We start from the raw sequence: 55,866 nt of genomic DNA, 5'->3' as shown, positions 1-55,866 counted from the left end.
CGGCAGGTGCCCTATGCGCGGCGTTGGGCGCCGCCGCGGGCCGCGGCGACGTCCCGAGCGTGAGACGGAGATTTCCATGTCCCGACCTTTGACGGCGGCCATCCTGGTGACCGGGGCGCTCGGCCTCGGGCTCGCCGGCGCGGCGGTCGCGCGCGATCACGGACCCGAGGGCTTCCGCGGGCACGGCCGCTGGAGCGCGCTGACCCCCGAGGACCGCGCGGCCTTCACGGATGCCCGCATCGCCGCCCTGCATGCCGGCCTGAAGCTCAACGCCGACCAGGAGAAGCTGTGGCCGCCGGTGGAGACGGCGATCCGCGACATGGCCAAGCTGCGCCAGCAGCGCCGCGAGGCGATGCGCGACCGGCCGACGTTCAGCGACGACGCCCCGGCGGCGCTGCGGGCGATGGCGGACGCGGCGAGCGCGCGGGGCGATGCCCTGCGCAAGCTCGCCGACGCGTCCCAGCCGCTCTACGCCAGCCTCGACCAGGACCAGAAGCGGCGCGCCATGATCCTCGCCCGGCCGATGGGCCCGATGGGCGGCCACGGCATGCGGGGCGGCTGGCACCGGGACCGCGGTGACGATCGCGGCGACGATCACGGGCCGCGCGGCGACGGCCGCTGAGCAAAAGCCTTGATCCGCGGCGGCGGCGGCGGCAAACCGCAGCCGCCGCGCATCCTGCCCCGGGGCGGCACTGATCCGACCCGGTAGGTCTCATGGCGCGCCTTCCCGGCGACACGGCTCCCCTCCTCGCCCGGCTCTGGCGCACGTGGCTGTACCCGCACCGGGCCACCTTGGCGGTGGTGCTGGTGCTGATCGCCCTGGTCGGCGCCTCGACCGGGCTCTACCCGGCGCTGATCAAGGCCGCCTTCGACGCCTTCGACCGCAAGGACGCTGCCGCCATCGCGTACGGACCGCTGGTGGTGATCGTCGTCACGGCCACGCGCGGCTTCGCCCTCTACGGCCAGACGGTCCTGACCAACCGGGTGGTGACCCGGGTCGAGGCCGACATGCAGGCGGCGCTCTACGGGCATCTCATCGATTCGGATCTCGCCCAGCTCGGCCGCGAGAGCCCGGCGGCGCTCACCCAGCGCTTCACCACCGACTTCGCCTTCATCAAGGAGGCGCTGACCCGCATCTCGACGGTCCTGCTCCGCGATATCGCGATGCTGATCGGGCTCGTGGCGGCGCTGATCTGGATGGATCCGGTGCTGACCCTCGTGGCCGGCGTCACGGTCCCGTTCGTGGCGGGACCGATCGGGCGGATCGGCCGGAAGCTCCGGCGGGTCTCGACCTCGACCCAGGAGCAGATGGGCGCCACCGCCAGCCTGATCTCCGAGAGCCTGCAGGGGGCCCGGGTCGCCAAGGCCTACGCGATGGAGGCCTACCTCAAGGGCCGCGCCGCGGAGGCCCTCGACGAGGTGCGGCGCCTCAAGATGAAGGCCGCCAATGCCCGCGGCCGCCTCGACCCGCTGCTGGAGATCGGCGGCGGCATCGCGGTGGCGGGCGTCCTGGTGCTGGTCGGCCAGCGGGTCCTGGCCGGCGAGAAGACGGTCGGCGACTTCACCGGCTACGTGGCGGCCCTGCTCCTCGCCGCTCAGCCGGCCCGGGCGCTGGGCAACCTCAACGCCATCCTGCAGGAGGCGGCGGCCGCGCTGCGGCGCTACTTCGACGTCATGGACGAGAGTGCCACGATCCGCGAGGCGCCGGAGGCCCGACCGCTGGCGGTGACCGGCGGCGCGATCCGCTTCGCCGACGTCCGGTTCCGCTACCGGCCGGACGCGCCGGCGCTGGAGGGCATCGACCTCGCGGCCCCGGCCGGATCGGTGACGGCGCTTGTCGGGCGCTCGGGCTCGGGCAAGTCGTCGCTGCTCAACCTCGTTCCGCGCCTCTACGACGTCACCGGCGGCGCCGTGACCATCGACGACCAGGATGTCCGGGACGTGACGCTGGCTTCCCTGCGCGCCGCGGTGGCGGTCGTTTCGCAGGAGGTCGTGCTGTTCGACGACACGATCGCCGCCAATATCGGCTTCGGCCGACCTGGGGCGACGCCCGCGGAGATCGAGGCGGCGGCCGAGGCCGCCGCGGCCCACACCTTCGTCTCGGCCCTCCCGGAAGGCTACGGGTTCCGGGTCGGCCCGGGCGGCGGCCGGCTCTCGGGCGGCGAGCGGCAGCGGGTGGCGCTGGCCCGCGCCTTCCTCAAGGACGCGCCGATCCTGCTCCTCGACGAGGCGACCTCGGCCCTCGATTCCGAATCGGAGCGGCTCGTCCAGGAGGCGCTGACCCGGCTGATGCGCGGCCGCACCACCCTGGTGATCGCCCACCGGCTCTCGACCGTGCGCGACGCCGATCAGATCGCCGTGATGGAGGCGGGCCGGGTGATCGAGACCGGGCGCCACGACGACCTGCTCGCCGCCGGCGGCGCCTACGCGCGCCTGCACCGTCTGCAGCTGTCGGAGCCCGCGACCGCCGAGTGAGGCGCAGAGTGACGCGCCGAGCGACTCGCATGTGCGGCGACGCCGTCATGCGCCGGCTCCGTAGATTCGTGCGCCGGAGCGCGCCATAAGGGCCTCAGTCGATGAGGACCACACCGTGAGCGACCTGACGTTCGAGTTCCAAAGTCATCCGGCCCCGCGGACCGCCGAGGAGCGGGCCGCGCTGATGGCGAATCCTGGCTTCGGCAAGGTGTTCACAGACCACATGGTGGTGGCGCGCTACACGGCCGGCCGCGGCTGGCACGACGCGCGGATCCAGGCGCGCGAGGCCATCCCGCTCGATCCCGCCGCCGCGGTGCTGCACTACGCGCAGGAGATCTTCGAGGGCCTGAAGGCCTACCGCACCGCGGACGGCGGCGCGGCCCTGTTCCGGCCGGAGGCCAACGCCCTGCGCTTCCGCCGCTCCGCCGAGCGGATGGCGATGGCGCCCTTCCCGGAGGACGCCTTCGTCGAGGCGATGCGCAGGCTCGTCGAGATAGACCGCGCCTGGATCCCCGACACGCCGGACGGCAGCCTCTACCTGCGCCCGTTCATGATCGCCAGCGAGGCCTTCCTCGGGGTCAAGCCGGCCTCGGAATACCTGTTCGTGACGATCGCCTCGGCCGTCGGCTCCTACTTCAAGGATCCGACCGGCACCGTGACGGTGTGGGTCTCGGAGCACTTCACCCGCGCGGCCCCGGGCGGCACGGGCGCGGCCAAGTGCGGCGGCAACTACGCGGCGAGCCTCGCGGCGCAGTCGGAGGCGGCGTCCCAGGGCTGCGAGCAGGTGGTGTTCCTCGACGCGGCCGAGCGCCGCTACGTCGAGGAGCTCGGCGGCATGAACGTGTTCTTCGTCTTCGAGGACGGCACGCTGGTGACGCCGCCGCTCTCGGACAGCATCCTGCCCGGCATCACCCGCGACTCGGTGATCACGCTGGCGCGGGAGGCGGGCCTGATCGTGAAGGAGGAGCCCTACACGATCGACGCGTGGCGCGCCGACGTGCGGGAGGGCCGCCTGACCGAGGCCTTCGCCTGCGGTACCGCCGCGGTGATCACGCCGATCGGCACCGTGAAGGGCCGGGAGGAGAGCTTCACCATCGGGAACGGCAAGGCCGGCCCCGTGGCCCAGCGGCTGCGGAGCCTGCTGGTGGACATCCAGCGGGGCAATTCCAATGACGCCCACGGCTGGTTCCAGAAGATCTTCTGAGAGCCGGCGTCCGCCCGCGGCCGTGTGGTCGGGGTCGGGACTGCCGGGTTCGCCGCGAGGACCGGGCAGGCGTCTGCCCGGTCCTCGCCCTCGTCCCGAGGTCGCGGCGCGCGTTGCGGACTTCTCGGGCGGTCTTCGGCGGAGCGCGCGGTGACGGATACGGCTGCCGCGCGCGTGACGGACGCGTCGGTCCACTCTCCCGAGCCGCCCATCGGCCCCTGGAACCCGGGCGTCCGGTCCGATCTGCCGTCCGCCTTCCTGCCCCTCGTGACCGTCTACCGGCCGGAGCACGTCGAGACGCCGCTCCGCGACGCCCTGGACCTGAGCGATCTCTGCGGGCTGCCCGCCCGCCAGCTCACCCGGTTCCGGGCCGGGCGCCTCGTCGTCCACGAGGTCCTGATCCGGGTGATGTCGGATCTCTCCGTGCCGGTGGGCGAAGTCTACGCCGATCTCGGCGTGAATTTCCGCGCCATCGTCGCGACCATCCTGCGCGAGGGCATCGAGCCCCGCCTCGCCGAGGTCGAGTCCGCCCTCGACCGGATCCGCGCCGAGGCCGACGCGGTGCTCGCCCGCGAGATCGCCGCCATCCTGGAGGAGAGACCTTCCCCGCCGCCGCCCGAGCCGCGCTGGCTCGACCGCCTGCTCGGGCGCCGCCCGCCGACGGTCCAGGCGCCGCGCGAGGATCTCGCGACCCGGGCCCTGCGCCATCTCGAGAGCTGGCAGCGACGCGCCGCCGAAGCTGGCGACGCCCTGGAGACGGCCGCCTGCGAGGCCCTGCGCGCCGTGGTGTCGGGCCTCATCGCGCGGCAGAATGCGGTCATCCGCGACGCCGCGCTGCTGCGGACCATCGCGGGGACGCTGGTCTCGAATGGCTACGGCAGCCGGCGCGTCGGCGAGCAGATCGAGCCCTGGATCGACGCCGTCGTCGAGGCGCAGCGCTACCGGCGGCTGGCGCCGCAGGATCATCCGGTGGTGATGAACGTGAAGGGCGCCTCGGCGTCCGGAAAGAGCACGATCCGCCCCTACCAGCTCGGCCTCGCCAGGCGGCTGGGCATGGCGTGGTCGGACTTCGCGGTGATCACCCCCGACGTCTGGCGCAAGTACCTCCTCGACTACGACAGCCTTGGCGAAGCTTCGCGGTACGCCGGGACGCTGACCGGCTACGAGGTCGAGATCATCGACATGAAGCTCGACCGCTACGTCACCCGCAAGGCGGCGGAGCGGCGGATCTCGAACCTGCTGATCGACCGGTTCCGGTTCGACAGCTTCCAGGCCGACGCGGGCTCGGACGGCGGCGGCCAGTTGCTCACCCGGTTCGGCGACCGCGTCTACATGCAGTTCATGGTCACGCCTCCGGCCGACACCGTGGAGCGCGCCTGGAAGCGCGGCGAGCTGTTCGGCCGCTACAAGGCCGTCGAGGACCTGCTGGCCCACAACGTCGAGGCCTATACCGGCATGCCGCGCCTGTTCTTCAACTGGGCGCTCGCCCGGGACAAGCAGGTGGTCTGCGAGTTCCTCGACAACAGCGTGCCGTTGGGCGAGCGCCCGCGCACCATCGCGTTCTGGGCGGACGGAACTCTGAACATCCTCGACGTGAAGGGGCTGATCGACATCGACCGCTTCCGCAAGGTCGACATCTTCGCCCACGGGCCCGACGCGGTGTTCGACGGCGCTGACCTCTCGGCCTCCGCCAACACCAGCTTCCTGCGCGAATGCCTGCGCCGGATGGCGGTCGTCCGCTTCGTTCAGGCCGAGACCGGCCGGGCCTTCATGCGTCTCGACCGCGGTCGGATCACGGCGCTGGATCCGGGAACCTTGGCGGCGGTGAAGTCGGGGCCCGATTGGGAGGCCGCCTGCGCCCTCATCGGCTTCCCGGCCGACCCGGCCTCGATCCCCGCCCTCGACGAGATTCTGAGCCCCGCGGAGGCACCGACGCTCGGTGCCTGGGGACCGATTCCTCCTGCCGGGCAAACGGAATAATATCGCCGTCCTGACACTTCACCCGGTCCGTCTCACCCTGGTATATTGCATACCTAGAACGGATGTGCATGATCGTCGGGGCACGAGAGACGCCGCCAGAGCAAGGCCGCGCCGCCCAAGAGAGAGGCTCAGGGATGGAACGCCAGGATTCGCCTTCGGCGAAATGGTGGCAGCTCGCCTTCGGCGTGATCTGCATGGCCATGATCGCCAACCTTCAATACGGTTGGACCCTGTTCGTGGACCCGATCGACCAGCGCTACCATTGGGGTCGCGCCGCGATCCAGCTCGCGTTCACACTGTTCGTCGCCACGGAGACCTGGCTGGTGCCGGTCGAGGCGTGGTTCGTCGACCGCTACGGTCCGAAGATCGTCGTCGCCTTCGGCGGCGTGATGATTGCCCTCGCCTGGACCATCAACGCCTACGCCGACAGCCTGGCGATGCTCTATCTCGGCGCCGTGGTCGCCGGCATCGGTGCGGGCTCGGTCTACGGCACCTGCGTGGGCAACGCGCTCAAGTGGTTCCCGGATCGCCGTGGCCTGGCCGCCGGCGCCACCGCGGCCGGCTTCGGCGCGGGTGCCGCCATCACGGTGGTGCCGATCGCCCGCATGATCGCGTCGAGCGGCTACCAGGACGCGTTCCTGTACTTCGGCATCGGCCAGGGCGCCGTGGTGCTGGCCCTCGCCTTCCTGCTGCGCAAGCCGTCGACCAACACGCCGGTCCAGCGCAAGAAGACCCGCCTGCCGCAGACCAAGGTCGACCGCAGCCCCCGCGAGGCGGTGCGCACCCCGGTCTTCTGGGTGATGTACGTGATGTTCGTGATGGTCGCTTCCGGCGGCCTCATGGCGGCGGCGCAGATCGCCCCGATCGCCCACGACTTCCAGGTGGCCGGCGTGCCGGTGAGCCTGTTCGGCCTGCAGATGGCGGCGCTGACGCTGGCGATCTCGCTCGACCGGGTCTTCGACGGGTTCGGCCGGCCGTTCTTCGGCTACGTCTCCGACAACATCGGCCGCGAGAACACGATGTTCATCGCCTTCTCGACGGCGGCGCTGGCGGTGATCGTGCTGCTGACCTACGGTCACGTCCCGATGGTCTTCGTCCTGGCCACCGCGGTGTATTTCGGGGTCTTCGGCGAGATCTACTCGCTGTTCCCGGCGACCTGCGGCGACACGTTCGGCTCCAAGTACGCCGCCAGCAACGCCGGTCTGCTCTACACCGCCAAGGGCACCGCGGCCTTCCTCGTCCCCTTCGCCAGCATCCTGTCGGCGGCCTACGGCTGGTCGGCGGTGTTCACGCTGATCATCGTCCTCAACGTGACGGCGGCGGCGCTGGCGATGTTCGTCCTGCGCCCGATGCGGGCCCGCTACCTCGCCTCGGAGGACCAGCCCGCGGCGCTCAGCGCCCAGCCGATCCGGGCGGCCTGATAGGCCTCCGCCCCACGACGTCGCGCAAGCGACGCCCGACCTTCGCGGATCTCCCGCCCTCCCCCTCCTCGGGAGTGTGGGGGATCCTCCAGCCAGCCGGCACCGAGAGCCGCCCGTACAAACCGATCCTCCGGGAGATACCGTGATGACCGCAGTCGCCAAGATCGTCCACACCACCCCCGAGGTCGAGGCAGAGCCCGAGCTGACCGACGGCTTCCACCTCGTCATCGACGCGCTCAAGCTCAACGGCATCGACACCATCTACGGTGTCCCGGGCATCCCGATCACCGATCTCGGGCGCATGGCCCAGGCCGAGGGGATGCGGGTCATCTCGTTCCGCCACGAGCAGCACGCCGGCAACGCCGCGGCGATCGCGGGCTTCCTCACCCAGAAGCCGGGCATCTGCCTCACCGTCTCGGCGCCAGGCTTCCTCAACGGCCTGACCGCCCTCGCCAACGCCACCACCAACTGCTTCCCGATGATCCTGATCTCGGGCTCCTCCGAGCGCGAGATCGTCGACCTGCAGCAGGGCGACTACGAGGAGATGGACCAGCTCGCCATCGCCAAGCCCCTGTGCAAGGCGGCCTTCCGGGTGCTGCACGCCGCCGATATCGGCATCGGCGTCGCCCGCGCCATCCGCGCGGCCTGCTCGGGCCGGCCGGGCGGCGTCTACCTCGACCTGCCCGCCAAGCTCTTCTCCCAGGTGATGGACGCTGAGGCCGGCCAGAAGTCTCTGGTCAAGGTGATCGATCCGGCGCCTGCCCAGCACCCCGCCCCCGAGGCGATCGCCCGGGCGCTCGAGGTCCTGAAATCCGCCAAGCGGCCGCTGATCGTGCTCGGCAAGGGCGCCGCCTACGCCCAGGCCGATGACGCCATCCGCGCCCTCGTGGAGACCAGCGGCATCCCCTACGTGCCGATGAGCATGGCCAAGGGCCTCCTGCCCGACACCCACCCACTCTCGGCCGGCGCGGCGCGCTCGACGGCGCTGAAGGACTCGGACGTGGTGCTGCTGGTCGGCGCCCGGCTGAACTGGCTGCTGTCGCACGGCAAGGGCAAGAGCTGGGGCGAGCCGGGCTCGACCAAGTTCATCCAGATCGACATCGAGCCCCGCGAGATGGACTCGAACGTCGAGATCGTGGCGCCCGTCGTCGGCGACATCGCCTCCTGCGTGCAGGCGCTGCTCGACGGCATGGGCCAGGGCTGGCAGCAGCCCCCGTCCGACTGGATCGAGACGCTCAAGTCGAAGCGCGAGGCGAACGTCGCCAAGATGGCGCCGAAGCTCATGAGCAACGCCTCGCCCATGAACTTCCACGCCGCGCTCGGCGCGCTGCGCACCATCGTCAAGGAGCGGCCGGACGCGATCCTCGTCAACGAGGGCGCCAACACCCTCGATCTCGCCCGCGGCATCATCGACATGTACCAGCCGCGCAAGCGCCTGGACGTCGGCACCTGGGGCATCATGGGCATCGGCATGGGCTTCGCCGTCGCGGCCGCGGTCGAGACCGGCAAGCCGGTGCTCTGCGTCGAGGGTGACAGCGCCTTCGGCTTCTCCGGGATGGAGGTCGAGACGATCTGCCGGTACGGCCTGCCGGTCTGCATCGTGGTGTTCAACAACAACGGCATCTACCGCGGTACCGACACCGATCCGACCGGCCGCGACCCGGCCACCACGGTGTTCGTGCCGGATTCCCGCTACGACAAGATGATGGAGGCCTTCGGCGGCGTCGGCTACCACGTCACCACGCCGGACGAGCTGACCCGCGCGGTCAACGAGGCGATGAACTCGGGCCGCCCGGCCCTCGTCAACGCCGTCATCGACCCGGCGGCCGGCAGCGAGAGCGGCAACATCGGCAGCCTCAACCCGCAGAGCGGGATCAAGAAGAAGAAGTGAGGGCGAGGCCCTCGCGAGATCTCTGATCCCACACCATCGAAGCCGGGCTCGCGTGTCGAGCCCGGCTCTTTGCCTTGACGAGAACGGCGTCGCGGATCCGCGCGGGACGGTGTTCCGCTGAAGCTCCCGCCCCCCGGGAGACCTTCCCCGCACCGTCATCGCGAGCGAAGCGAAGCGGCCCGGGGCGGCGCGGTCCAGTTCCGCGCGGAGCGCGGGGATGGCTTCGCCGCGCCCGCAGTGACGGCGCCGGATCCGTCATCCGTTCGGTGACGGTGCATCCATGATCGACCCCGACCTCGCCGGCCGCCTGCACTTCCGCCACCGGCTCCCCACCGAGGAGCCCCTCCCCCCGGGCCGGCACGACCTCGGCCTCTTCGCCGAGCGCGACGCGGTGCTGGTGGTCCCCGAGGGCCTCGATCCGCGCCGGCCCTGCCCGCTCGTGGTGCTGTTCCACGGCGGTGGCGGCAGCGCCGAGCGCATCCTGCCGATGCTGGAGGCGCACGCCCGGACCGAGCGCTTCCTGCTCCTCGCGCCGCAATCCCTGTTCCCGACCTGGGATGTCGTCATCGCCGGCCACGGGCCCGACCGGGAGCGCGTCGCGGCGGCGCTGGGTCACGTCGCCGACCGGTTCCTGCTCGATCCGCATCGGCTCTGCTTCGCCGGCCATTCCGACGGCGGCAGCTACACGCTCTCGTCGGGGCTCGCGAACGGCGACGTGGCGAGCCACCTGATCGTCTCGTCGGCGGGGTTCCTGTCGGTGCACCTGCAGGTCGGCGCGCCGCGCATCTTCCTGTCGCACGGCACACAGGACGAGCAGATCCCGATCGACCGGAGCGCCCGGGTCCACGTGCCGGCCCTGCGCGAGGCCGGCTATCCCGTGACCTACGTCGAGTATGACGGACCGCACGCCCACCAGCCGGCCGTGGTGGCGCAGGCGGTCAGGTTCTTCCTGGCGGATCCGCCCGCCGGGCGCTGAGGGTCAGGCCAGGGCGGCCCGGGCCGGCGCGCGGGCGCGGATCGGCGCCTCGGGCGCGTCGGCCTCGGACAGGAGCGCCGGGATCAGGTCGGTCTGCGAGACGATCCCGACCAGGCGGCCGTCGTCGTCGACCACCGGCAGGTGGTGAAGCCCCGCCTCCGACATCCGCGGCACAAGGGCGGCCACGGGCGTGTCGGGACCGACCGGCTCGACCGCGCTCATGATGTCGGCCGCGCAGCCGTGGGGGGCGCGGCCGCGCTCGGCGGTGAGGCGCAGGCGGCGGCCGAGACCGAGGCGCGGCCCGTTCCGGTCCCAGGCGGCCTTGTCGAGCAGGTCGGTCTGCGTGACGATGCCGAGGACGCGCGCGCCCTCGTCGGTGACCGGAAGCGCCTTGATGCGGTGACGGCGCAGCAGCCGCATGGCCTCGGAGAGCGGCGCGTCCGGCGCCACCGCGATCACGTCGCGCGACATGATCGCCGCGCAGGTGATCGGGCCCGAGCGGCGGCCGTAGACCCGCATCTGCACGCGCCGCAGGATCTGCTCCAGGTCGCCCCGATCGACGTCCAGGAGCTGGTCGAAATCCTCCAGCGCGGCGTCGAGGTCCGAGGCCCGGAAGCCGACGCGGGCGTCCGAGGGCGGATCGGCGGTCCGGGGCCCGGCCGGGCGCAGGTGCGGGTAGGCGCGCCCGGTGAGGTTGTTGAACAGCAGGGCGGTGGTCAGCAGCAGCAGCGAGTTGACCGCCACCGGCCACAGCACGAACCCGTAGCCCAGCTCCCGGATCGCCGGGCCGCCGAGCACCGCCGTCAGCGCCACGGCCCCGCTCGGCGGGTGCAGGCAGCGCAGGGCCATCATCAGCGCGATCGCCACCCCGATGGCGCAGGACGCCGCCACGAACGGGTCGCCGATCCAGGCCGCCGCAGTGACGCCGACGAGCGCCGCCACGATGTTGCCGCCGAGGATCGACCAGGGCTGCGCCAGAGGGCTCGCCGGCACCGCGAAGAGCAGCACCGCCGAGGCGCCCATCGGGGCGATCAGCACCGGCAGGGCCTCGGCCGGGACGGAGACCCGGCAGACGAAGCCGGTCGCCAGGATGCCCACGAGGGCACCGGCCGCCGAGCGCAGGCGCTCGCGCTTGCTGACCGGGGTCAGCTCCGGCAGGAAACGGCTGAGGAATGCGCGCATCGGATCCGGGGCTCGCACGTGAAAAGGACGGCGCCCCGGGGAGCGCCGTCCTGTCTCAGGGTCGCTGAAGTCGGGCGGTCCTTATCAGACCGCGCGGGCCTCGTGCATCGCCCGGATCTGCTCCTGGGTGTAACCCAGGTCTGCGAGCACCTCATCGGTGTGCTCGCCGAGCAGCGGCGACGCCTTCACCTCGACCTGCATGTCGGAGAACTTGATCGGGCTTCCGACGGTCAGGTACTTGCCGAGCTTCGGGTGCGCCACCTCGACGACGGTGCCGCTCTCGCGCAGGGACTTGTCCTCGGCGATCTCCTTCATCGACAGCACCGGCGCGCAGGGGATGTCGTAGGTGCGCAGGATGTCGACCGCCTCGAACTTGGTCTTGTCGGCGAGCCACTCCTCGATCGTCTTGAAGATGTCGAAGATCTTGTCCTGGCGGGCCCGCGGCGTGTCGTAGCCCGGGTCGGTGATCCACTCCTCCTTGCCGAGCGCCTTGCAGATCGGCGCCCAGGCGTGGCCCTGGATCGTGAAGTAGATGTAGGCGTTCGGGTCGGTCTCCCAGCCCTTGCACTTCAGCACCCAGCCCGGCTGGCCGCCGCCGCCCGCGTTGCCGCCGCGCGGCACCACGTCGGAGAACTCGCCGTGGGGGTACTGCGGGTACTCCTCGAGGTAGCCGAGCGCGTCGAGGCGCTGCTGGTCGCGCAGCTTCACGCGGCAGAGGTTGATCACCGAGTCCTGCATCGACACGGCGACCTTCTGGCCCTTGCCGGTCTTGTTCTTCTGGTGGAGCGCCGTGAGGATGCCGATGGCGAGGTGCATGCCGGTGTTGGAGTCACCGAGCGCGGCGGCGCTGACGGTGGGCGGCCCGTCCCAGAAGCCCGTGGTCGAGGCGGCACCGCCCGCGCACTGGGCGACGTTCTCGTAGACCTTCAGGTCCTCGTAGTGGTGGCCGTCCGAGAAGCCCTTCACCGAGGCGAGGATCATGCCCGGGTTCAGCTCCTGGATGCGGGCCCAGGAGAAGCCCATCCGGTCGAGGGCGCCGGGACCGAAATTCTCGACCATGACGTCGGAGTCCTGGATGAGCTTCTCGAGGACTTCCTTGCCGGCCTGGGTCTTGGTGTCGAGGGTGAGCGAGCGCTTGTTGGAGTTCAGCATCGTGAAGTAGAGCGCGTCCGCGTCCTCGACGTGGCGCAGCTGCGTGCGGGTCACGTCGCCGGCGCCGGGGCGCTCGACCTTGATCACGTCGGCGCCGAACCAGGCGAGGAGCTGCGTGCAGGCCGGGCCGGCCTGGACGTGGGTGAAGTCGATGATCTTGATGCCTTCCAGCGGCTTGCTCATTGGGCGTTCTCCCTGTGCGGTTCGGTGATCGGGTCCTTCGGATCGTCCGGCGGGCTCAAGGCGCCCGACGGGCCGGATCCGAGGAAGCTTCGAGTTCGGCGACGCGCTGGCGCAGGCGCTTCTCCTCGGCCCAGCGCTCGGTCTCGTCGCGGATCACGGCGACGATCCCGGTCACCCGGTCGGAGGCGTCCCGCACCATCCCCACCGTGAAGGCGATGGAGAGCTGGCGGCCGTCCTTGTGGAGCGCCGGCACCCTCAGGGTCTCTGCCCCGTAGCGGGTGACGCCGGTGCGCATGGTCTTGGCGTAGCCGTCCCAGTGGCGGCGTCGGTGCCGCTCGGGTGTGATCAGATCGAGGGTCTGGCCCAGAGCCTCGGCGGCGGTGAAGCCGAAGATGCGCTCCGCGGCTGGGTTCCAGACCGTGATGGCGCCGTCCGGATCGGACACCACCACCGCGTCGCCGATCGCCTCGGCCAGACCGTGGATTTCGAGGGAACCGGGCGCGGCCAGGGTCGGCCCGGTCGCCGTCATGGGCGCCACCCGGTCGGCGGCGCGGATGAGAGGTGGATCGCGGCAGTCCGGCGCCTTGTCATGGGGCGGCCCTTCCTGAACGTCACGCGCGGAAACGGCGGTAAAATTCCGGTCCCGCATCCTTGAAGGGCTGTCACCCGCCCTCTTCGGTTGGTATTTGGTATGCCAAATGGAGAATGGCGTCAACCGACGGGGTGACAGGTGGCACTTTTCTTCAAGCGACCGGTGGAGCTTTCCGGGCGAAGCCGTCTGCCGACGCGCGCCGTTCGACCGCCGCCGCGCGACGCGGCAAGGCGCTCATGTCCTTCTCAGATTTGCCGCTTTCAGCGAGCAGGACTCCGCCCGTCAGGCAGCTCGGACCGGCGGTTCGGCACACCGCCCGGGAGACCATTTCGGTGATCCGTTTCGAGAAAGTCAGCAAGGTCTACCGGACGGAAGGCCACCGGCGGACCATCCTGGAACAGGTGTCGTTCACCCTGAAGCCGGGCGTGTCCTACGGCATCCTCGGCATCAACGGCGCCGGAAAATCCACCACGATGCGGCTGATCGCCGGCACCGAGGACGCGACGCGCGGCCGGATCCACCGCGGCCTCAGGGTCTCGTGGCCCCTCGGCTTCGCCGGCGGCTTCCATCCCAAGATGACCGGGCGCGACAACGTCACCTTCGTGGCGCGCATCTACGGCGAGGACCCGCGCAAGGTGCTCGATTTCGTCGAGGACTTCTCGGAACTCGGAAGCTACCTCGACGTGCCGATCTACACGTACTCGTCGGGCATGGGCGCGCGGCTCGCCTTCGGCATGAGCATGGCGATCCCGTTCGACTGCTACCTGATCGACGAGATCACCTCGGTCGGCGACGCGCGGTTCTCGAAGCGCTGCGACGAGGTCTTCTCGCAGCGCCGGAAGAACGCCGACATCATCATGGTCTCGCACTCCATGGAGACCATCCGGCAGTGGTGCACGCAGGGATTGGTCCTGCTGAACGGTCGCGCGATCATCTACGAGGACGTGAACGACGCCATCGAGGTGTACCGGCGCCTCAACGCCTGACCGCGCCGGCGGCGGCCGGACCGTGACGACATGCTTTTGCCGCCTCGCCGTGCGAGAGACGGTCGCGGCGCCGGGTGCGGCGCGCGCGGGATCCCGGTAACGGGTCGACCTTCGAGGCCGGGGAGGCCGGGAATCAGGCCATGAACATGGAGATCCGGAAGGCCGAGGGGCAGCCGGTCACGCCCGCGGACCGCCAGCAGGCGGTGAGCGAGTCGCTGCGGCAGATCGCGCGCATGTCGCGCTTCGCCGACCGCAAGAAGGGCATCCGGTCCTTTCAGGCCGACGCCAAGAACGATCCCTGGATCCCGATCCTGTTCGTCGTCTGCTTCCTGCTGCCGACGCTCGCCGGGGCGGCCTATTACGGCCTGATCGCCTCGGACCGCTACGTCAGCGAGGCGCGATTCGCGATCCGGCCGGCCATCGGCTCCGCCGAGAAGACGTCCTCGGAGACCGGCGGGACGAATTCCGGCATGGCGAACCAGATGGTGGCGCAGGACACGCTGATCACGCGCGAGTTCATCCTCAGCCGTCCGATGCTGGAGCTCCTCGAGGCGCAGCTTCCGCTTCGCCAGTGGTTCAGCAACGAGTCCATCGACTACTTCTCGCGGTTCGATCCGGAGAAGCCGATCGAGAAGTTCGTCCGCTACTGGAAGCGGCGCGTCGGCGTCGAGGTCGAGGCCGGATCCGGCATCCTGTCGGTGGAGGTCGAGGCCTTCGATCCCCAAGAATCCCTCGCCATCGCCAAGGCCATCATGAAGGAGGCCGAGCGCAAGGTGAACGACCTCAGCGTCAAGTCGCGCGAGGATGCCGTCGCCGAGAGCACGCGGGAGCTGCGGCTCGCCGAGGAGCGCATGACCAAGATCCGCCTCGCGACGCGCGACCTGCGCAACCGCGAGGGCGTGCTCGACGCGCAGAAGACGAACGACATCAACGTCAAGATGATCGCCGAGATGCGGGCCTCGCGGATCAACCTCGCGCTCCAGCTCGCGATCGGGCAGCGGGACCTCGGTCCCGACGCCCGCCGGATCATCGACATCAAGCAGCAGATGAAGGACCTCGACGACAACATCGCGCGGATCGAGCGGCAATCCGCCAGCCAGGATCCGGAGCAGAAGCGCCTGCTCTCCGACGCGCTGACCAAGTTCGAGGTCCTTGAGAACGACCGCAAGAACGCCGAGAAATACTATCAGCAGGTGCTGACCGCCCACGAGCGCGCGCGCATCATCGCGGCCCGGCAGATCGAGTTCTTCAGCCCGATCGTCGAGCCGGTGAAGGCCGAATCCTCCACCGAACCGCGGCGGCTCTTGATGATCGCGTTGATCACCGCGGGCGCCGGCGTCCTGTTCGGCGCCGCGATGTTCGCCCGGAAGATGATGACCTGACGCGCGTCCCGCCGGGTTCGCCCGGGACGGTCCGGTATCTTCAGCGGCCGGCCCCGGTGCCCCGGTCGTCCGCCGCCGGGCCGATGGTGCCGCCGGTCCAGCCCTGGGCGCGCCAGCCCTCGGCGCGCTGGTCGAGATCGATCGACCCCGCCTGGTCGAGAATGGACAGGACGCGCTCGGCCCGGGACTCGTCGGCGCGCACCGTCACCAGGGTACCGCCGCGACGCACGCCCTCGGCGTAGGTCTCGGCCTCGTCGGCGCTGAGGCCCGCCGCGGTCAGACCGCCGATCAGGCCGCCGGCCGCGGCGCCCACGCCGGCGCCCGTCACGGTGGCGACGAGCCAGCCCGCCGCCGCCACCGGCCCGAGCCCCGGGATCGCCAGGAGGCCCAGCCCAGCGAGCAGGCCGGCGCCGCCGCCCAGGACCGTGCCGACCGTGGCTCCGGTGCCGGCGGAATCCGCCGCGTCGACCGGTCGGGGAACGGCGGTCCCGGGCGCCCGCGGCGGGACCGCGGGCTCGTTGCGATTCGCGATGATGCTGATGTCCGCGTGGGGGATGCCGGCGGCCTCCAGCCGGTCCACCGCCCCCGCGGCGGCGTCGTAATCGTCGAACAGGGCGGTCAGGGCGCGCAGGGCCATCGAGCTCTCCCGGTATGTCCGAGCCGGGGCCCGGAGACGTGGCGGCGGCGCGGGCGGCCCGGACGCGGGCGCGGTCGGATGCCGGATCGACGCTCTCGCCGACCGATCAAGCGATCGCGGCGGCCCGGGTTCCCGCGAGCGCCGGCCCCATCTTAACGCCGCGCTAACCATCCGCTCGGCAGATCTTGCCGGGTACGTCCCGGGCCTGTCCCGGGCGAACGGCAGCGGATGGCAGCGATGGCAGAGACGGCGAGCGCGCCGGCACAGAAAGGAGCGGCGGCCGTCCTCGGCCAGCTCGCGCTGCCGACGCGCGGCGATCTCCAGGCGCTGTCGAAGCGGTCGGACCTGCTGTTCGCGACCGGCGTCCTGGCGATCCTGGCGGTCCTCATCTTCCCGTTGCCGGCGATCCTGCTCGACCTGCTGCTGGCCGTGTCGATCATCCTGTCGGTCCTGATCATGATGACCGGCCTGTCGATCGACAACCCGCTGGAATTCACAGTCTTCCCGACGCTGCTGCTCATCGCCACGATGTTGCGGCTCGCCCTCAACCTCGCCTCGACGCGCCTGATCCTCGGGCACGGGCACGAGGGCACGGCGGCGGCCGGGCACGTCATCGAGGCCTTCGGCCACTTCGTGATGGGCGGCAACTTCGTCATCGGGATCATCGTGTTCGCGATCCTGATCATCGTGAACTTCGTGGTGATCACGAAGGGCTCGGGCCGCATCGCCGAGGTCGCGGCCCGCTTCACCCTCGACGCGATGCCCGGCAAGCAGATGGCCATCGACGCCGACCTGTCGGCCGGCCTGATCGACGAGAAGACCGCGAAGGCGCGGCGCGCGGCGCTCGAGGAAGAATCCTCCTTCTTCGGCGCCATGGACGGTGCCTCGAAGTTCGTGCGCGGCGACGCGGTGGCGGCCCTGCTGATCACCTTCATCAACGTGGTCGGCGGCATCATCATCGGGGTGGCGCAGCAGGGCTTGAGCTTCGGCGAGGCCGCCAAGAGCTACACCCTGCTGACGATCGGCGACGGCCTCGCGAGCCAGGTCCCGGCGCTGATCGTGTCGACGGCGGCGGGCCTGCTGGTCTCGAAGGCCGGCGTGCGCGGCGCCGCCGACAAGGCGCTCGGCAAGCAGCTCGCGCACTATCCCAAGGCGCTGGGCATGTCGGCCGCGGTGATGCTGCTGATCGCCCTCCTGCCCGGCATGCCGATGCTGCCCTTCGTCCTGCTGGGCGGCGGGGCCGGCTACGCGGCGTGGCGCATCAACAAGACCGCCAAGCTCGCGCCGCCGCTCGACGCCCTGGGCGCCCCGATGGATGCGGCCGCGGTCGCCGCGGCGAGCGCCGCCAAGGAGGAGACGGTCACCGACCTGCTGAAGCTCGACGACCTCAAGCTCGAGATGGGCTACGCGCTCCTCGCCCTGGTCAACGGCGAGGGCCAGGACCGGCTCACCGACCAGATCAAGGCCCTGCGCCGCCAGCTCGCCGCGGAACTCGGCTTCGTGATGCCGTCGGTGCGCATCCTCGACAACGTCCAGCTCGACGCCAACGCCTACGTGGTGCGGGTCAAGGAGATCGAGGCGGGCACCGGCCGGATCTTCCCGGGCCAGTTCATGGCGATGGATCCGATGGGCGGTCAGGTCCAGCTACCCGGACAGCACATGCTGGAGCCGACCTTCGGCCTGCCGGCAACCTGGATCGACGCGGCCCTGCGCGACCAAGCGCAGCTCAAGGGCTACACGGTGGTCGATGCCGCCACCGTCGTGTCGACGCACCTGACCGAGATCATCAAGGCCCACGTCTCCGAACTCCTCAACCACGTCGAGGTGTCGAAGCTGCTCCGCGAGCTGCCCAAGGAGCACGCCGAACTGCTCAAGGAGATCGTGCCGTCGCAGATCTCCACCACCGGCATCCAGCGCGTGCTGCAGTTCCTGCTCGCCGAGCGGGTCTCGATCCGCGATCTCGGGGCGATCGTGGAGGCGATCGCCGAGGTGGCGGGCGCGGTGAAGAACCCCCGCGACGTGGTCGAGCACGTCCGGGCGCGCCTCGGCCGGCAGATCTGCGCGCAGTACCAGGACCCGAACGGCATGCTGCCGATCATCACCCTGTCGCCGGCCTGGGAGCAGGCGTTCATGGAGTCGATCGTCGGCGAGCGCGAGGAGCGCTACCTCGCGATGCAGCCCTCGAAGCTCAGCGAGTTCGTCAACACCGTGCGCGACCGCTTCGAGACGGCGGCGCGCCAGGGCGAGATGCCGGTGCTCGTCACCTCCGCCCAGACGCGGCCCTTCGTGCGCTCGATCATCGAGCGCTTCCGCCGCGAGACGCCGGTGATGAGCCAGGCGGAGATCCACCCGCGGGCGCGACTGCGGACGGTGAACTCGATCTGAGGACCCAGGGGCCGCGACACCGGCGTGGGCAGACTCGTGCCGGCGCACGGGCCGAGGGAGCAATCACGGGATCGGCGCGCGCCGCGCGCAGACGAAGCGCGCGGCGAAGCGATCCCGGGTTTCGCGGTGTGGCGCGCGGGGGCCGAGGCGGCGGCGTCACCCCCGCGTCGAGACGGCGGTCAGGCCCTCAGATCGCATTCTGCTTGAGCTCCCGCTCCAACTCGTGCGCGTCGAGACCGGGAACGACGACGGGCGGCTCCGGCACGGCGGCCGCCTTGGGCCCGTGCGCGGCCGAGCCGATCGCCGCGGCCAGCCGCGAGCGCTCGAAGGCGATCACCACGATCACCGAGACCAGGGCCGGGAGCCAGAAGTAGAAGATCCGGAAGATGATCACCGCCGCGATGATCGCGTCCTTCTGCGCCTCGTCGGTGATGTGCATCGCGGTGATGAACACGATCTCGAACACGCCGAGGCCGCCCGGCGCGTGCGAGGCCAGCGCCACCGAGAAGGAGGCCAGGAAGATCGCCAGGACCGGGATGAAGCCCGGGTTCATCGCCTCCGGCAGGGCGAAGTAGATGATGCCCGCCGCGCCCAGGAGCTCCAGCGGCGCCGCGAGCAGCTGGCGCCCCATGATGCCGGGCCGGGGATACTCGAGCTTGAACGACCGGATGTGCAGCGGCCGCAGGTGCAGGATCGAGCCGATCACGTACAGGCCGACGAAGCCCAGCATGCCGATGCCGACGATCAGCGCGGTCTTGGAATCGGTGAGGAAGCCCGGGAGCTTGCCCTCGAGGCGCGTCAGCAGGTTCGGATCGACCACCAGCGTGAAGCCGCCGAGGAGGACGGTCCCGAGGAAGAACGTGAACGAGCAGAGCGCCACCAGCACGGCGACCTGCGCCGCCGTCAGGCCCTTGGCCGTGTAGGCCCGGTAGCGGACCAGGGCGCCCGAGAAGACCGAGGCGCCGATATTGTGCGAGAGCGCGTAGGTCGTGAACGAGCAGAGCGAGACGAAGAGCCACGAAATGTGGCGCACGCCCAGATGCAGCAGGGCGATCCGGTCGTACCAGGCCAGCGCCGCGTAGGCGACCAGGGTCGACAGGGCCGCCAGCAGGATCCGGTGGGGCGGGATCGCGAGGATCGCGGCCCAGATCGCCGCGAGCGAGGTCGTCTTCAATTCCTGGTAGAGGAAATAGCCCGATATCACGACGGCCGCGAGGCCGATCAAGGGCCAGATGAACTCGCTGATCTTCTTCATGAACACCGACGCCCTGGGGAGAGCCCCTGATGCGCCGGCACGCGACGCGCTGCAAGCGGCATGGCGCCGCCGCGATCCCCCTTGTCAGGTGATCGTGACGGTTTCGTGCCGCGGAAGCCGGCCGAGCGGTCGGACGGGCCGCGTCAGCCCCGGGCGCGGTTGAGGCCGATCCCGTCCATGGCGGCCTGATCGCGGGCCGATTCGGCAGCGCGCTCGGCGGTCCGCTCGCGGTCGTTCAGGATCTCGACCTTCTTGAGCTCCTCGAACGCCTCGCCCAGCTCGGCCTTCGCCTCGGCGAGCTGACCCTCGAGCGCCTGGGCGGACTGGATCATGTTGTCCCGGCGCGTCGCCGCGGCCCGGGCGTAGGTCGGGTAGGCGAAGTGACCGACGTCAGTGATTCCGGCCCGGGCCTCCTCGACGGCGACCTCGCGATCGAGCTCCACCGCCATGCGCTGGAAGTCGGCCATCATCATCTCGATCTGGGTCACGCGCCGGCGCTTCTCGTCGACCTGGAAGCGGCGCAGGCGGATCAGCGTGTCACGCGATTTCATCAGGACGCTCACTCCACGCAACGCTTGAGGCCGCGCCCGGGATCGTGCCCGGACCGAGCCTGTGTGCGAGCCTGCCCACGGCAAACCCGCCCGGATCCCCCACGTGCACCATGATCGCGCCGAAGCGTTAACGCCCCGGCCCATGGTGCCTAGGCCCTGCCGACGATCTCGGTGAGCCGTGCGTAACCATCGCCGATGGACGTTGCTTCTTCCTTACCCTGCCCCAGAAAAGCCTCAAGATCGGGCATGAGCGCGACCGCCTCGTCGACCTCCTGGGAGGAGCCCGCCCGGTAGGCGCCGAGCCGGATCAGTTCCTCCATGTCGGCGTAGGTCGACAGCAGCCGCCGCGCCCGCCGCACGACCGGGAGGTAGGCCGGGTCGCAGGAGCGCGGCATGGTGCGTGAGACCGAGCGCAGCACGTTGATCGCCGGGTAGCGCCCGCGCTCCGCGATGGCGCGCTCCATGACGATGTGGCCGTCGAGGATGCCCCGCACCGCGTCGGCCACGGGCTCGTTGTGGTCGTCGCCCTCGACCAGGACGGTGAACAGGGCCGAGATCGTGCCCTGCCCCACCCCTGGACCGGCGCGCTCGAGCAGGCGCGGCAGCTCCGAGAAGACGGTCGGCGTGTAGCCCTTGGCGGTGGGCGGCTCGCCGGCGGCGAGGCCGATATCGCGCTGGGCCATGGCGAAGCGCGTGATCGAGTCGATCATGCACAGGACCTTGGCGCCCTGATCGCGGAAGTGCTCGGCGACCGACAGGGTCACGTAGGCCGCGTTCCGGCGCATCAGGGCCGGCTCGTCGGAGGTCGCCACCACGACCACCGAGCGCGCGAGTCCCGCGGCGCCCAGATCGTCCTGGAGGAATTCCTGCACCTCGCGGCCGCGCTCGCCCACGAGGCCGATCACCGCCACGTCGGCGGCCGTGTAGCGGGCCAGCATCGACAGCAGCACGGACTTGCCGACGCCGGACCCGGCGAAGATGCCCATCCGCTGGCCCGCGCACATGGTCAGGAAGGTGTTGATGCACCGGACGCCCAGATCGAGCGGTCCGCCGACGCGTGTGCGGGCGTGGGCGGGGGGAGGGTCCGCGCGCAGGGGGTAGACGTCTGGCCCCTGCACCAGGGGCCCCAGCCCGTCGACCGGCCGCCCGAGGGCGTCGATCACCCGGCCGAGCCAAGCGCCGGAGGGCCGGATCGCGCCGGCCGATTCGTCGCGGACATAGGCGGGGCAGCCGCGCCGCACGCCCTCGAGCGAGCCGAACGGCATCGCGAGCGCCCGATCGCCCTGGAAGCCGATGACCTCGCAGGGCACCAGCCCGTGGCCGTTGGCACCCTCGACGTCGACCCGGCCGCCGAGTCGCATCGCGGCCACAGGTCCGGCGACCTCCACCAGCAGGCCGCGGATCGCCACGACCCGCCCGAACGTCTCCAGCACCTCGATCCGCTCGAGGGCGGCCTGCGCCGACGCGAGCGAAGCAACGGATCTTGCCGGATCCTGTGTCATCGGCCTGGCTCTCAACGCTTCGTTTACCGGCCTCCTTAACACTGCGGGTCACGGGCTCGTAGCGGCTCGATCCGGGTCGCGACCACAATCGCGCCCGACGAAGTCGTACCGGTGTGTCCGACGGACAACACCGGGGATCGAATCGTTGCGCAGGAAGTACTTACGCCGAAGGGGGCGAGCGGCCTGGACGAGGGCGGATCGGAATCGGGGCCGAGGGCGAGGCCGGAGGAACGGTGTTTCTCCTGTCAAGCTCGCGGAACTTCGAACGAGACGCTTGCGGGCAGGAATCAGGTTTTGTTAACGATTAATCCATAGCGTTCCACGTCAAGAGCGACGGAGCGCCCGTCCACAGGCCGGTGGCGGGCGAAGGCTGGGACGTGTCTGCGCGCTGATGCGGCCGGCGGGGCTGGGGACCGACGATGCGGGTACTTTTGATCGAGGACGACAGCGCGACCGCGCAGAGCATCGAGCTGATGCTCAAGTCCGAGAACTTCAACACCTACACCACCGACCTCGGGGAAGAGGGTGTCGATCTCGGTAAGCTGTACGATTACGACATCATCCTCCTCGATCTGAACCTGCCCGACATGTCGGGCTACGAGGTGCTCCGCTCGCTGCGCGTGGCGAAGGTGAAGACCCCGATCCTGATCCTCTCCGGCATGGCCGGCATCGAGGACAAGGTGAAGGGCCTCGGCTTCGGCGCCGACGACTACCTCACCAAGCCGTTCCACAAGGACGAGCTGGTGGCGCGCATCCACGCCATCGTGCGCCGCTCGAAGGGCCACGCCCAGTCGGTCATCACCACCGGCGACCTGATCGTGAACCTCGATCAGAAGACCGTCGAGGTCGGCGGCGCCCGGGTGCACCTCACCGGCAAGGAGTACCAGATGCTGGAACTCCTCTCGCTCCGGAAGGGCACGACGCTCACCAAGGAGATGTTCCTGAACCATCTCTACGGCGGCATGGACGAGCCGGAGCTGAAGATCATCGACGTGTTCATCTGCAAGCTGCGCAAGAAGCTCGCCAACGCCAGCCAGGGCAAGAACTACATCGAGACCGTCTGGGGCCGCGGCTACGTGCTGCGCGAGCCGATGGACGGCGAGGAGCGCATGGCGGTCTGATCCGCCACGCGCACCGTCTCCTGAAAAAACCCCGCGCGGTCCGGCCGCGCGGGGTTTTCGCGTTCCGGCGGTATCCGCAGACCTCACCGCGTCCCGGTGGCCGAGAAGACCTGCGCGGCGGGCGCGATCACCACGTAGCCGCCGCAGGGCGCGGCCCGGCTGATCACCGCGCTGGCCACGCCCCAGATGTACGTGCCGCGGCGATCCTGCGCGACGACCGGGCCGCCGGAATCGCCGAAGCAGACCCGGGCACCGTTGGCCCGCGCGATGGTCAGCCCGGTGCTGCTCGCCGCCACCGGCGTCAGCGTGGCGGTGCGCAGGCGCCCGACGGTCCGACCGGAGAGGCCTGCGCCGGCGATGCGCAGGCTCTTGGGGACCCGGCCGGGATCCGCCGCCAGCGGCACCGGCCGCCGGTCGCGCACCGGCTCGGTCAGGCGCAGAACCGCGAGGTCGAGGGAGAGGTCGGAGAGGCTGACGCCCGACGCCTCGTTCGGCAGCATCTCCCCCGGATCGGGACTGTAGCGGGCGGCGACACGCGCCCCGTAGACCGGCCGCGCCGGCTCGCTGCCCCGGAAAAACACGACCAGCGCGCCGAGCGGATCGCCGTTCACGCAATGGGCCGCGGTGAGCACGAGATCCGGCGCGATGAGCACGCCGGTGCAGCGGGTCAGCTTCAGCGCCTCCTCGGGCTGGGTGATCGTGCCGATCGCCACGGTGGCCTGCGCCAGGGCATCCCGGCGGGCGGCCGAGCCGCCGTCGATCGCGGCGGCCGGGTCCGACAGGCCCAGACCGAGGGTGAGCGCCGACGCGGCGGCGGCGCGCCGCACCCCGCCGGTCGCGAAGGTCGTCCCGAAGCTGGTCCCGAAGCTGATCACGTGCTGCTCATCTCCGCCGCGAGCCCCCGGACCACAGATGCCGCCGGCGACGCGCCGCGCAAGCGGGCGCGAGGACGCGGCGGCCGTCACGTCCGTGCATCGGCGGCCGGCTCAGCAATCAGCGCGCCACCGTCCAGGTCGTGGTGCCGTCCTTGTTGTCCTTCACGGCGACGCCCATCGCCGCGAGGGCGTCGCGCGCCCGGTCCGAGGCGGCCCAGTCCTTGGCGGCCCGCGCCGCGCGGCGCTCGGCGATCAGCGCCTCGACCGCCGCGACGTCGACCCCGGACGCCGCGACCTGATCCTGCTCGCGGTCGCTGCGGGTGCGCGCGAGGAAGCCCAGCAGGTTCGCGCCGGCGCGCAGAGCCCCGGGCTGCGCCTCCGCACCGCTCCCGAGCCGGTGCAGCTCGTTGATCGCGGCCGGCGTGTTGAGGTCGTCGCAGAGCGCCTCGACGACCCCGGCGGGGATGTCGGGCGCGGCGGGCGCGTCCCCGGCGGCGTTGTACCAGCGGTCGAGCACGCGGGCCGATTCCTCGAGGCCGCGCAGGGTCCAGTCGATCGGCTGCCGGTACTGGGTCTTGAGCATGGTGAGGCGCACGACCTCGCCGGGCCAATCCTTCAGCACGTCGCGGATGGTGATGAAGTTGCCGAGCGACTTCGACATCTTCTCCCCCTCCACCTGGAGGAAGCCGTTGTGCAGCCAGACGTTGGCCATCACCGGCGTGCCGAAGCAGCAGCGGGACTGCGCCACCTCGTTCTCGTGATGCGGGAAGATCAGGTCGATGCCGCCCGCGTGGATGTCGAAGGTCCGGCCGAGATGCTTGGCCGACATGGCCGAGCACTCGATGTGCCAGCCCGGGCGGCCGGCGGCGGCGATGCCGGCCGGCGACGGCCAGGACGGCTCGCCGGGCTTGGCGGGCTTCCACAGGACGAAGTCGAGGGGCGAGCGCTTGTAGGGAGCGACCTCAACCCGGGCCCCCGCCTCCATCTCGTCGAGGGGCCGCTTCGACAGGCCGCCGTAATCCGGCATCGAGGGCACGTCGAACAGCACGTGGTCCTCCGCCACGTACGCGTGGCCGGCCCGGACCAGGGCCTCGATCATTGTCACCATCTCGGCGATGTGATCGGTGGCGCGGGGCTCGACGAAGCGGGCTCGCGCGCCCGGCACGTTCACGTCCTCCGGCATGAGCACGCCGAGGTCACGCACGTCGCGGTGGAACTGCGCCAGCGTCCCGTCGGTGAGTTCGCGGATGGTGATGCCGCGCTCTGCCGCCCGGGCGTTGATCTTGTCGTCCACGTCCGTGACGTTGCGCGCGTAGGTGACGTGCTCCGGCCCGTAGAGGTGGCGCAGCAGGCGGAACAGCAGGTCGAAGACGATGATCGGCCGAGCGTTGCCGATATGGGCGGCGTCGTAGACCGTCGGGCCGCAGGCGTAGACGCGGACATGCTGCGGGTCGATCGGCGCGAACGCCTCCTTGGCGCCGGTGAGCGTGTTGTAGAGCCGCAACATCGGCGCCATGAAACCCATCCCTTCTCCGGCGCCGGGGATGACGTCCGGCCCGGTGCCGTGGCCGGAAATCCGGCCCTGCCTTCAACGACCTGAGGGCCCCGCGCGGCGAAGAGCGGCCGAAACGTGGCGGATCGGCCAGCCCCGGCACGGCACCCTGTTGCATCGCGGCGACGGCGCGGCCCGCGCGATGGGGCTAACCCAAAAGCGTGAGGAATTCGAGATGGCTTGCGCGCCATGCGGGTAAGGCTTCCTTAACCGCGCCGTCGGACCGTCCGGGCCACGATCCTCACGCCACAGATCCTGTGCCCAAGGACAATCCATGCGACGCTCGGCCGTTGGTTCCCTCGCTCTCGCCACCGTTCTCGCCTGCGCGGGCCTGACCCACGCCGCGCTGGCCGGCACCGACGGCGAGACGCCCGCGAAGGCACCGGCCCGTGTCGAGAAGACCTTCCTGATCCCGTCGAGCGACGGCTACGGCGTCGGCGAGTGCCTGACGACGCCGGGGAGCGCCTGCGGCCAGGTGGTCGCCAACGCGTGGTGCGAGGCCCAGGGCTACGCCGCGGCGAACTCCTACGGCGTCGCCGCCGCCGACGATTATACCGGCGCGATCAGCCAGCCGGTCCCGGCGCCGTCCGAGCGCCCGATCCGGATCACCTGCCAGGACTGAGCCGACCGCGGACGGCCCGTCGCCGGGCCGCCGCGCGGAAAGCTCGCGTCACCGGATGCCGCTCACTTCATGAAGTCGGCGCATTTCTGCGCCGGTTCGGTGCCCCAGGGCGCCAGCGGCACCGCCGAGGTCGAGTTCTTCGGCGAGCCCTGAATGACCTTGTCCGAGTAGACCATGTAGATCAGCGTGTTGCGCTTCGCGTCGCAGCCGCGGACGATCTGCATCGACTTGAAGATCAGCGACCGGCGCTCGCTGAACACCACCTCGCCCTGGCTGAGCTTGCCCTTGAAGGCGATCGGCCCGGTCTGCCGGCAGGCCAGCGAGATGTCCGAGACATCCTCGGCCAGCCCCAGCGTGCCCTTGATCCCGCCCTTCTCGGGTTGGGTGTACCAGCACGACACGCCCGAGACCGCCGGATCGTCGACGCCGTAGACCACGAGCTTGTCGTTGGGCGTCAGCGGGCGCCAGACCGTCGACTTGTCGAAGATCCGGTCCGGCTCCTGCGCCGCGGCCGGACCGGCCGCTGCCAGGCCCAGTGCGAGAAGCCCAACATAGGTGAGACTCCGAAACAACATCGCCGGTCAATTCCCCCTCACGCTTGCGGGCCGGATGTAGGAGGGGTGTCGCGGTCTTGCGAGGGGGCGTAGAATGGCTCCGCTTCCGTCCCGAAGCGCGGATGCGCGCGGGCTCCGGATACTCCGGATCGCCGCGCACCCGATCAACGCGATGCAGCCTATGCCTCACCGCCCGATCGTCCGTACGCTCGGCCGCCTCATCCTGAGCGCGGCCATAGCCCTCGGACTGTCCTCTCCGCTCGCGACCTCCGCCAGCGCGCAGGAGGCCGCGCCCGCCCCGGCGCCCGCCGAGGCGCGGCCGGCGCCGCAGCTGCCGTCGCCGCAGTGCCGGCGCTACCGGGCTGAGCTGGCCTCGCTCCAGAGCGGCGCCAGCACGACGCGCGCGCTCAACGACGAGATCGGTCGGCTCGAAGCCTATTTCCGCGGCCTGAACTGCGAGGGTGGCAAGTTCCTGTTCTTCGACACCCGGCCGCCCCAGTGCGGCGCGGTGGAGCAGCGCATCCGCGCGCTCAAGGCCACCTACGGCGGCGCCGTGATCGACGACAGCGGCGCCCGGAAGCGCGAGCTTCAGGGGCTGGTCGCCTCCACCTGCCCGCCGCGCGAGGCCTATGCCGGCTCCGGTGAGGCCTACGGCCGGGGCGGCCCGCAGATGGTCTGCGTGCGGACCTGCGACGGCGGCTACTTCCCGATGAAGAACCTGCCAGAGGGCCGCGGCGGCGCCGACGAGATGTGTCAGGCGCTCTGCCCGGGGACCGAGGCGCAGGCCTATTCCATGCCGTACGGCGACGACGCCCTGAAGCACGCCGCCACGGTGAAGGGCAGCCGCGCCTACACGAACCTCGCCAACGCCTTCAAATTCCGCAAGGAATTCGTGCCGAACTGCTCCTGCAAGCCGGAGGGCAAGTCCTGGGCGCAGTCTCTGGTGAAGGCCGAGAGCATGCTGGTCCGGCACAAGGGCGACATCTTCGTCACGCCGATGCAGGCCGAGGCCCTGTCCCGGCCGAAGGTGCGCCTGACCCTCGTCGGCCGGGCCGACCGGACCGCGGCGGAGCTCGCCGCCGACGCCGCCGGCCGCGCGGGCGTCGACACGAAGGGCGGCGCGGGACCCGGCCGCGACGATGCGGCGAAGGTCCAGCCTGCCGCGGCCGACGGCACGAAGGCCGCGGAGGCCGCGGAGGCTAAGCCGGATCACGTTGCCGTGCGCATCATCGCGCCCGACGTCATCGCGGTGCCCCAGCGCCTCACCCCCTGAGACCGGTTTCGCGCCGACGGGCGCGGAACCATACGCGACGTCCGGTGTTCGGCTCGGCCTGAACCGACACGAGACCGCGATGCGCCTGCTCCGCCTGATCCTCCTCACCGGCACGGTGCTGCCGGGCCTGACGCTCGTGCAGCTCGCAGACGCCGCGCCGGGCCGGATCCAGGTGGCGCAGGGCGGACCGGAGGAGCGCGGCCCCCGCGGCGGCGAGCCCCCGCACGGTGGCCCGCGCCCCGAGCGGCCGCCGCAGGAGCGTCCCAGCCCGCCGCCGGGCCCACCGGCCGCGCGCGAGCGGCCCGAACCCCGGCCGGAGCGGGCGCCGCCGCCCCCGCGCGAGCGGCCCGAACCGCCCGCCCAGCGCCAGCCGCAGGCCGAACCGCCTCCGCGGGAGCGCGCGCCCGAGCGCCGGCCGGAGCCGCCGGCGGCCCGTCCCCCGGCGCCGGACCGGCAGGACCGCCAACCGGAGCGGCAGCAGGACCGGCAGCAAGACCGGCGGGATCAGCAGCCGGACCGTCCGGACCGCGGGTCGCAGGATCGGCCCGGCCCGGGGCGGTCCGAGCGTCAGCAGGCGCCGGATCGCGATCAGGCTCCGCCGCCCCAGGGGCGGCCCGCGCCGGAGCGTCCGCCGGCCCCTCCGCAGCAGCGCCAGGCGCCCGACCGGGATCGCCCCGGTCCCGACGACCAGCCGAACCGTCCCGCGCAGCGCGACGCGGCCCCCGACCGGTCCGCGCCGGATCGCGGACCGCCGGGTCAGCGTCCGGGCGGTCCGGGTGCGCCCGGCGACCGGTCTCAGCCGCCGAACGCGCCCCCCGGCGCACCCGGTCGGCCGGCCCAGCGCCCAGACGCGCAGCCCGACAACCGCCAGCCCGAGAACCGCGCCCAGCCGAATGGCGGTCCCGGCGCCGAGCCCGGCCGGCCGCAGGCGCCCAACGCCGCTCCGGGCGTTCCGGGACGGCCGTTCCAGCCGCAGGGAGCCCAGCCCGAGGGACGGGCGCCGGCCCAGCCCAACGGTGCTCCCGGCGCCGAGCCCGGACGCCCGGTGCCGCCCAACATGGCCCCCGGGATTCCGGGACGGCCGTTCGTGCCGCCGGGCCAGGCTCCCGCCCCCGGACAGGCCCCGCCGCCCGGCGGCCCGCAGCCCGGGACGGCGCCGGCACAGCCGGGACAGCCGCCCGCGGGCGGCCCGGGCCGTCCGGCCGACCCGAACGCCTTCAACCGGCCGGGACAACCCGGCTACGTCCCCGGCGGTTTCCGCCAGAACGACGGCGTGCGCGACTTCGATCAGGTCCGCACAGACCGGCGCGAGTTCCGGGAGGATGGCCGGACCTATTACCGGGAGCCGGGCCGCATCATCGTGCAGGACCGCGACGGCTACCTGATCCGCCACGACGAGAACGAGCGCTTCCGCACCCTCGACCCGCGCGGCTACCGGTTCGAGCGGCAGGGCGCGGACTTCTACAGCTACGTCGACCGACCCGGCGGCGAGCAGATCGTCACCGTCACGAACGACGACGGTCGGATGCTGCGCCGCTACCTCCGCTACCGCGACGGTCGCGAGCTCGTCCTGATCGACAACAGCTACGCCGGCCCGCTCCGCCCGATCTACGAGGACGTGGTGGTGCTGCCGCCGCCGGAGATCCGCATCCCGCGGGACCGCTACATCGTGGATTACGCCCAGGCCGACGAGGCGGAGGTCTACGAGGCGCTGACGGCGCCGCCCGTGGTGCAAGTCGACCGCCGGTACACGCTGGACCAGATCCGCTACAGCCCGGACCTCCGCGCCCGCCTGCGCTCGGTCGACATCAACACGATCACCTTCGACACCGGCTCGTTCACCGTCACGCCCGATCAGGCGGCCAAGCTGTCGGTGATCGCCGGCGCGATGAACCGCGCCATCCAGGCCAACCCGCGGGAGGTGTTCCTGATCGAGGGCTTCACCGACGCCGTCGGCTCCGCGCTCGACAACCTGTCGCTGTCGGACCGGCGCGCCCAGTCGGTGGCGACCGTGCTGACCGAGCAGTTCCGCGTGCCGCCGGAGAACCTGACCACCCAAGGGTACGGCGAGCAGTACCTGAAAGTGAACACGCAGGGCCCGTCGCGGGAGAACCGCCGCGTCGTCGTCCAGCGGATCACGCCGCTGCTGCAGCAGGGGCAAGGTCAGGGGCAGGGCCAGGCAGCGCCTCCGCCGCCTCCGCCGCCGCGCTAGGGCGGCCGCCGCGCGGGCCTGTCCTGCGCGGCAGTTGACCGTGCGGCCACAGCGCCTCACCACCGGTTGAGGACAGCGGCGCGGGACGGTCATGAACAGCGAGGCGGAGGACGGGCTCATCCGGTCGGGCACACCGGTCTTCCGCCGCACGGCTCTGGCCCTGGCGGCGGCCGGCTTCTCGACCTTCGCGGTGCTCTACGCGGTCCAGCCGCTCCTGCCGATCTACGCGGAGGATTTCGGCGTGTCGCCGGCCGCGAGCAGCCTCGCCCTGTCGCTGCCCTGCGGGCTGCTGGCGGTGGCGCTGCTCGTCGTCAGCCCGCTCTCGGAGATCTGGGGGCGCAAGCCGGTGATGCTGGCCTCGCTGGTCGCCTCGGCGGTGCTCACGGTCGTGGCCGCCCTGGTCCCCGGCTGGTACGGCTTCCTGGCGCTGCGCGCGCTCACCGGGCTGACGGCCAGCGGACTCCCGGCCGTCGCCATGGCCTATCTCGCCGAGGAGATGGACGCCAAGGCCATCGGCCTGTCGATGGGCCTGCTCGTCGGCGGCAACGCGCTGGGCGGCATGTCGGGCCGCCTGATCAGCGGCGTGATGGCGGACTTCGTCAGCTGGCGCGCCGGGCTCGCGGTGATCGGCGGCCTCGCGCTCGCCGCCGCGCTGGCGTTCTGGCGCTGGCTGCCGCCCTCGCGCCGCTTCGTGCCGCGCCGGCTGGCCTGGGCGGAAGTCCCGGGCAGCTTCGCCCACCATTTCCGCGACGCCGGCCTGCCCTGGCTCTTCGCCGAGGCGTTCCTGCTGATGGGCGGCTTCGTCTGCATCTACAATTACATCGGCTTTCGCCTGCTGGACCCGCCCTACGCGCTGAGCCAGGCGGTGATCGGGATGATCTTCTCGGTCTACCTCGCCGGTATGGTCAGCAGCCCTGTCACCGGCGAGCTGGCGAGCCGCTTCGGCCGCCGCCGTGTCCTCTGGGTCGCCACCGCCGTCGGCTTGGCCGGCATCGTGATGACGCTCTCGGACCGCCTGCTGCTGATCCTGGCCGGCATCGTGGTGACGACGGTAGGCTTCTTCGGCGCCCACGCGGTCGCGAGCAGCTGGGTCGGGCGGCGGGCGCTGCGCGACAGGGCCCAGGCCTCGGCGATCTATCTCGGCCTCTACTATCTGGGCTCGTCGGTCCTCGGGACCGCGGGCGGCTGGTTCTTCGCCCATTCCGGGAGGAACGGCGTGGTGCTGTTCGTGGGCGGGCTGTACGGTCTGGCGCTGATGATCGCCCTGCGGCTGTCCCGCCTGAAGCCGCTCGCAACCTGATCCGGGAGATCCGCCGATGAACGCCCGCAGCCACGCCCGACACGTCGTCGACCAGTTCGGCGCGCAGGCCTCCGCCTACGTGACCAGCGCCGTGCACGCCGCCGGCGCCGATCTCGACCGGATCGGCGAGCGGGTCCGCGCGCGACCGGGCCTGCGGGTGCTCGACCTCGGCTGCGGCGGCGGCCACGTCGCCTTCGCGGCGGCCGCCGCTGGCGCCGCCGTCACGGCCTACGACCTGTCGGCCGACATGCTGGCGGCCGTATCCGCCGAGGCGGCCCGGCGGGGGCTCGACCGGATCGAGACCCGGCAGGGCGGCGCCGAGGCCCTGCCCTTCCCCGACGCGAGCTTCGACGCCGTCCTGACCCGCTACAGCGCCCACCACTGGCGCGACGTGCCGGCGGCCCTGGCGGAAGCGCGACGGGTGCTGCGGGCGGACGGGTTCCTCATCGTCTGCGACATCGTCGCGCCCGAGGATCCGCTGCTGGACACGCACCTGCAGGCGCTGGAGCTGCTGCGCGACCCCTCGCACGTGCGCGACTACCGGGTCTCGGAATGGCGGGCCCTGCTGGAGGCGGCCGGATTCGCGCCCGGCGACGCGACGCCGAGCCGGCCGCGCATGGAGTTCGCGAGCTGGATCGCCCGGATGCGGACGCCGGAGACACACGTCGCGGCGATCCGGGCGCTGCAGGTCACCGCGCCCGCGGAGGTCGCGGCGCATTTCGCCATCGAGGCCGACGGCAGCTTCCTGCTCGACGCCGCGCTGATCGAGGCGCGCCCGAAGCCCGGCCGCTGATCGCTCAGGCGGCGGCGCCGGAGAGCCGGCGCGCCGCCCGCTCCCGCCCGATCAGCGGCAGCAGGCCGGCGAGGTCCGGCCCGTGCTCCAGGCCGGTGAGGGCGAGCCGGAGCGGCATGAACAGGCCGCGGCCCTTGGCCCCGGTGCGGGTCCGGATCTCGGTCGTCCACGCCTTCCAGGTTTCCGGGTCGAACGGCTCGGGCGGCAGGGTCTCGCGGGCGGCCGCGATCACGGCGGGCTCGGTGAGCACCGGCTCGACGGGACCGGCCACGACCCGCCACCAGTCGGCCGCCTCCGCGACGCGCCCGAGATTGGCCCGCACCGCGTGCCAGAAGGCCTCGGCCCCGTCCTCGGGGATCCCCAGAGCCGCGAGGCGCGTGGCCGCCTCCGCGTACGGCATGACGTGGACCAAGCGGGCGTTGAGGCCGTCGAGCTCCGCCGGGTCGAACCGGGCCGGCGCCCGCGAGATCTCGCCGAGATCGACGAGGCCCGCGAGGGTGTCGAGGTCGGGCACCGCCCGCACCGATTCGGCCGAGCCGGTGAGCACCGCCAGCGAGCGCACCGCCGCGGGCTCGTAGCCGGCCTCGCGCAGGCCGCGCAGCGACAGGTGGCCGAGGCGCTTCGACAGCCCCTCCCCGTCGGCCGTCGTCAGCAGGTTGTGGTGGCCGAAGACCGGGACGGGCGCGCCCAGGGCCTCGAAGATCTGCACCTGCACGCCGGTGTTGGTGACGTGGTCCTCGCCGCGGATGACGTGGGTGATCCCGAGATCGGCGTCGTCCACCACCGACGGCAGCGTGTAGAGGTAGCTGCCGTCGGCGCGGATCAGCACCGGGTCCGACAGGGACGCGCAGTCGACATGGGCCGGCCCGCGGACGAGGTCGTCCCAGCCGACGGTCCGCGCCTCGAGCAGGAACCGCCAGTGCGGCCGGCGGCCCTCCGCCTCCAGCGCCGCCCGCTCCTCGGCGGTCAGCCGCAGCGCCGCCCGGTCGTAGATCGGCGGCTGGCCGCGGCCGAGCTGACGCCTGCGGCGGCGCTCCAGCTCCTCCGGCGTCTCGTAGCAGGGGTAGAGCCTTCCCGCTGCGCGCAGGCGGTCGGCGGCGGCGTCGTGCTGCGCCGTGCGGTCGCTCTGCCGGGCGAACAGGTCGGGCACGATGCCGAGCCACGCGAGATCCTCGCCGATCGCCTGGGCGAAGGCCTCCGTGGAGCGCTCCGCGTCGGTGTCGTCGAGGCGCAGCAGGAAGCGGCCGCCGGTCCGGCGGGCGAACAGGGCGTTGAGCAGGGCCGGCCGGGCATTGCCGATATGGAGATACCCGGTCGGCGAGGGTGCGAAGCGGACGAGAGTCATGGCCCGCTCTCTAGCCGATCTGCGCGGGAATGTGCGCGGGACTTCGCGATCACACCGGCCGGATGCGTCCCCCGCAGCGCCCGCTACCCAGGACGCGGGAAACCCGGCAGAAGGGCGCGCGTGGTGCGGTGCAGGATGTGAGCGGCATGGCGACGGACGAGACGGCCGACATCGTGGTGGTCGGCGGCGGGATGGTCGGCCTCGCCAGCGCCATCGCGCTGAGGGACCGCGGGCTCGACGTGGTGCTGCTGGATCCCGGCGAGGCGCGGGCCAGGACCTCCTACGGCAATGCCGGCGTGGTCAGCCGCGGCTCGATCCTGCCGATGTCGAGCCCGGCCCTGTGGGGCAAGCTCCCGGCCTACCTGCGCAACGCCGATCGCGGCCTGCGGCTGCACTACTGGCATCTCCCGCGGATCGTGCCCTACACGGCCCACTTCCTCGCCGCCGCGCGCGCCTCGCGCTGGCGCCGCGCCGCGGAGGCGCTGCTGCCGCTGACCAGCGCCGCCTATCCGGCCCACGAGCGGCTGGCGGCCCGGGCCGGGACCGGCGACCGGCTACAGCGGACGGGCTGGATCAAGGCCTACCGCACCGAAGCGGCCTTCGCGTCCGCCGCCCTCGAGCGCGAGATCCTGGCCGGGCACGGGGTCGCCTTCGACATCCTCGACACCGCGGCGCTGCGCGCGCTCGAGCCGGCGCTGGTGCGGCCCTACGCGCGGGCCATGCTGCTCACCGAGACGGGGTCGGTCCGCGAGCCCGGCCGGCTCATCGAGGCGTGCGAGGCCCTGTTCACCGGTCTCGGCGGCCGCCGCCTGCGGGGCAGCGTCGCCCGGCTGGAGCCCCAGGCGGACGGCTGGCGCGTCGATCACGACGGCGGCGCGGTGCGGGGCCGACAGGTGGTCCTCGCGGCCGGCGCCGCGTCCGGGGCGATCGCCCGGACCCTGGGCTACCGTTTCGCCGTTGCGGCCGAACGCGGCTACCACCGCCACTACGCCCTGCATCCGGACAGCCCGCCGCTGACCCGGCCGATCCTCGACACGGGCGCGGGCTCGATCCTGTCGCCGATGGGCGAGCACCGGGTCCGGGTCCTGTCCGGTGTCGAGCTCAACGCGCGCGCCGCCGCGCCCGACCACACCCAGATCGATGCGGCGTCCCGGGAGGCGGCCTCCACCCTTCGGCTCGGCGGCCCGCTGGACAACGCGCCGTGGCTCGGCTCCCGGCCGTCGACCCCCGACGGGATGCCGGTGATCGGCCGCGCCCCCCGGCACGACGGCCTGCTCTTCGCCTTCGGCCACGGCCATATCGGCCTGTCCACCGGCCCGATCACCGGCGAGATCGTCGCCGACCTCGCCACCGGCCGGGAACCGGCCGTGCCGGTCGCGGCCTTCGCGCCGGAGCGGCTCCTGCGCTGGCCGCGGCTGCTCTAAGAGCCGCCTCCCTCAGCGCCAGTCGTAGGGGTTGTAGGGCTCGAGTGCGGCCTCGACCTTCCGCAGGATATCCGGCTGGCGCTGGAGGTCGGTCTCCCGGGCGAGTGCCCGGAGGAAGGCCTGCGGGCCGTGCTCCAGGTCGCGCGTCAGCCCATTGTAGCGGTCGGCCGGCTCGACATGGGCGGGATTGACCGCGACGCGGTAAGCGAGGCCGCAGGTCGGCGGGTCGATCCCCAGGCGATAGCAGATCCGCACCCGGGCGAAGGGGACGTCCGGGCGGTAATCGACTCGGTAGCCGCCGAGACGGAAGGCGCCGCCGGTCGCGCGCTCGGCATAGGCAAGCGTCCGCGCCACCGTGGTGAAGCCGGCGGTGCGCCGGTCGCGCACGAGGTCGATCGCCGCCCGTTCCGTGGGCACGAAGGATTGCGCGCAGGCCGGGCCGGACACCAGCGCGACCAAGAGTGCGGGGACGGCGAGTCTCATGGCTTCTTCATGCAGACCGCGACGGGCTGGGCATCCTTGGCGGCCTTGGCGGTCATGTCGAGGCAGCCGACCGTGGACACGCCGTCCGTGACGGTCACCGACGGCACAACCGCCATGCCTCGGCAGTAAGCGCCAATCAATTCCTCGTCACGGCGGCACGCCACGTCGAGGCGCAATTGGCTGTTCAGGGACGGTCCCGGCGGCCCGGCCTGTCCGGCCGGGCCCGGGTCGCCCGCGGGGCCGCGGGCGCCGGTGGCGCCGTTCACCCCCGCCGGCCCGGCCGGCCCCGCCGGTCCCCGATCACCCTTCGCCCCGGGAGGTCCGGCCGGTCCGGGCTTCGGGGCATCGCAGGCGGCGAGCGCGAGCGCCACCGCGCCGACCACGAGCGCGATCAGGGGGGATCTCATGGGGTTCTCCGGCACGCTGCGCGGGGAATTGGCGCGCGCAGGCGGTGCGTCAACAGCGCGTCGCCGACACGTCGCCGCTATTACAACCAAAAGTAGTGGCCCTTTGATAACCCTGGTCTAGTCGATCGGATTAAGAGTTTCGCAAAAGCTTGGCGTCACATCGGATGAGATGGCTACTTCCGACTGATCTGCTCGCATATGAACAGCCGAGGACTTGTAGGAACGCAGGTCAGAGTGACGCCAGGTTGCCTTCTGGCGCGCCTCGGGCGCGACACCGGGGGCGCGGCCGCGGTGGAGTTCGCCCTCGTGGCCCTGCCCTTCCTGGCGCTGTGCGGCGCGATCATCCAGATCGTGTTCCAGATGTGGGCGACGCAGAATTTCGATCGCGCGCTCCAGAACGCGGTCCGGACGATCTTCACCGGCCAGTTCCAGCTCGACACCGCGGGCCAGACCAATCCGGCGACCGTGCTCGCGACCCTGAAGGCGCGGATGTGCGGATCGCCCGTCAGCCCCGTGCCCACCGTCTTCAACTGCCAGAACGTCAAGATCGACGTCGCGACCTCGAGCAGCTTCGCGAGCGCGACCGCGAACAAGCCGATCGACACCGCCACGGGCACGTGGAGCACGAGTTTCGGCTCCAACTACAAATGCGCTTCGCCCGGCACGATCGTCATCGTCACCGCGGCGGTGCCGTTCCCGACCTTCTTCAACCTGATGGGCCTCAACACGAAGCAGTTCACCAGCGGATCCGCGGAGGGATCGAGCCTGCTGACCTCCACGGCGGTGTTCCGCACCGAGCCCTACCAGATCGTCGGAGCGAGCCCGTGCCCGTCCTCACCGTCCTGACCCGGCGGGCGGCACGGCTCCGGCACGACAGGCGCGGCGGCGCGGCCGTCGAGTTCGCCGTCATCCTGCCGATCCTGCTCGCGATCTGGGCGGGCATGACGGAGGTGACGCACGCCATCGACGAGTGGCGCAAGCTGACGCAGCTCGGCCGCACCGTGGCGGACCTCACGGCGCAGGGCGACACACAGAACCCGATCAGCACCACCGTGATGAACGACATCCTCGCCTCCGCCACGGCGGTGATGCGCCCGTTCGACACGTCGAAGGTCAAGATCGTGGTCAGCGCGATGGGCACCGACGCGAAGAACCCGAGCGGTCCCCCGGTGGTCTGCTCCAGCGTCGCCAACACCAACGGGACCGCGCGGAGCCCGGGCCCCGCGCCCAGCCTGACCGTGCCGGACGGCTATCGGATGCCGGGCATGCGCTACGTGCTGGCTGAGGTCAGCATCAGCTACACGCCGATGATCGGGAGCGCGCTGGTCAAGCTCGCCAAGGGCGTGAGCAACACGATCACGTTCACCAGCAGCGCGCCGTGGCCGACCCGCGGCGGCCAGGCCTACGGCACCAGCACCTACACGGAAGTCGTCCTGCCGGACGACAAACAATCGAACTGCGATGGCACGAAGATCGTTCGCAAAACCTGACGGCCGCCCCGAGCGCTGCCGCGACATCCTGCGCGACCGCGGCGGCAACGTCGCCCTGCTGTTCGCGTTCCTGAGCGTGCCGATGGTGATGGTCGGCGGCGCGGCGATCGATTACGGCTTCGCCACGCGGCTGGAGACGAAGCTCCAGGCCGCCGCCGACGCCACGGCGCTGCTGCTCTGCCAGACGCCGCTGACGACGTCCGAGACCGAACTCAACGCCCTGGCGCAGACGACGATGACCGGTGCCATGGGGGCCGCGAGCCTCGTGGTCGACCGGCTGGCCATCACCAGCAGCCCGCGCAAGATCACGCTGACCGCTCACAAGCAGTCGACGACCTTCTTCGGCGGGCTGACCGGCACCCAGCGCATCAACCCGGGCGCCGTCTCGCAATGCGCCACGCCGCTGCCGAAGACTTTCGAGATCGCGCTCGTGCTCGACAACACGGGCTCGATGGCCGCCTCGAGCGGGGGACAGTCGAAGCTTCAGGCCGTCCAGACGGCCGCGACCGACTTCGTCAACTACGTCTACAGCAGCCCGGCCTTCTCCAGCGCGAGCAAGATCTCCATCGTGCCGTTCGCCGCGTCTGTGGCTGTCAATCCAGCCACCTATCGTTACGCGACCTGGATCGATCAATCTGCGCAATCCAGCTATCACTGGCTCAACGTCAACGGCCTTCAGGGCACGGGCATCACCAATCGCTTCGACATCTTCTCGAAGTTGCAGGCGGCCAACTCCGGCTGGGCCTGGGCGGGATGCCTCGAAACACTGCCCTATCCCCTGAACGTTCAAGACGGCGCACCGACCGCGAGCAACAAGGATTCTTATTATCTCCCGCTCTTCGCCCCCGACGAGCCGGGTGACGGCTCGTCGGAATATAGCGAATACTCGACCAAAAACTCATCGAGTATCAGCTTCAACAGCTATATCGACGATTATACGAACAGCCCCGATTGCCCCAAGCCGACCCGGGACACGTCATTCTCGACGGCCGAGGGGCGTGCATGCAAGTATCTCAGCCCCCGCGATCCGTCGCCCACCTCGCGAAACCGCTACACGGGTATTCCCAACGGGCCGAATTTCGGCTGCACGACCCAGCCGCTTCAGCGACTGACCAGTGATACCACGACGCTCAAGAACCTGATCAACCTGATGGTAGCCTCAGGCTCGACGAATATTCATGAAGGTTTCATGTGGGGATGGCGCACGCTTTCCCCGAACAGCGTGTTCGCAGACGGCGCGCGCTACTCCTCGAACAGCGCCAATTCCGACCTCAGCACGATTAACAAGATCATGATCCTCATGACAGATGGGGAAAATACCTGGCCCGTAAATTCGAACCCATCCTACAATAAATCCATGTACTTTCCCTTCGGCTATTTTACGAACGCCGATGGATCGAACCCGAATTCGCGGCTTCCGCCCAGCAATCAAAATATTTCGAATGCCCGCACAGCGCGGGATGCGCTCGACAAACTGACAGCACTCGCGTGCAGCAACGCGAAGGCAAATAATATATCGATCTACACGATCGGCTTCAGCGTCCCGGCGGATCCGATCGACTCGGCCGGCCAGACGCTGCTGCGGAACTGCGCCTCGTCGCCGGACCAGTTCTACCTCGCCAACTCGTCCGACGACCTGATCAAGGCCTTCAAGTCGATCCAGGCCAGCATCGGCGCGCTGCGGCTGACGCAGTAGGTGTCGCGCCAAACGGGAAGCGCAATCCGGCGCGCGGCCGAGTCCCGATCAGTCGTCGCGGTAGACGCGCTCGCGGCGCTCGTGCCGCTCCTGCGCCTCGAGGGACAGAGTGGCGATCGGGCGCGCGTCGAGGCGGCGCAGGGAGATCGGCTCGCCGGTCTCCTCGCAGAACCCGTAGGATCCGTCCTCGATTCGGGCCAGCGCCGCGTCGATCTTGCCGGTGAGCTTGCGCTGGCGGTCCCGCGCCCGCAGCTCGATCGCCCGGTCCGTCTCGGAGGACGCGCGGTCGGCGAGGTCGGGGTGGTTCTCGTTCTCGCTCTGCAGAGCCACCAGCGTATCCTGCGCCTCGCGCAGGATGTCGTTCTTCCAGCTCAGCAGCTTGCGCCGAAAATATTCGCGCTGCCGGTCGTTCATGAAGGGCTCGTCGTCGGACGGGACGTAGCCGTCCTCCAGCTGCACCTTCGCCATGCGTCACCCTCGCTGGATGGTAAACCGCCCACCAGGGGATGGCCGGTGTGCGGCGATAACGTGAGGTGCCGTATAGTCGAGGTGCCTCATCGCCACAACGCACACGGATGCAGGGGCTGTAACTGGCTGTCACTGCATCGCCGCGTGCGGCAAACAGGCCACGGTACAGATGTTTTACGCTGTCATCTGGTCCGCAACCGTACGATCGCCTCGGCGATCTCGGTCGTCAGGCTCCGGGCGATCGGCAGCCTGTAATGGGTCTGGTCGAAGAACTGGTCGGGATCGGCCGCCGCGGGGCGGCCGTCGCGCCAGTCGACCACCGTGCTGAGCGCGTGGGTCGCCAGCACCGTGCGCACCTCGGCCCGGCAGGCCGCCTCGGCCCGCGCCCGAGGGCTGCCGGGCGGCGGCTCGCCGCGGGCGTAGACCGGCGGGAACACCACCACGACCGGCGTCTCCGCCGGGATCCGGGTCAGCTCGGCGCGCAGGCGCGCCGCGATCGGGAACGGCCCGCCGTGCCGCGGCTCCGGCTCGGGCCCGACCGGCTTCTCCAGCGCCGCCTTCTTGGCGGGATCGACGCCGAAGCCCTGGCTCAGGTAGTTGCGCTCGTAATCCCACCAGCCGTCGGCCGCGGCGGTCTTGCGGCGCGGGTTCAGGAGCCAGCCGATGCGGTTGACCGTCTCCTGCGCGGCCGAGAAGCGGATCAGCCCGCGCAGGTAGGCGGGCCAGTCGCCCACGAGCCAGTAGGGAAAGCCGTGCTCGCTCGGGAAGGACGGGTCGTCCGCGCACCAGAACGCGTCAGCCGAGAGCACGATCGCGGCGGGGCGGGCGTGGTGCTGCAGGTACCACCCCAGCAGGGCGAACTGCTCGGACGGGCCGGTGGCCGGCACCGAGAGCTGGAGGAACGGGATGCCGGTGAGCCCGGTCAGTGCCGCCGGCTCAATGAGCTGGATGTGCGAGTTGCCGATCACCACGCCCGCATAGGCCGGATCGCGGCCGCGGACGGCCGAGGCCGTGCGGGGCCCCTGCGGCCGCACGGCCCCCCGGGACAGCAGCGTCGAGCGGCCGGTATCGTAGGGGTCGACCAGCACCGCGAGGGCGAGGTAGCCCGCGAAGAGTCCGACCATCGACAGGGCCAGGGCGCGGGCGAAGCCGCGCCAGTCCCTGTCGGTCGTGGGGGGTGCGGGCGCCATCCTCAGAACTGGAAGTAGATGAACTCGTAGTTCGCATCGTCGCCGATCTTCAGCAGGACGAGCACGAACAGCAGCGCGAAGCCGAAGGCGAGGAGCCGGCGCGGCGGCAGCCGGTGCACCGCGTTCCAGGCGGTGGGCCCGACCGTCGCGACCAGGGCGGCGATGGCGATGGTGCGCCACTTGAAGCCGGAGCCCCTCGGCGCGAGCCCGAAGAGTCCTTTGAAGATCGCGAGGGCCGCTTCGAAGCTCGTCGCGCGGAACAGAACCCAGGTCAGCACGACGAACAGGCTGGTGAGCGCCCAGCCCAGCGGCGCCGGGATCGCGATCCGAGCCCGGCGCGCCAGGACACCGGCCCCGAGGCCGATCCCGTGCAGCGCCCCCCAGGCGAGGAAGGTCAGGCCGGCCCCGTGCCAGAGGCCGCCGAGCGTCATCGTGGCGACGAGCGCCCCGACCTGCCGCGGCAGCCCGCGGCGATTTCCGCCCATCGGGATGTAGAGGTAGTCGCGCAGGAAGCGCGACAGGGTCATGTGCCAGCGCCGCCAGAAGTCGCGAAGCGACGTGGCGCGGTAGGGCGTGTCGAAGTTCTGCGGCAGGACGAGGCCGAACAGCAGCGCGATGCCCAGCGCCATGTCGGTGTAGCCGGAGAAGTCGAAGTAGATCTGGAAGGTGAAGCCGAGCGTCGCCTGCCACGCCTCGACCACCGTGACGGCCTTGCCGGCAGCGGCGGCCTGGAACACCGGGTTCACGTATTCCGCGAGCGGATCGCCGAGAAACACCTTCTTGGCGAGGCCGACGGTCAGCAGCATCAACCCGCGGGCGAAGCGCTCGGCGGCGTCGGGCCGCGCGTAGGGCGCCTCGTCGAACTGGTGCATGATCTCGCTCCAGCGCACGAGCGGGCCGGCGAGAACCTGCGGGAAGAACGCGATGTAGAGGGCGTATTTCACGAGCCCGAAGCCCGGCGCCCGACCGGCCCGCAGGTCGGCGAGATACATGATGTGGTGGAAGGTGAAGAACGAGATGCCGAGCGGCAGGGCGAGGCCGAGCCGGTGAGCCTCCAGGCCGGGGATCAGGTTGGCGAGGTCGGCCGCGAAGTCGAGGTACTTGAACACGCCGAGCAGCGCGAGGTTGGCGGCGATCGCCCCCGGGATCAGCCAGCGGCCGGGCCACCGGCGGTAGGCGCGCGCCACGCACCAGTTCGCCAGGATCGAGCCGGCCAGCAGCGGCACGAACCGGACGTCCCACCAGCCATAGAACACAAAGGACAGGGCGACGAGGAGCGGCAGCCGCCACGCGGGGGCGGCGCGCGCCACCAGCCCGTGCAGGATCAGCGCGGCGGGCAGGAAGGCGAGGAGGAAGACGAAGGAGTTGAACAGCATCGGGCGAGGCGGCGCGGAGGAGCCCGGATGGGCCGCCGTTGTCTCCGAGCGGGAGGGACCGCCTTGTCGAGGATCAAGGCCAGCCCGTCAATCGCCGCAGAGGCTGCGCGCCCGGCCGGGCGCGGCCTCACGCTCCGCGGCCGGCCGCCTCGATGGTCAGGCCCAGCCCCACCGAGCCGAACGTGTCGCCCTCCACCACCCGGGCGGCCGGCAGCGCGGCCGTCAGCGCGGCGCGCAGGTGCGGCAGGCCGGTGGAGCCGCCGGTGAGGAACAGGGCGTCGACCCGGTCGGCCGTCAGTTCCGCCTGCGCGAGGCAGCGCGCGATCCGGGCCGCGACGGCGCGGGCGAGGTCCCCCGTCTGGGCGGACAGGGTCGCGCGATCCACCGGGACCGCGAGCCCGGGCTCCAGGAGGCCGAGGTCGAGCAGGGTCGCGTCCTGTTCGGACGCCGCGATCTTGGCGCTCTCCACTGCCCCGGCCAGGGCGTGACCGCGCTCGCCCTCCACCGCCTCGCGCAGCCGCACGAGCAGGTCGGGCCGGGCGCCGTCGCGGATGACCTCGTCGATCTCGCGCAGGGTCTTCTGATTGTAGAGGCGGTTGATCGCCGACCACGTGGCGAGGTCGTGGTAGTAGGCGTTCGGCACCGCGAGGTCGCCGCGGCGCATCGGGCTTCCGAGGCCCAGGAGCGGCATCACCGTTCCGAGGCTGAGCTGGCGGTCGAAATCGGTGCCGCCGATCCGCACCCCGTCGTTGGCCAGGATGTCGCCGGCCCGGTCCGGCCGCCCCCGCCGCTCCGGCGCGAGGCGCACGATGGAGAAGTCCGAGGTGCCGCCGCCGATGTCGGCGACGAGGGCGATCTCCTCCGCGCGGACCTGGCGCTCGTAGTCGAGTGCTGCGGCGATCGGCTCGTACTGGAACGAGACCTCCCGGAAGCCGACGTCGCGGGCGATGTCGCGCAGCGTCTCCTCCGCGCGGCGATCCGCCTCCGGGTCGCCGTCGACGAAGTGGACCGGGCGGCCGTGGACCACGGTGTCGAGGCTCTGGCCGCTGGCGGCCTCCGCCCGCGCCTTCACGGCGGTGAGGTAGCGGGCGATGACGTCGCGCAGGCGCAGCCGCTGGCGGCCGACCGGGGTCGCCTCCTCCATGAGCGGCGTGCCGAGCACGGATTTCAGCCCGCGCATCAGCCGGCCGGACCGGCCCTCGACATAGGCCGCCGTGGCGGCCCGGCCGATGATCGGCTCCCGTCCGAGCTCGAAGAAGATCGCGCTCGGGATCGTCCGGTGCGCGCCCTCCAGGGGCAGCAGCGTCGGGCCGTCCGGGCCGATATGCCCGAGCGTGGTGTTCGACGTGCCGAAATCGAGGCCGCAGGCCGCCATCGTGTCGTGAATCCGGGACTGAAGAGAAGGGCCGTGGGCCTACAGGGCCGCCATGCCGGGGTCCAGGGCGGAAGAGCGGGGCCCGGGGCTCCCGGACGGGGGTTGACGGCCCGATCGCGCACCGGCGGCGGAGCCACGCCTCGGATCGACGCCCGCATGCGGCCCACACGCGGCCCATATGCGGGAAGCGTGGACAGTGCCGCGGCGGCACACCCGGACCCGCCGGGCCGTGCTATGAGGCCCCATGCGTTCCGACATCGATCTCGGCCTGACCGGCGAGCGCCCCGCGCTCCTCGACCTCACCGAACTGCTCGCCACGCGGCTCCTGGTTCAGGGCAATTCCGGGTCCGGCAAATCGCACCTGCTGCGGCGGCTGCTCGAGCAGAGCGCCGGCCTCGTGCAGCAGGCGATCATCGATCCGGAGGGCGACTTCGCCAGCCTCGCCGACCGCTACGGCCACGTCGTGGTGGAGGCCGACGGCGACGACGTCGCCCTGCAGCGGATCGCCGCCCGGGTGCGGACCCACCGGGTCTCGGTGGTGCTGTCGCTGGAGAATCTCGACGCCGACGGCCAGATGCGGGCCGCCGCCGCCTTCCTGGGCGGCCTGTTCGACGCCGACCGCGACCATTGGTACCCGATGCTGGTGGCCGTGGACGAGGCGCAGCTCTTCGCGCCCGCGGCCGCCGGCGAGGTCTCGGACGAGGCCAGGCGCCTGTCGCTCGGCGCGATGACCAACCTCATGTGCCGCGGCCGCAAGCGCGGGCTCGCCGGCATCATCGCCACGCAGCGCCTCGCCAAGCTCGCCAAGAACGTCGCGGCCGAGGCCTCGAACTTCCTGATGGGCCGGACCTTCCTCGACATCGACATGGCACGCGCTGCCGACCTCCTCGGGCTGGAGCGCCGGCAGGCCGAGACGTTCCGCGACCTGCCGCGCGGGCATTTCGTAGCCCTGGGACCGGCCCTGTCCCGGCGCCCGCTCACCATCGCGGTCGGGCCGACCCAGACCGTGAGCCGGAGTTCCTCGCCGGTCCTTGTGCCCCTGCCCGACGCCCTGGAGGATGCCCGCGCGCTGATCCTCACGGCGAGCCCCGCCGAGACCGTCGCGCCGCTGGCGCCGCGGCCGAAGCCGCGCCCCGCGCCGGCGCCAGACGTGCTCGTCCAGCTCGCCAATTACCGTCCGCCGGCTCCGGCGGAGGAGGTGGAGGAGGAACCCATGGACCCGGAGGCCCGCGAGGCGGCGCTCGCCGAGGTGCTGGCCTCCGTGCTGGCGGATGCCGACGCCGCCGCCTGCACTCCCGCCACGCTCTACCAGGACTTCACGGTCCGCTGCCGGATCCGGCGCCTGCGCGGCGACACGATGGGTCTGCCCGAGTTCAAGCGGCGCCTCGCGGTCGCGCGGGCCGAGGCCGGCGGCGCGGTCGCGGACAATTCCGGCTGGGAGCAGGCCCAGGCGATCGCGGCCGGCCTGCCGGACGACCTCGCCGGCCTGTTCCTCGTGGTCGCGCGGGCTGCCATTGAGGGCGCCCCCTGCCCCACCGACACCGTGCTGGCCGAGGCCTACGGCACCAGCTCGGGCGGCCGGGCGCGGCGGATGCTGGCCTATCTCGAGGAGCGCGGCGCCATCGTCACCCGCAAGGACCTGCGCGGCGCACCGATCATCGCGGTGCCGGATCTCGGCGTCGAGACCGGACCGGGCGAGCCGCAGATGTTGCCGACGGGTCCGAAGCGGCGGGCGGTGTAGCGGGCGGGGTAGCGGGATCGGGCGCTCGCCGGGCGCGGTACCGGGATGCGCCCAGGGTCAGGTGCGGAAGCCCGGTCAGACGCGCCGGGCCATCTCCAGCTTGGCGAGTTCCACCGCGGCGCGCAGTTCGATCTCGGCCATCAGGCCGTCGAGTCGGGGATCCCCCGAGAGGCCGGCACGCTCGTTCAGGCGGCCGGCGATGGCGCGCAGATCCTGCGACGCGACGCGGCCGCCGAGCAGTGCCGCCTTCAGCCGGTCGAGGCCGTCGAGGAGGTCCTGGCCGCGCTGGGCGGAGCGCCGGCGCCGCTCCTGGGGCGTGTCGGCCTCGGCCTGGAGAAGCAGGACCGCGTCGAGCCCGGCGAGCGTCGCGGCGGCGGCCGGCGCGCCGGCAGACGTCGTCGACGACGGGGCCGCGCCGAGGCTGAAGGCTGCGCCGCCCTCGGGCTTCCGGGCGGACGCGACACCGCCGGCGCTCTGGATCGGCTGGCGAGTCTCGACACGCATGATCCGGTTCGCGTTGCTCCAAGCGCCCCCGCGCAGAACCGGAAATTCGGCCGCCAGGGTTAAGCGCAGGTAAACAAGCCGGCAGAAGCTGCCGGGTCGGCAGGTTCGGTGCCGGCACCGTGAGGCGCGGGGCCAGACCTGGCCCGGAAAAACTTTGTTTTCTTCAATGGCTTGCACAGATCGGGCGGCTGGCACGACCCTGGCAGGATGGGGGCAGGTCCGTCACGGTCGAAACACGGCATGCGCCCGCGTCACGCGTTCAGTCCTCTCCGGTCTCTCTCGGTCGCCCTCGCGGGCGCCCTGCTTCTCGCCGCGCTGTCCGTGCCGGCGCTCGCCCTGTCGCGCGTCAAGGATCTCGCCTCCATCGAGGGCGTTCGCCAGAACCAGCTCGTCGGCTACGGCATCGTGGTCGGCCTCAACGGAACCGGCGACACGCTGAACAACATCCCGTTCACCAAGCAGTCGCTTCAGGCCATGCTGGAGCGCCTCGGCGTCAACACCCGCGGCGCCACGATGCGCACGCAGAACCTCGCCGCCGTGATGGTGACCGCGAGCCTGCCGCCCTTCGCCGCGCAGGGCACCCGGATCGACGTGACGGTCTCGTCGCTGGGCGACGCCAAGTCCCTCCAGGGCGGCACCCTGCTGGTGACGCCGCTGCTCGGCGCCGACGGCGAGGTCTACGCCCTGGCGCAGGGCTCGGTGGCGATCGCCGGCTTCGCCGCCGAGGGCGATGCCGCGAAGATCACCCGGGGCGTGCCGACCAACGGCCGGATTTCCAACGGCGCCAATATCGAGCGCGAGATCGCCTTCAAGCTGAACGACGCCCGCTCGCTGCGTCTGTCGCTGCGCAACCCGGATTTCACCACCTCGAAGCGGATCGCTGCGGCGATCAACGACTTCATGGGCGCCGACACCGCCGAGCCCACCGACCCGGCCACCGTCACGATCCAGATCCCGTCCCGCTACAACGGCAACATGATCCGCCTCATCACCGAGGTGGAGCAGCTGAAGGTGGAGCCTGACCAGACCGCCCGAGTCGTGGTCGACGAGCGCTCCGGCATCATCGTCATGGGCCGGGACGTGCGCGTGTCGACGGTGGCCATCGCCCAGGGCAACCTCACCGTCACCATCACCGAGCAGCCGCAGGTCAGCCAGCCGGCGCCGTTCTCCGACGGACGCACCGTCGTGGTGCCGCGCACGGGGGTGAAGGTCGATACCGGGGACGGAAACAAGCTCGCCCTGGTGAAGGAGGGTGTCAGCCTGCGCGAGCTGGTCGACGGTCTCAACGCCCTGGGCGTCGGCCCGCGGGATCTCATCTCGATCCTCCAGGCGATCAAGGCCGCGGGCGCGCTCCAGGCCGATATCGAGCTGATGTGACCGAACGGACGCGAAGGGACGATCCATGCTGCAACTCGCCAGTCTCGCGGCCAGCGCCGCCGCCAGCGTCGGAACCTCGGTGGCCGGGAGCGCCGTCGACGGGATCATCAAGACCGCCAACAAGGCCAAGGCCTTAAAGACGGCGACCGACTTCGAATCGATGTTCCTGGAGAACAGCCTCGACCGGCTGACCCAGTCGGAGGGCACCGACGGGCCGCTCGGCGAGAACGGGACCGGCGGCGGTGTCTACCGCTCGATGCTGACCAAGGAATATGCGAAGCAGATCGTGAAGAGCGGCGGAGTCGGCATCGCCGATTCGGTTTTCCGTGAGATCATGAAGATGCAGGGCGCGGCGAGCGAGGGAGCGATCCATGCAAAGGGCTGAACCGCTGCGCGTCGGGGACCGGATCACCGCCGAGGCCCTGGTGGCGGGCGTGCTCGGCAACATGGCCGCGCTGGAAGCCGTGCTCGCCGAAGAGGCGGCCTACGTCCGGGAAGGGCGACTGCAGGAGGGCGTCGCCGCGGCCGAGCCGAAGGCCGCGCTGGCCGCCGCCTACATGCAGGGTCTCGAGGTCGCGAAGGCGAACGCCGTCGCACTGAAGCGCTTCCATCCCGACGGGGTCGAGGCCTTGCGCACAGCCCACCGGCGGTTCACCGCGGCCGTGGAGGCGAACCAGACGGTGCTCGCCAGCGCCAAGACCGTCTCGGAAGGGCTGATCAAGACCCTGGCGGAGGAGATCGGCCGGGCACAGCTCCCCTCCGGCTACGGGCGGCAGACGCCAGCGCCGTCCCCGTACGGCCGCGGCGTGCGCAGCGGGCCGCTGGTCCTCTCGCGCAACCTCTAGGGCCCGCCCGGACGGCGGCCGGCGCCGATCCGGACGTAGGTCCGCACCTCGCCGAGATCGGTGTCGACGCGGTTGTCGACCGCGATGCGGCCGGCGACAACTGGCGCTGCCGCGACGCCGCTCCCCGCGGCCAGATCCGCCCCCGCGACGACGCGGCCCGAGACGCGGAGGCAGCTGCCGCTCCCCGGCAGCCGCACGAAGCCCTGGCCCTTGGACGGGCACGGCACCGGCCCCGGGATCACGGGCAGATCCCGCAGGTCGAGGGCCTCGGCCGGGCCAGCGCCGGCCACGATCGCCGCGAGGGCAGCGCAGACCGGGAGCCGGCCGCGCATCTCAGGCGGCCTGGCGGGCGAGATCTCGGTGGAGCAGGTCGATGTAGTGCTCGACCTCGCCGACGAACCCGTCGAGGTCGGGCTCGTGGATGCGCAGGCGGGCGAGGTCCCGCAGCAGGATGTCGAGGGCGATGGCGCGCTCTTCGGGATGCGCGTAGCCCGCGAGGTAGGTGTCGACGGCCTGCTCGACCAGGACGATCGCGCCGCTACGCGGGACGGCTCCCAGGCGGAGGACGAGTTCGATGGGTCCGGACAGCGCCATGCCGACCTCTCCTCAATCGAATGACGGCGCGTGGGCGCGACCGCACGCTGCGCTTCATTCCCGGAAAGCGGCAAGACTATGGTGAACCCGACACGTCGCGAGATTTTTCGAGCGTCAGGCGCGCGTTGACCGGTCTCGGCGATCAGCTCAGCTGATGTAGTTCACGAGGGAGAGCTTCGAGAGCGTCGCGGTCACCTGATAGCTGGCCTGGAGCCGGTTCTGCACGTCGAGCAGCTTGGTGATGACCTCCTCGGGGGAGATCTGCTCGATCCCGTCCAGGGTGTTCTGGACGGTGTTCTGGAGCGCCTTGTTGGTCGTGCCGGCATTCGAGAGCCGCGTCGACGCGACGGTGAGCTGCGTGACCGTGTCCTGGACGCTCGGGGTCTGGTTGGCGGACGAGAGCAGGCTGCCGGCCTTCGTCGCCACCGTCTGGTAGGTGTTGTAGGTGTTGGCGTCGTTCGTGGTGGGCAGGCCGAAGGCCATGGTCGCCAGGCCGGCGAGCACGTTCTGGACCGCGGGATCGTTGGCGCGGGCGCCCGTCCCGACGCTCCCGGTCGCGCTCACCTGGACCGACTGCGTGTCGATCGCCGAGGTCGGCTGCGGCACTGCCGGCGGCGCGGGCTGCGTGTAGGTGTTCTCGCCCTGGTACCACAGCACCGTGTCCTGAGGCGTGGCCGCCCTGTAGCCGACCGGGGTGGTGCCATCGTACAGGATGCGCTGCGGCATCACGCCCGACCCCGACGGGCCGCCTTCCGCCGCGCCGGAGAAGAAGTTCGACGCGGTCGCCGCGGTGGCGTTCACCGCCAGCGTGCTGTTGGCCGCACCGGTCAGCGCGTTGCTCAGTGTCGCCGACAGGTTGGCCATCGTCTGGGCGGGCGTCGAGCCGATGGCGAAGTTGGTGATCGATTTCGGGTCCGCGCTCGTCGCGGCCGTGAGCGTGATCGTCGTGGAGGTGCCGTCGGCCATCTTCAGCGCGAACGACACGGTGTCGCCGGCGCTCGGCTGCGTCGTCATGCTGAGGCTGAAGCTGCCCGGGCTAGTAGCCGTGCCCGCCGTGTAGGTCGCGCCGATCGCCGAGCCGGTCGTGGTCGGCGCGCCCGCCAGGGTGAAGCCGAATTGCCCTCGGGTCAGGTTGTTCGACTCTTCGGTGACCTGAACGCTCGTGGCCGGGCTGGCCAGAGTCTGCGTCAGGCGGCCGTTGCCCCCCGCTCCGAGCTCGGCGGTGACCCGCTGCGAGATCAGGGTCGAGAGGCCGTCGAGCGTGTTGCCGCTCGCGTCGGTCGTGCCGTTGAGGATCTTGCTCGAATCGACCACCGGCTGGGTCGTGGTGTCGGTGCCGCCGAACAGGTAGTTGCCCGCCGCCGATTCGTTGAGCGTGTCGAGCGCCGTCTGCAGGTTGGCCAGCGCCGTCGACCGGCCGGAGACCGAGTTCGCCGCCACGCTCTGCAGGCCGTTCTGGAGCATCGTCCCGGTGGAGGTGCCGAGGGTCGCAACCTGCGTCAGGCTCGTGACCGCGAGGTCGGTCCGGGTCTGCGCGGCGGTGATGCCGGCGGCGTAGCCGGAGAGCGCGCTCAGGGTGGCCTGCGCGGACAGAGCCGTCGACCGCCCGGAGCCGAGGCCGCCATAGGTCTGCGAGACCTGACCGCTCGAGAGCTGGTTGGTCAGTTCGTTGAGCTGGCTCTTCAGCGCCTGGAGCTGCGAGGCGTTGCGGTTGGTGATGTAGGAGCCGGCCGCGAAGGGCGTGATCGTCGTCATGATCAGATCTGCAGCAGCTGGTTGAGCATGTCGCGGGCCGCGGTGAGCACGCGGGCGTTGGCACCGTACGCGGTCTGCAGGGCGATCAGGTTCGACATCTCTTGGTCGATGTTGACGCCCGCCCCGGCGGAGAACCGGCTCTGCGCGGTGGAGAGCGCCGTCTGCTGGGTGGCGTCGAGGGCCGCGGCGTTCGACGCGTTGGCCCCCTGCGTGGACACGATGTCCTGCGCGAAACCGATCACGGTGGCGCTGTAGGGGGCCGAGACGCCGCCGATACCGCTCGACGACGAGAAGGTCTGCTGGTTCGCGGTGAGCGCCGTGAACAGCTTCTGGGCGCGGGCGCCCGACGTGCTCGTGTCCGTGGCGCTCGTAGCCGTCAGCGCGGCGGTGTTGCCCGCCAGCGCGCCGTTGACCGTGATGCGCTGGGCGAAACCGGTGAGCTGCGAGCCGCCGTCGAACGTGCCGGTGTAGAGCTTGTTGCCCGTACCGTCGACGAACATCGCGATCGACGGGTTGCCGGTGTTCAGGTCCGACGCCGAGACGGCCGTGACGCTGGCGCTCGCCGCGCCGGCGACCTTGCCGGCCGCCCCCAGCGTCAGCGTCGCGCTGGTGGCGGTCGAGGAGACCGGATTCGCCGACAGCGCCGGCAGCTTGTAGGTGCTGCCGGAGGCGTTGAACGTGGCGAAGGCGGACTGGATCGCAGCCGCGTATGTGCCGGGCCCGCCGCTGGCGTTGAAGGTCAGCGTGAGGCCGCTGGCATCCGTGGTCTGCGCTGCGGGCACGACCGCGCCGCTGGAGGTCGCGGACGCCACCAGCGTCACGTTGCGCACGGCCCCGGTGTTGTCGGTGACCGGGAAGGTGATCGTGTTGCCGGGCTGCATGGTCGACACGCTGATCTGCGTGTCGGTCCCGCTGTACGTCCCGGTGGTCGCGGTATTCGTGAGCGCCGTCGAGAGGCCGGCCGCGAGATCGTCGAGCTGCCGCTGCGCCTGCGGCAGGGTCTGGTCGCGCATCTCGATCTCGGCGGCCAGACTGCCGGAGCGCAACACGCCGGGGGCGCCGAGGTCGATCTTGCCGCCGCCCGGCAGAGTCGCCGTGATGGTCCCGACCGTCCGCTGCGTGGGATCGGACGCGTAGCTCGCGGTAGGGCTGAGCACGCCGCGCCCGTCGAAGGTCAGGGTCGCGGCGTTCCCGCGGTCGACCAGCGTCACGCCCGAACGGGTCATGACGGAGACCGTCCCGTCGCGCTGCGGGACCGTCTGCACGTCCATGTAGCTCGACAGGTTGTTGATCGCCTGGTCGCGCTGGTCCTGAAGATCGGTCAGCGAAGTGCTGTCAGTGGTGTTCTGGATCTTGCCGTTGAGCGTCGCGATGTTGGACAGGATCGTGCTCGCCGCGCTCGTGTCGGTGCCGAGCTGCGACTCGAGACCGGTGCGAAGGTTCTGCACCGTGCCGGCGGCACTGTTGATGAGGCTCGCGACGGCCGCGGCGTTGCCCAGCACGGTCGTACGGGCGGCCGCCGAGGTCGGGTTGGCGGCGAGCTCCTGGAGCGATTGGGTGAAGGTGTTCAGCGTCCCGTCGAGGGAGGTGGAGCTGCCGGGCACGCCGTAGAGGGCGTCGAGCTGGGCGGCGATGCCGGACTTGGTGCCCGTGTAGGCGGCGCCCGAGGTCTCCAGCCGGAGCTGGTTCAGCGCCGCGGCGTCGAAGCTGCGGGTGATCGTGCCGGCGGCCACGCCGGAATTGTTCGTCCCGGTGGCGACCGTCGAGAGCGTGCGCTTGACGTAGCCCGCCGTCCCGGCATTGGCGACGTTCTGCGAGACGATGTTGATCGCCGCCTGGGTGGCGGCGAGGCCTGCGCTCGAGGTGGAGATCGCATTCAGCGACATGTCACGGCCTCCGCGGCTCGAATCGCACCCTCACTCAGCGGATCACGTTGAGCAGATCAGACATCATCGTCTGGGCCGTCGACATGACGCGCGTGTTCGCAGAGTAAGCCTGCTGGGTTACGATCATCTTAGAGAATTCGGTCGCAATGTCGGTGTTCGATTGCTCGTTGCTCGCGCCCGAGATCGTGCTGCCGTTGAGGCCCGCGAGCGGAGGCCCCGAGTCGACCGTCTGGAGATAGTTCCCGTTCGTATCGGCCTTCAGACCGTCGGCATTGGCGAACTGGACGACGCCGACCGAGGCGAGAGCCACGACCGAACCGTTGGAGAAGGTGCCGTTGACCTTGCCGTCCGGACCGACGGCCACGCTTGTAAGCGTCCCGGAGCTGTTGCCGTTCTGCGTCAGCGCGTTGGTCGTCGCCGCACCGGTCGTGTCGGCATACTGCGTCAGGCCTGAGGCGCTGAGATTCATGTTGAGGCTGGGGAATGTGTAGTCACCCATGGTGATCGGCCCCAGCGGGATCGGGTTCGTCGAGGGCGAGGTGAGCTTCCCGGTGGAATCGAAGGTGAAGGCCGTGCCCACGTTGTTCCAGTCGGACGTCGTGAGCGCGCTCGGGTTGGTGGAGTAGTACAGGTTCCACACGGCCGGCTGAGCCGGCGTGGTCGTCGCGTCCTGGACCTTGGCCCAGCGGGTCGTCAGCGTGAGCGGCGCGCCGGTCGACGTGTAGACCGGCAGCGACGGGCCGGCGATGCTGTTGCTCATGAAGGTCGAGACGGCACCGGTCTGGGTCGAATCGACCTTGACGCCGGTCTGCCCCGATCCGGAGGTCACGACGGCCGCGGTATTCTGATTGTAGAGATCGGATCCCGACGTCGCCGAGGCCGACGTGCTCGGCGTCGAGGGCAGGTTGGCGGCGTAGGTGATCGTTGTGGTGGCCTGCGCCGGCAGCGCCGAGTTGCCGATCTTGATCGGACCGATGCTGGTCGTCTGACCGGTGATCGGATCGAGGTTGGATCCGGTCAGGTATCCGCCGGCGCCGTTGACCAGATAGCCGTCCTTGTCCTGGGCGAAATCGCCCCGGCGCGTGTACAGGCTCGTGCCGCCGAAGGATGTGGCGCCGTTCGCGTCGCCGGTCTTCTGCACGACGGTGAAGAAGCCCTGGCCGTTGATGGCCATGTTGGTGGGCACGCTCGACGAGACCACGTTGCCGGCCAGGGTGTTGGTGAGCTGCGACTGGGGCAGCACCGAACCCGCGACCTCGCGGCCCGGCGTCTTCTCGGACATCAGGTCGACGAAGCTGGTGTCGATGCGCTTGTAGCCGGTCGTCTGCGAGTTCGCGATGTTCCCGGAGATGTTGCTGATGGCGTAGGACTGCGCCTGGAGTCCGGAGACCGAGGTCTGCAGGGCGGTGAAAAGATCCATGGCGAACGATCCCGATGCGCGCCGCACTGGCCCGCAGGCCGGTCCGGCCGCAACCGGCATGCCAGGGCTAAGTCCTTGAGAATCCTGGACCGGATTGTCGACGACCCGGCAGGGTTGACCGGTCATGGCCGCGCGCCCGGCAGATCCTGCCGGGTCGGTCCCGCGGGCGCGGAGATCCGGACCGGAAGTCCCGTCCGCCGCGTTTACGCGGTGTTATTCGACACGCGCGAAGATGCCGCCGGGCCGGGGCCACGCGCGGTGCGTCCTGTCTGGAAGCGCTGAACGGGTACGGATTGCGGATCACGGGATCATGCGGGCGAAACGGACAAGCCTCGTCCACATCATCTACTTCTCGCGTCTCAACCTGTCGTCGGACGCGGCGAAGAGGTCCGAGCAGATCAGCGATATCGGTCGCATCGCTCAGAAGAAGAACGAGTTCGCGGTGATCACGAGCTTTCTGGTCATCGAGGGGAACTTCGCCTGCCAGGTCATCGAGGGCGAGCGCACATCCGTGCACGAGACCTTCGACCGGGTGAGTACCGACAGCCGGCACCGCGAGGTCCAGATCAGCGAGTGGCGGGAGATCACCAAGCGCGAGTTCGTCCACTCGTTCAAGAGCGCGCAGCGCACGGCCGGGAACGACACGCTGTTCGCCAAGGCCAACCTGCTCCCGATGCTCCAGCGCGGAACGCCGAAGGCGTCCGCGATACACGGGCTGTGCCTGTCGCTGCAGTCCGACGCGATGTCCCGTCAGGGCATCGACCACCTCTTCATCTGAGCCGCCGATGTCCGAGAGCGATACGCCCCCGATTCTCATCGTCGACGATCAGGAGAAGCTCCTGCGGCTGATCGTGATGCTGATGACCCGCATCGGCTTCCCGGACGTCGAGGGCGTCACCAACGCGCCCGAGGCGCTGGAGCGGATGCGGCAGCGCCGCTACGCCCTGGTGATCTCCGATCTCGATATGGAGCCCATGGACGGACTCACCCTGCTGCGCGAGATCCGCGCCGACGACGCGCTGATGAACACGCCCTTCATGCTCACCGAGTCGTCCTTCGACTTCGAGGACATCAACCTCGCCCACCAGGCGGGCGCGGACGCCTTCATCCTCAAGCCGTTCGACATGGCGGTGCTGAAGACCAAGCTGAAGCAGGTCCTCAACCGCAAGCCGCGCAAGCGCGAGGCGCCGATCGCGTCCGAATCGACCCTGAGCGTCGAATTCCCGATGCTCGGCAAGTTCTGACGCCGCGCCGGCGCCGCGCGGCGCCGGCGGCGCCGATCAGGCCGCCCGCTTCTGGTAATCCTTCACGTCGGTGAAGCGCACGGCCGGGTAGCGCTCCTCCTCGTAGCGGAGCGAGAAGGCCGTGGTCGCCATGAAGACCGGGGCACCGTCGAGGTCCTTTGCCATGGCCGAGCCGTGCGAGTCGATGAACTTGTCGAGCTCGGCCTCCGAATCGGACGACACCCAGCGGCAGACCGAGAATCGCGAGGTCTCGTAATCCACCGGCAGGCCGTACTCGGCCTGGAGCCGCTCCTTCAGCACGTCGAGCTGCAGCGCGCCGACCACGCCGACGATCGCCTGGCTTCCGTCCTGCGGCACGAACACCTGGACGACGCCCTCCTCGCCCATCTGCTGGAGCGCCTCGCGCAGCTTCTTGGCCTTCATGGCGTCGGTCAGCTTGATCCGGCGCAGGATCTCGGGGGCGAAGCTCGGGACGCCGCGGAACACGATGTCCTCGCCCTCGGTGAGCGTGTCGCCGATGCGCAGCGTGCCGTGGTTCGGGATGCCGACCACGTCGCCGGCATAGGCCTCGTCGGCGATCGCGCGGTCCTGGGCGAAGAAGAATTGCGGCGCCGAGAGCGAGATCGGTTTGCCGGTGCGCACCAGCCGAGCCTTCATGCCCCGGTTGAGCTTGCCCGAGCAGACCCGCATGAACGCGATCCGGTCCCGGTGATTTGGGTCCATGTTCGCCTGGATCTTGAACACGAAGCCGGTCATGCGCGGCTCGGTCGGCTCGACGAGGCGCTTGTCGGCGTCCTGGCCGCGGGGTGGCGGCGCCACCTTGGCGAGACCGTCGATCAGGTCGCGCACGCCGAAATTGCGCAGCGCCGAGCCGAAGAAGACCGGCGTCAGGTGCCCCTCGCGGAACGCGTCGAGGTCGAACGGCTTCAGGCCGCCCTCGGCGAGTTCGACCTCCTCGCGCCACGCGTCGGCCGCGCCGTCCTCGGTGAGCAATTCGTCGAACAGCTTGTCGCCGGGACCCGAGACCGGGACCATCCCCGCATCCTCGGCGGCGTCGAGGCGGCGGACACGGTTGCCGCCGAGCTCGTAAGTACCGGAGAAGTTGCGGCCGGTGCCGATCGGCCACGTGACCGGGGCGACGTCGAGCGCGAGCGTCTTCTCGATCTCGTCCAGAAGCTCGAACGGGTCGC

The 55,866-nt window shown here is 70.9% G+C and carries 50 protein-coding genes (1 of these 50 only partly in view); 26 read left to right on the top strand and 24 right to left on the bottom strand.

Annotated features, from left to right (window positions below):
- The first annotated feature begins 76 nt into the window (after positions 1–76).
- From ASG32_RS25830 to ASG32_RS25800, 7 genes are all read left to right on the top strand, one after another.
- Positions 77–622 (top strand): Spy/CpxP family protein refolding chaperone, encoded by a 546-nt coding sequence (locus tag ASG32_RS25830; protein WP_056531972.1) that lies wholly within the window; start codon positions 77–79, stop codon positions 620–622.
- Positions 623–714: 92 nt separating this feature from the next.
- A complete protein-coding gene (locus tag ASG32_RS25825; RefSeq protein ID WP_056531970.1) occupies positions 715–2,475 on the top strand; it encodes an ABC transporter ATP-binding protein in 1,761 nt (586 codons plus the stop codon).
- A gap of 115 nt (positions 2,476–2,590) precedes the next feature.
- Complete coding sequence (locus ASG32_RS25820) at positions 2,591–3,679, top strand: branched-chain amino acid aminotransferase (RefSeq protein ID WP_056531968.1); 1,089 nt, start codon at positions 2,591–2,593, stop codon at positions 3,677–3,679.
- Between the two features lie 174 nt (positions 3,680–3,853).
- Positions 3,854–5,659, top strand: a complete 1,806-nt coding sequence (locus tag ASG32_RS25815) for a hypothetical protein (protein ID WP_056531967.1) — start codon at positions 3,854–3,856, stop codon at positions 5,657–5,659.
- A gap of 134 nt (positions 5,660–5,793) precedes the next feature.
- A complete protein-coding gene (gene oxlT, locus ASG32_RS25810; protein ID WP_056531965.1) occupies positions 5,794–7,080 on the top strand; it encodes an oxalate/formate MFS antiporter in 1,287 nt (428 codons plus the stop codon).
- Between the two features lie 145 nt (positions 7,081–7,225).
- Positions 7,226–8,971: an oxalyl-CoA decarboxylase gene (gene oxc / locus ASG32_RS25805; RefSeq protein WP_056531963.1), complete on the top strand. Its 1,746-nt coding sequence runs from the start codon at positions 7,226–7,228 to the stop codon at positions 8,969–8,971.
- A 280-nt stretch (positions 8,972–9,251) separates the two neighbouring features.
- Positions 9,252–9,947 carry an esterase gene (locus ASG32_RS25800; RefSeq protein ID WP_056531961.1) on the top strand — a complete coding sequence of 232 codons (696 nt, stop codon included), beginning with the start codon at positions 9,252–9,254 and terminating at the stop codon, positions 9,945–9,947.
- Positions 9,948–9,950: 3 nt separating this feature from the next.
- Here the strand turns inward: ASG32_RS25800 and ASG32_RS25795 are convergent, their stop codons facing one another.
- From ASG32_RS25795 to ASG32_RS25785, 3 genes are all read right to left on the bottom strand, one after another.
- Positions 9,951–11,129, bottom strand: a complete 1,179-nt coding sequence (locus tag ASG32_RS25795) for an HPP family protein (RefSeq protein ID WP_020092897.1) — start codon at positions 11,127–11,129, stop codon at positions 9,951–9,953.
- An 84-nt stretch (positions 11,130–11,213) separates the two neighbouring features.
- Positions 11,214–12,464: a formyl-CoA transferase gene (frc, locus tag ASG32_RS25790; RefSeq protein WP_056531959.1), complete on the bottom strand. Its 1,251-nt coding sequence runs from the start codon at positions 12,462–12,464 to the stop codon at positions 11,214–11,216.
- A 55-nt stretch (positions 12,465–12,519) separates the two neighbouring features.
- Positions 12,520–12,993, bottom strand: coding sequence for a PAS domain S-box protein (locus ASG32_RS25785; protein WP_020092899.1), 474 nt, complete (start codon positions 12,991–12,993; stop codon positions 12,520–12,522).
- A gap of 395 nt (positions 12,994–13,388) precedes the next feature.
- Here ASG32_RS25785 and ASG32_RS25780 point away from each other — a divergent pair, with 395 nt between their 5' ends.
- A complete protein-coding gene (locus tag ASG32_RS25780; RefSeq protein WP_012322467.1) occupies positions 13,389–14,042 on the top strand; it encodes an ABC transporter ATP-binding protein in 654 nt (217 codons plus the stop codon).
- A gap of 140 nt (positions 14,043–14,182) precedes the next feature.
- Positions 14,183–15,424: a capsule biosynthesis protein gene (locus tag ASG32_RS25775; protein WP_042675235.1), complete on the top strand. Its 1,242-nt coding sequence runs from the start codon at positions 14,183–14,185 to the stop codon at positions 15,422–15,424.
- 40 nt (positions 15,425–15,464) lie between these two features.
- Here the strand turns inward: ASG32_RS25775 and ASG32_RS25770 are convergent, their stop codons facing one another.
- Positions 15,465–16,061, bottom strand: a complete 597-nt coding sequence (locus ASG32_RS25770; RefSeq protein WP_020092901.1) for a hypothetical protein — start codon at positions 16,059–16,061, stop codon at positions 15,465–15,467.
- A 237-nt stretch (positions 16,062–16,298) separates the two neighbouring features.
- On the opposite strand from ASG32_RS25770, the gene flhA reads away from it, so the two are divergent.
- Positions 16,299–18,446, top strand: coding sequence for a flagellar biosynthesis protein FlhA (gene flhA, locus ASG32_RS25765; protein WP_056531957.1), 2,148 nt, complete (start codon positions 16,299–16,301; stop codon positions 18,444–18,446).
- Between the two features lie 187 nt (positions 18,447–18,633).
- Here the strand turns inward: flhA and ASG32_RS25760 are convergent, their stop codons facing one another.
- The 3 genes from ASG32_RS25760 to fliI all read right to left on the bottom strand — a co-directional run bounded on the left by ASG32_RS25760 (position 18,634) and on the right by fliI (position 21,754).
- Entirely contained in the window at positions 18,634–19,701 is a 1,068-nt protein-coding gene (locus tag ASG32_RS25760) for a lysylphosphatidylglycerol synthase domain-containing protein (protein WP_056531955.1), read from the bottom strand.
- Positions 19,702–19,844: 143 nt separating this feature from the next.
- Positions 19,845–20,252 carry a flagellar export protein FliJ gene (gene fliJ / locus ASG32_RS25755; RefSeq protein ID WP_012322462.1) on the bottom strand — a complete coding sequence of 136 codons (408 nt, stop codon included), beginning with the start codon at positions 20,250–20,252 and terminating at the stop codon, positions 19,845–19,847.
- Between the two features lie 149 nt (positions 20,253–20,401).
- Positions 20,402–21,754: a flagellar protein export ATPase FliI gene (gene fliI / locus ASG32_RS25750; protein ID WP_020092905.1), complete on the bottom strand. Its 1,353-nt coding sequence runs from the start codon at positions 21,752–21,754 to the stop codon at positions 20,402–20,404.
- A gap of 419 nt (positions 21,755–22,173) precedes the next feature.
- Between fliI and ASG32_RS25745 the strand changes: the two genes are divergently transcribed.
- On the top strand, positions 22,174–22,875 hold the full coding sequence (locus ASG32_RS25745) for a response regulator transcription factor CtrA (RefSeq protein WP_010683835.1): 702 nt from the start codon (positions 22,174–22,176) through the stop codon (positions 22,873–22,875).
- A gap of 83 nt (positions 22,876–22,958) precedes the next feature.
- Here ASG32_RS25745 and ASG32_RS25740 read toward each other — a convergent pair whose 3' ends face one another.
- Both ASG32_RS25740 and cysS read right to left on the bottom strand, forming a co-directional pair.
- On the bottom strand, positions 22,959–23,750 hold the full coding sequence (locus tag ASG32_RS25740; protein WP_244492190.1) for a trypsin-like serine protease: 792 nt from the start codon (positions 23,748–23,750) through the stop codon (positions 22,959–22,961).
- Positions 23,751–23,868: 118 nt separating this feature from the next.
- Positions 23,869–25,266, bottom strand: a complete 1,398-nt coding sequence (cysS, locus tag ASG32_RS25735) for a cysteine--tRNA ligase (protein ID WP_056532089.1) — start codon at positions 25,264–25,266, stop codon at positions 23,869–23,871.
- A gap of 310 nt (positions 25,267–25,576) precedes the next feature.
- Between cysS and ASG32_RS25730 the strand changes: the two genes are divergently transcribed.
- Positions 25,577–25,924 carry a hypothetical protein gene (locus ASG32_RS25730; RefSeq protein ID WP_056531953.1) on the top strand — a complete coding sequence of 116 codons (348 nt, stop codon included), beginning with the start codon at positions 25,577–25,579 and terminating at the stop codon, positions 25,922–25,924.
- 62 nt (positions 25,925–25,986) lie between these two features.
- On the opposite strand, the gene ASG32_RS25725 is transcribed toward ASG32_RS25730, so the two are convergent.
- On the bottom strand, positions 25,987–26,499 hold the full coding sequence (locus ASG32_RS25725; RefSeq protein ID WP_020092910.1) for a CreA family protein: 513 nt from the start codon (positions 26,497–26,499) through the stop codon (positions 25,987–25,989).
- A gap of 160 nt (positions 26,500–26,659) precedes the next feature.
- Here ASG32_RS25725 and ASG32_RS25720 point away from each other — a divergent pair, with 160 nt between their 5' ends.
- The 4 genes from ASG32_RS25720 (at position 26,660) to ASG32_RS25705 (ending at position 32,056) form a co-directional block, all read left to right on the top strand.
- Positions 26,660–27,751 carry a DUF2865 domain-containing protein gene (locus ASG32_RS25720; RefSeq protein WP_042672906.1) on the top strand — a complete coding sequence of 364 codons (1,092 nt, stop codon included), beginning with the start codon at positions 26,660–26,662 and terminating at the stop codon, positions 27,749–27,751.
- A gap of 79 nt (positions 27,752–27,830) precedes the next feature.
- Positions 27,831–29,963 (top strand): OmpA family protein, encoded by a 2,133-nt coding sequence (locus tag ASG32_RS25715; protein ID WP_056531952.1) that lies wholly within the window; start codon positions 27,831–27,833, stop codon positions 29,961–29,963.
- Positions 29,964–30,054: 91 nt separating this feature from the next.
- Complete coding sequence (locus ASG32_RS25710; protein WP_056531950.1) at positions 30,055–31,263, top strand: MFS transporter; 1,209 nt, start codon at positions 30,055–30,057, stop codon at positions 31,261–31,263.
- A 16-nt stretch (positions 31,264–31,279) separates the two neighbouring features.
- Positions 31,280–32,056 (top strand): methyltransferase domain-containing protein, encoded by a 777-nt coding sequence (locus tag ASG32_RS25705; protein ID WP_056531947.1) that lies wholly within the window; start codon positions 31,280–31,282, stop codon positions 32,054–32,056.
- A gap of 4 nt (positions 32,057–32,060) precedes the next feature.
- Here the strand turns inward: ASG32_RS25705 and ASG32_RS25700 are convergent, their stop codons facing one another.
- Positions 32,061–33,401 carry a glutamate--tRNA ligase gene (locus ASG32_RS25700; RefSeq protein WP_056531945.1) on the bottom strand — a complete coding sequence of 447 codons (1,341 nt, stop codon included), beginning with the start codon at positions 33,399–33,401 and terminating at the stop codon, positions 32,061–32,063.
- 146 nt (positions 33,402–33,547) lie between these two features.
- Between ASG32_RS25700 and ASG32_RS25695 the strand changes: the two genes are divergently transcribed.
- Positions 33,548–34,825, top strand: a complete 1,278-nt coding sequence (locus ASG32_RS25695) for an FAD-binding oxidoreductase (RefSeq protein WP_056531943.1) — start codon at positions 33,548–33,550, stop codon at positions 34,823–34,825.
- A 12-nt stretch (positions 34,826–34,837) separates the two neighbouring features.
- Here ASG32_RS25695 and ASG32_RS25690 read toward each other — a convergent pair whose 3' ends face one another.
- The gene (locus ASG32_RS25690; protein WP_056531941.1) at positions 34,838–35,308 is read right to left on the bottom strand and encodes a hypothetical protein; all 471 of its coding nucleotides are present in this window, start codon (positions 35,306–35,308) and stop codon (positions 34,838–34,840) included.
- The gene (locus ASG32_RS25685; RefSeq protein WP_056531939.1) at positions 35,305–35,715 is read right to left on the bottom strand and encodes a collagen-like protein; all 411 of its coding nucleotides are present in this window, start codon (positions 35,713–35,715) and stop codon (positions 35,305–35,307) included. Before ASG32_RS25685 ends, ASG32_RS25690 begins: the two co-directional genes overlap by 4 nt.
- 234 nt (positions 35,716–35,949) lie before the next feature.
- Here ASG32_RS25685 and ASG32_RS25680 point away from each other — a divergent pair, with 234 nt between their 5' ends.
- From ASG32_RS25680 to ASG32_RS25670, 3 genes are read left to right on the top strand one after another with little or no spacing between them, the layout of a single operon-like run.
- Positions 35,950–36,561, top strand: coding sequence for a TadE/TadG family type IV pilus assembly protein (locus tag ASG32_RS25680; protein WP_056531937.1), 612 nt, complete (start codon positions 35,950–35,952; stop codon positions 36,559–36,561).
- Positions 36,540–37,205, top strand: coding sequence for a TadE/TadG family type IV pilus assembly protein (locus tag ASG32_RS25675; protein ID WP_056531935.1), 666 nt, complete (start codon positions 36,540–36,542; stop codon positions 37,203–37,205). The genes ASG32_RS25680 and ASG32_RS25675 overlap by 22 nt, the downstream gene beginning before the upstream one ends.
- Positions 37,177–38,901 (top strand): pilus assembly protein TadG-related protein, encoded by a 1,725-nt coding sequence (locus ASG32_RS25670; RefSeq protein ID WP_082558046.1) that lies wholly within the window; start codon positions 37,177–37,179, stop codon positions 38,899–38,901. Before ASG32_RS25675 ends, ASG32_RS25670 begins: the two co-directional genes overlap by 29 nt.
- A gap of 48 nt (positions 38,902–38,949) precedes the next feature.
- Here the strand turns inward: ASG32_RS25670 and dksA are convergent, their stop codons facing one another.
- The 4 genes from dksA to ASG32_RS25650 all read right to left on the bottom strand — a co-directional run bounded on the left by dksA (position 38,950) and on the right by ASG32_RS25650 (position 43,310).
- On the bottom strand, positions 38,950–39,369 hold the full coding sequence (dksA, locus tag ASG32_RS25665) for an RNA polymerase-binding protein DksA (protein ID WP_012322444.1): 420 nt from the start codon (positions 39,367–39,369) through the stop codon (positions 38,950–38,952).
- 182 nt (positions 39,370–39,551) lie between these two features.
- Positions 39,552–40,559: a hypothetical protein gene (locus ASG32_RS25660; protein ID WP_056531932.1), complete on the bottom strand. Its 1,008-nt coding sequence runs from the start codon at positions 40,557–40,559 to the stop codon at positions 39,552–39,554.
- A gap of 2 nt (positions 40,560–40,561) precedes the next feature.
- On the bottom strand, positions 40,562–41,935 hold the full coding sequence (locus ASG32_RS25655; protein ID WP_056531930.1) for an MBOAT family O-acyltransferase: 1,374 nt from the start codon (positions 41,933–41,935) through the stop codon (positions 40,562–40,564).
- A 127-nt stretch (positions 41,936–42,062) separates the two neighbouring features.
- Positions 42,063–43,310, bottom strand: coding sequence for an Hsp70 family protein (locus ASG32_RS25650; protein WP_056531929.1), 1,248 nt, complete (start codon positions 43,308–43,310; stop codon positions 42,063–42,065).
- 244 nt (positions 43,311–43,554) lie between these two features.
- Here ASG32_RS25650 and ASG32_RS25645 point away from each other — a divergent pair, with 244 nt between their 5' ends.
- Positions 43,555–45,051 (top strand): ATP-binding protein, encoded by a 1,497-nt coding sequence (locus ASG32_RS25645; RefSeq protein WP_056531927.1) that lies wholly within the window; start codon positions 43,555–43,557, stop codon positions 45,049–45,051.
- A gap of 75 nt (positions 45,052–45,126) precedes the next feature.
- On the opposite strand, the gene ASG32_RS25640 is transcribed toward ASG32_RS25645, so the two are convergent.
- The gene (locus ASG32_RS25640; protein WP_056531924.1) at positions 45,127–45,555 is read right to left on the bottom strand and encodes a flagellar assembly protein FliX; all 429 of its coding nucleotides are present in this window, start codon (positions 45,553–45,555) and stop codon (positions 45,127–45,129) included.
- Positions 45,556–45,795: 240 nt separating this feature from the next.
- Here ASG32_RS25640 and ASG32_RS25635 point away from each other — a divergent pair, with 240 nt between their 5' ends.
- Genes ASG32_RS25635 through ASG32_RS25625 form a run of 3 tightly spaced genes read left to right on the top strand, consistent with a single transcriptional unit; the run spans position 45,796 to position 47,777 of the window.
- Complete coding sequence (locus ASG32_RS25635) at positions 45,796–46,932, top strand: flagellar basal body P-ring protein FlgI (protein ID WP_042672916.1); 1,137 nt, start codon at positions 45,796–45,798, stop codon at positions 46,930–46,932.
- Positions 46,933–46,957: 25 nt separating this feature from the next.
- Positions 46,958–47,317 carry a rod-binding protein gene (locus ASG32_RS25630; protein ID WP_056531922.1) on the top strand — a complete coding sequence of 120 codons (360 nt, stop codon included), beginning with the start codon at positions 46,958–46,960 and terminating at the stop codon, positions 47,315–47,317.
- Positions 47,304–47,777 (top strand): hypothetical protein, encoded by a 474-nt coding sequence (locus tag ASG32_RS25625; protein ID WP_020092929.1) that lies wholly within the window; start codon positions 47,304–47,306, stop codon positions 47,775–47,777. The genes ASG32_RS25630 and ASG32_RS25625 overlap by 14 nt, the downstream gene beginning before the upstream one ends.
- Here the strand turns inward: ASG32_RS25625 and ASG32_RS25620 are convergent.
- The 5 genes from ASG32_RS25620 to ASG32_RS25600 all read right to left on the bottom strand — a co-directional run bounded on the left by ASG32_RS25620 (position 47,774) and on the right by ASG32_RS25600 (position 53,432).
- On the bottom strand, positions 47,774–48,109 hold the full coding sequence (locus ASG32_RS25620) for a hypothetical protein (protein ID WP_056531920.1): 336 nt from the start codon (positions 48,107–48,109) through the stop codon (positions 47,774–47,776). The two genes, ASG32_RS25625 and ASG32_RS25620, sit on opposite strands and share 4 nt — an antisense overlap.
- A gap of 1 nt (position 48,110) precedes the next feature.
- A complete protein-coding gene (locus ASG32_RS25615) occupies positions 48,111–48,371 on the bottom strand; it encodes a hypothetical protein (RefSeq protein WP_056531919.1) in 261 nt (86 codons plus the stop codon).
- A 147-nt stretch (positions 48,372–48,518) separates the two neighbouring features.
- Positions 48,519–50,126 carry a hypothetical protein gene (locus ASG32_RS25610; RefSeq protein WP_056531917.1) on the bottom strand — a complete coding sequence of 536 codons (1,608 nt, stop codon included), beginning with the start codon at positions 50,124–50,126 and terminating at the stop codon, positions 48,519–48,521.
- 2 nt (positions 50,127–50,128) lie between these two features.
- The gene (gene flgK, locus ASG32_RS25605) at positions 50,129–52,012 is read right to left on the bottom strand and encodes a flagellar hook-associated protein FlgK (RefSeq protein ID WP_056531915.1); all 1,884 of its coding nucleotides are present in this window, start codon (positions 52,010–52,012) and stop codon (positions 50,129–50,131) included.
- Positions 52,013–52,046: 34 nt separating this feature from the next.
- Positions 52,047–53,432 (bottom strand): flagellar hook-basal body complex protein, encoded by a 1,386-nt coding sequence (locus ASG32_RS25600; RefSeq protein ID WP_020092934.1) that lies wholly within the window; start codon positions 53,430–53,432, stop codon positions 52,047–52,049.
- 310 nt (positions 53,433–53,742) lie between these two features.
- Here ASG32_RS25600 and ASG32_RS25595 point away from each other — a divergent pair, with 310 nt between their 5' ends.
- Positions 53,743–54,210: a BLUF domain-containing protein gene (locus ASG32_RS25595; RefSeq protein ID WP_056531913.1), complete on the top strand. Its 468-nt coding sequence runs from the start codon at positions 53,743–53,745 to the stop codon at positions 54,208–54,210.
- Positions 54,211–54,217: 7 nt separating this feature from the next.
- Positions 54,218–54,676, top strand: coding sequence for a response regulator (locus tag ASG32_RS25590; RefSeq protein ID WP_020092936.1), 459 nt, complete (start codon positions 54,218–54,220; stop codon positions 54,674–54,676).
- A gap of 36 nt (positions 54,677–54,712) precedes the next feature.
- On the opposite strand, the gene ASG32_RS25585 is transcribed toward ASG32_RS25590, so the two are convergent.
- A protein-coding gene (locus ASG32_RS25585) for a peptide chain release factor 3 (protein WP_056531911.1) crosses the window boundary here: on the bottom strand, positions 54,713–55,866 show its 3' portion. 460 nt of this gene lie beyond the right edge of the window; the window shows 1,154 of its 1,614 coding nt (coding positions 461–1,614); the start codon falls outside the window, past its right edge; its stop codon occupies positions 54,713–54,715.

Source organism: Methylobacterium sp. Leaf361 (assembly GCF_001424445.1).
In the GTDB taxonomy this organism is placed as follows: domain Bacteria; phylum Pseudomonadota; class Alphaproteobacteria; order Rhizobiales; family Beijerinckiaceae; genus Methylobacterium.
This window is presented reverse-complemented; position numbering and strand designations above follow the sequence as displayed.

What these genes read in the sequence shown, in the direction of transcription:
- ASG32_RS25630 (WP_056531922.1), top strand. Translation starts at nt 46,958, where the DNA reads ATGCTGCAACTCGCCAGTCTCGCGGCCAGCGCCGCCGCCAGCGTCGGA.
- ASG32_RS25720 (WP_042672906.1), top strand. Translation starts at nt 26,660, where the DNA reads ATGCCTCACCGCCCGATCGTCCGTACGCTCGGCCGCCTCATCCTGAGC.
- ASG32_RS25770 (WP_020092901.1), bottom strand. Translation starts at nt 16,061, where the DNA reads ATGGCCCTGCGCGCCCTGACCGCCCTGTTCGACGATTACGACGCCGCC.
- frc (WP_056531959.1), bottom strand. Translation starts at nt 12,464, where the DNA reads ATGAGCAAGCCGCTGGAAGGCATCAAGATCATCGACTTCACCCACGTC.
- ASG32_RS25725 (WP_020092910.1), bottom strand. Translation starts at nt 26,499, where the DNA reads ATGTTGTTTCGGAGTCTCACCTATGTTGGGCTTCTCGCACTGGGCCTG.
- ASG32_RS25825 (WP_056531970.1), top strand. Translation starts at nt 715, where the DNA reads ATGGCGCGCCTTCCCGGCGACACGGCTCCCCTCCTCGCCCGGCTCTGG.
- ASG32_RS25595 (WP_056531913.1), top strand. Translation starts at nt 53,743, where the DNA reads ATGCGGGCGAAACGGACAAGCCTCGTCCACATCATCTACTTCTCGCGT.
- fliJ (WP_012322462.1), bottom strand. Translation starts at nt 20,252, where the DNA reads ATGAAATCGCGTGACACGCTGATCCGCCTGCGCCGCTTCCAGGTCGAC.
- ASG32_RS25690 (WP_056531941.1), bottom strand. Translation starts at nt 35,308, where the DNA reads ATGAGACTCGCCGTCCCCGCACTCTTGGTCGCGCTGGTGTCCGGCCCG.
- ASG32_RS25625 (WP_020092929.1), top strand. Translation starts at nt 47,304, where the DNA reads ATGCAAAGGGCTGAACCGCTGCGCGTCGGGGACCGGATCACCGCCGAG.
- ASG32_RS25655 (WP_056531930.1), bottom strand. Translation starts at nt 41,935, where the DNA reads ATGCTGTTCAACTCCTTCGTCTTCCTCCTCGCCTTCCTGCCCGCCGCG.
- dksA (WP_012322444.1), bottom strand. Translation starts at nt 39,369, where the DNA reads ATGGCGAAGGTGCAGCTGGAGGACGGCTACGTCCCGTCCGACGACGAG.
- ASG32_RS25640 (WP_056531924.1), bottom strand. Translation starts at nt 45,555, where the DNA reads ATGCGTGTCGAGACTCGCCAGCCGATCCAGAGCGCCGGCGGTGTCGCG.
- ASG32_RS25715 (WP_056531952.1), top strand. Translation starts at nt 27,831, where the DNA reads ATGCGCCTGCTCCGCCTGATCCTCCTCACCGGCACGGTGCTGCCGGGC.
- ASG32_RS25800 (WP_056531961.1), top strand. Translation starts at nt 9,252, where the DNA reads ATGATCGACCCCGACCTCGCCGGCCGCCTGCACTTCCGCCACCGGCTC.
- fliI (WP_020092905.1), bottom strand. Translation starts at nt 21,754, where the DNA reads ATGACACAGGATCCGGCAAGATCCGTTGCTTCGCTCGCGTCGGCGCAG.
- ASG32_RS25710 (WP_056531950.1), top strand. Translation starts at nt 30,055, where the DNA reads ATGAACAGCGAGGCGGAGGACGGGCTCATCCGGTCGGGCACACCGGTC.
- ASG32_RS25620 (WP_056531920.1), bottom strand. Translation starts at nt 48,109, where the DNA reads ATGCGCGGCCGGCTCCCGGTCTGCGCTGCCCTCGCGGCGATCGTGGCC.
- ASG32_RS25700 (WP_056531945.1), bottom strand. Translation starts at nt 33,401, where the DNA reads ATGACTCTCGTCCGCTTCGCACCCTCGCCGACCGGGTATCTCCATATC.
- ASG32_RS25670 (WP_082558046.1), top strand. Translation starts at nt 37,177, where the DNA reads ATGGCACGAAGATCGTTCGCAAAACCTGACGGCCGCCCCGAGCGCTGC.
- ASG32_RS25635 (WP_042672916.1), top strand. Translation starts at nt 45,796, where the DNA reads ATGCGCCCGCGTCACGCGTTCAGTCCTCTCCGGTCTCTCTCGGTCGCC.
- ASG32_RS25830 (WP_056531972.1), top strand. Translation starts at nt 77, where the DNA reads ATGTCCCGACCTTTGACGGCGGCCATCCTGGTGACCGGGGCGCTCGGC.
- ASG32_RS25615 (WP_056531919.1), bottom strand. Translation starts at nt 48,371, where the DNA reads ATGGCGCTGTCCGGACCCATCGAACTCGTCCTCCGCCTGGGAGCCGTC.
- ASG32_RS25600 (WP_020092934.1), bottom strand. Translation starts at nt 53,432, where the DNA reads ATGGATCTTTTCACCGCCCTGCAGACCTCGGTCTCCGGACTCCAGGCG.
- ASG32_RS25685 (WP_056531939.1), bottom strand. Translation starts at nt 35,715, where the DNA reads ATGAGATCCCCCCTGATCGCGCTCGTGGTCGGCGCGGTGGCGCTCGCG.
- ASG32_RS25660 (WP_056531932.1), bottom strand. Translation starts at nt 40,559, where the DNA reads ATGGCGCCCGCACCCCCCACGACCGACAGGGACTGGCGCGGCTTCGCC.
- ASG32_RS25645 (WP_056531927.1), top strand. Translation starts at nt 43,555, where the DNA reads ATGCGTTCCGACATCGATCTCGGCCTGACCGGCGAGCGCCCCGCGCTC.
- ASG32_RS25785 (WP_020092899.1), bottom strand. Translation starts at nt 12,993, where the DNA reads ATGACGGCGACCGGGCCGACCCTGGCCGCGCCCGGTTCCCTCGAAATC.
- oxlT (WP_056531965.1), top strand. Translation starts at nt 5,794, where the DNA reads ATGGAACGCCAGGATTCGCCTTCGGCGAAATGGTGGCAGCTCGCCTTC.
- ASG32_RS25610 (WP_056531917.1), bottom strand. Translation starts at nt 50,126, where the DNA reads ATGACGACGATCACGCCCTTCGCGGCCGGCTCCTACATCACCAACCGC.
- cysS (WP_056532089.1), bottom strand. Translation starts at nt 25,266, where the DNA reads ATGGCGCCGATGTTGCGGCTCTACAACACGCTCACCGGCGCCAAGGAG.
- ASG32_RS25745 (WP_010683835.1), top strand. Translation starts at nt 22,174, where the DNA reads ATGCGGGTACTTTTGATCGAGGACGACAGCGCGACCGCGCAGAGCATC.
- ASG32_RS25650 (WP_056531929.1), bottom strand. Translation starts at nt 43,310, where the DNA reads ATGGCGGCCTGCGGCCTCGATTTCGGCACGTCGAACACCACGCTCGGG.
- ASG32_RS25730 (WP_056531953.1), top strand. Translation starts at nt 25,577, where the DNA reads ATGCGACGCTCGGCCGTTGGTTCCCTCGCTCTCGCCACCGTTCTCGCC.
- flgK (WP_056531915.1), bottom strand. Translation starts at nt 52,012, where the DNA reads ATGTCGCTGAATGCGATCTCCACCTCGAGCGCAGGCCTCGCCGCCACC.
- flhA (WP_056531957.1), top strand. Translation starts at nt 16,299, where the DNA reads ATGGCAGAGACGGCGAGCGCGCCGGCACAGAAAGGAGCGGCGGCCGTC.
- ASG32_RS25795 (WP_020092897.1), bottom strand. Translation starts at nt 11,129, where the DNA reads ATGCGCGCATTCCTCAGCCGTTTCCTGCCGGAGCTGACCCCGGTCAGC.
- ASG32_RS25705 (WP_056531947.1), top strand. Translation starts at nt 31,280, where the DNA reads ATGAACGCCCGCAGCCACGCCCGACACGTCGTCGACCAGTTCGGCGCG.
- oxc (WP_056531963.1), top strand. Translation starts at nt 7,226, where the DNA reads ATGACCGCAGTCGCCAAGATCGTCCACACCACCCCCGAGGTCGAGGCA.
- ASG32_RS25775 (WP_042675235.1), top strand. Translation starts at nt 14,183, where the DNA reads ATGAACATGGAGATCCGGAAGGCCGAGGGGCAGCCGGTCACGCCCGCG.
- ASG32_RS25590 (WP_020092936.1), top strand. Translation starts at nt 54,218, where the DNA reads ATGTCCGAGAGCGATACGCCCCCGATTCTCATCGTCGACGATCAGGAG.
- ASG32_RS25760 (WP_056531955.1), bottom strand. Translation starts at nt 19,701, where the DNA reads ATGAAGAAGATCAGCGAGTTCATCTGGCCCTTGATCGGCCTCGCGGCC.
- ASG32_RS25695 (WP_056531943.1), top strand. Translation starts at nt 33,548, where the DNA reads ATGGCGACGGACGAGACGGCCGACATCGTGGTGGTCGGCGGCGGGATG.